Source organism: Rhodoferax sp. GW821-FHT09E07, assembly GCF_059416145.1.
This window is the reverse complement of the sequence record NZ_JBWKOP010000001.1, coordinates 617,448-658,885: the sequence shown is the minus strand read 5'-3', so window position 1 is coordinate 658,885 and position 41,438 is coordinate 617,448. Positions and strand designations below refer to the sequence as shown.

Sequence of the window (41,438 nt, the reverse complement as noted above, 5' to 3'; positions counted from 1 at the left end):
TCCAGGCTGCGGTGCCCAACGAGAAGTGGCTCACGGACATTACAGAATTCCAGATCCCTGCGGGCAAGGTGTACCTGGGGGGTGCGGACGAAATCTTGGACTGGAGTTATGCCGTAAGTCCACGGCTCTCTCGGTATTCGGTGGGGCTGAGAGAGCCAAGTTAGATCTTGATCCGCTTCTCGTTGTACCAGTGGATGTACGCTCGAACTTCCGTTCGAAATGACAGAGGAGGCGCCATGAGCGAGCAAGGCAATCGACGCATTCGTCTTGGCAGACGATATGCCTGCCATCCACGATGGATTACCGAAGAATTCTGCTGCCGGCCACCACGACTGCAACGGCGGAGTTGGACGACTTCGAGTCCGCATTGTTCGGCACCTCCGCCAAGACATCTTCGGCCGGATTTTCGTTGGACAGCGCTTACCAAGGCCAAGAGGCGTTGGCAATGGTCCAAGAGGCCTTGCAGAAAAATGAACCTTATGCGCTGGCCTTCATCGACATGCGCATGCCGCCTGGATGGGATGGAGTGGAAACCATCAAGCAGCTGTGGCAGGTAGATCCACGTCTGCAGATCGTGATTTGCACCGCTCACTCTGACCATCATGAAACGAAGACGCTACACTGATCGCCGATACCAGAACAGCACTCAAAAAAACAATTCAGTTGCGTTCGCAAAGTGCACCACAGGCCTAAATGGAGTAACTTCGGTTAAGTACCATTTGCAGTGATTTGAGGAATATGCTGACTTCTCCGCGTTGTTTTGACAAACTTTGAGTCCTCAACTATGCAAACGCAAGCTACCTCTTTCACGAGTTCAACACCGTCGAACGAAACGACACCAATCGTCGAGCAGTTGCCTATTGGCATTTTTCGCAAGGATACTGCCGGACGGTTTGTCTTCATCAATTCGTGGTTTTGCCAACTCAAGGCCACTGCGGCGGATCAGATTTTAGGAAAAACCGCCACCGAAATTGCCGCCACCATATCGCACAGTTCACAAACTATGTGGCGACGAGAACTCGCTGAGCAAGAAGCCCTTCAGCATGCGCAGATCATACAAACCGGGAACCAGGCTTCGCGAGAGGAAGTGAGGGTGGATGCTGACGGCCAGCGGCAGCATTTTCAAGTGGTCGAATCCGCGGTCCTGGGGCCTGACAAGGCGATCGTTGGCAGCCAGGGGGTCATGTTTGATATCACCCGACATAAGCAAAAAGACGAAATGCGGGTCAATGAGCGTGACCTGCTCAGGGCGCTGCTGGACAACTCCCCAGACCACATCTATTTCAAAGACACCGAGTCCCGCTTTATCAGATCCAGCACTGCCCAGGCCCTGCAGTTTGGCATGTCTACCCCTGAGGGGTTGGTGGGAAAGTCGGATTTCGATGTTTTTTCCGAGGAACACGCCCGTCCGGCGTATGAGGACGAGCAGGAAATCATCCGCACCGGGATTCCGATCATCAACAAGGTTGAGAGGGAAACCTGGCAAGACGGGCGACCCGACTCCTGGGGTTTAACAACAAAGATGCCACTGCGCAACCGTGAAGGCCAAATAGTTGGCACATTTGGCATCACCAAGGACATCTCCGATTTGAAGGAAGCCGAGCGCCAGATCGCCGAGGTGCACAAACAGTTGCTCGAAGCCTCGCGCCTGGCCGGAATGGCCGAGATCGCCATCAATGTGCTGCACAACGTAGGCAACGTGCTCAACAGCGTGAATGTTTCTGCGGCGCTGATTCTGTCCCACCTTAGAGCGTCCAAGATGCCTGGGCTTACAAGGGCCGTGCAACTGATGGACGAGCATTCCAAGGACTTGGCAGAGTTTTTGGTGTCGGACGCAAAAGGCAAGATGCTTCCCGCATACCTGCGCCAATTAGCGCCTGTACTGGTGGCGGAGCAGCATGGCGCCATCGAAGAGTTGGTGGTGTTGACCAAGAACGTTGACCACATCAAGGAGATCATTGCCGCACAGCAAGCCCATGCGGGAGCGTCTATGCTGCTGGAGACGATTCAAGTCCAAGAACTGGTGAAAGATGCATTGAAGATCAATGCCGATGCGTTGGCACGCAAGCATGTGGTGGTGGAGCAAGACATTGCACCTGTTCCCGAGTTGCCATTGAACAAAGGCAGAATACTGCAGATACTGGTGAATCTAATTCGTAATGCCCAGCAGGCTATGGAGGGTGTGGCGGAGCCCAAGCTCACGGTTCAGGTGGATGTGGCATCAGGCCAACGGCTGCGTATCCGTGTCGCGGACAACGGAATGGGTATCGCACCGGAAACCTTGACCAAGGTATTCGCGCATGGATTTACTACCAAAAAGACCGGACATGGATTCGGACTGCATAGCGCAGTGAATGCCGCGCGTGAAATGGGCGGAACACTAACAGCCTACAGCGACGGACCGGGTACTGGGGCGGTGTTTACGCTCGAACTTCCGTTCGAAATGACAGAGGAGGCGCCATGAGCGAGCAAGGCAATCGACGCATTCTCTTGGCAGACGATATGCCTGCCATCCACGAGGATTACCGAAGAATTCTGCTGCCGGCCACCACGACTGCAACGGCGGAGTTGGACGACTTCGAGTCCGCATTGTTCGGCACCTCCGCCAAGACATCTTCGGCCGGATTTTCGTTGGACAGCGCTTACCAAGGCCAAGAGGCGTTGGCAATGGTCCAAGAGGCCTTGCAGAAAAATGAACCTTATGCGCTGGCCTTCATCGACATGCGCATGCCGCCTGGATGGGATGGAGTGGAAACCATCGAGCAGCTGTGGCAGGTAGATCCACGTCTGCAGATCGTGATTTGCACCGCTCACTCTGACCAATCATGGAACGAAGTCTTTGAACGCCTGGACGCACGTGACCGCTTGTTGGTATTGAAAAAGCCATTTGAACCGGTCGAGGTTCGCCAGTTGGCCAACGCCCTCACAGTGAAGTGGCAAATGACCGAAGATGCCTTATTGCGGATGAGTCTGCTGGAGCAGGCAGTAGAAGAGAGAACCAGGGAGCTGTCCGATGCCAACATCATCGTGCAAAACAGCCCCATCATCCTCTATCGGCTACGTGGGGAGCCTTCATTCCCACTGATCTATATCTCGCAAAACATCACCAAATTTGGCCACGATCCAGCCAGTCTGCTGGCCAACCCAGACTGGGCTGACCTGCTGATTGACCCGGATGACCAAGCTGCAGTAGCAGAGGCGATGTCACGGGTACTCGAAAAGGATGCGCAAGGTGCCTCGATCGAATACCACTTTCTCACGGGAGATCGCTCCCGACGTTGGGTCGAAAACCGCTATGTTCCGGTACGCGACAAGGACGGACGACTCATTGAAATCGAAGGAATCGTCCTCGACATTACGGAGCGCAAGGCGGCCGAAGAGCAACTCGCACTCGTAGCACGTACCGATGGACTGACGGGTTTGGCCAATCGCTCCACTTTCACCGACCGGTTACACCAGGCTTTCGCTGCGGCGCAGCGAGGCGCTGTTCCGTTTGCGCTCCACTACCTGGATCTGGATCGCTTCAAATCAGTAAACGACACGCTGGGCCATCCAGTCGGTGATCTACTATTGCGTAAGGTGGCGCAGCGCCTGCGGGATTGCACCCGGGAGACAGACTTGGTGGCTCGCCTGGGTGGTGATGAGTTCGCCGTGCTGCAAGGGGAAATGGGTGAACTAGCGAATGCAGGAGTACTGGCCTCAAAAATGCAGAAGGCTTTGGCTCTTCCCTATTTGCTCAATGGCAACGAAGTGCATGTTTCTGCCAGCATTGGCATCTGCCCTTACGTCGGGGGTATTGCGAGCCCAGACATTATGGTGACGCAAGCCGATCTGGCGCTGTATCGCTCTAAAGATGAGGGCAGGAACCAATACCACTTTCATTCCGAGGATCTGGACCAGGAGGTGTTGGACAGAGTCACGCTTGGCGAGGACTTGCGCCGGGCAATCGAGCACAACGAACTGGAGCTGTACTACCAGCCACAAGTCGAGTTGTCCTCTGGGAAAATCGTCGGGATGGAGGCCTTGGTGCGTTGGAGTCACCCCCTACGGGGCCTTCTCAGTGCGGGTGTATTTATCCCCATCGCAGAAAAAACCGGCAGCATCATCGCACTAGGCCATTGGGTATTGAACCAAGCTTGCAGACAAATGAGGCTATGGCATGACCAGGACATGGCACCGCCGGTTATTGCGATCAATTTGTCTCCCGGTCAACTCAAAGGCGGTACTGAATTGATTCGCGATGTCGTGGAGACCCTTGCGCTGTGGGGGCTTGAGCCATCCTGCCTGGAGTTCGATGTGACGGAAGCGACTTTAGCCCAGATGACCTGGACCCATAACGATGTACTCCCGCGGTTAAGAGCCTTGGGCGTCAGGATCGCTATCGACGACTTTGGTACAGAGTATTCATCGTTCGAATACCTTCGTGCTTACCGTGTGAACCATCTGAAGATCGCGCAGTCGATGCTTCAAAATGCTGTCGACGATCCGGCCAGTGCAACCACCGTTCGTGCCATTATTAATCTCGCACGCGAAGCCCATATTGAGATCATCGTCGAAGGGGTGGAAACAGAAGCCCAGCGTACGTTCCTAAATTCAACCGGTTCCACAACTCTTGCGCAAGGCTACTACTTTAGTGAGGCTGTAGTAATCGCCGATGCCAACGATTTATTGCGTTCAGGCACCCTAGGGCAAAACCTGCAAAGCAGGAATGCGGAACGCATTGCCGGTATAGATGGAGCAACAGTCATCTAAGCAGGTTCGAAGCAAAAGCATTTTGTGAAATTTCCACGAATTCCCCAATTTTTGGTAGTTGTAACGATATGCAATCAAGCGCCCCGCTGTGCCAAACCTTCATATTTTCATGGACGGGACCGGGAATACCAGAGCTGATCTGCTCAACGCCGACCAGCCCTTATTTGCGCTGGCGGCTGAGCACTGGGGTGGTGCGCGGCATGACTGTGGCACTCTGACTGAGCGAACAAAAACCACGTATTAAGCATACCGGTGTCGGCGAAACGTCAAGTCGAACAAGCACTATGTTTTTTGATAAGTCCCCCTCTCTCTCAGGCTGCAGATCCGTTTAAGTATCACAAGAGACATTAGCAATATAAAAATAGGTATCAGTCCTACGCAACATGTGATTAGTTTCCTGAAATGATGATCGTTAGCATGGGCTCGGAACAATCGTTTTGAGCGGCGGCGATGGTCGGGTGTGCGGGGCGGTTGATCTCGGTGTCCGAATTGAATGCCCTCTTGAGCGTTAATTGTTCGGTGTAGTTGGCCGCTGGAAGCTCGGCAAAGCATGAAAGGACAAAATGTCTGGTGCTCAAAAAGTATTCTTGGGGTGCTGCGCGATTGCTACAGCGTGTCTGTGCTTTTACCCATTGATAAGCGATGATCAATCAGACAGCCCCGAGCTCCCGCTGATAAGCGCTAGGCAGTCGAACGGCAACATGCCATTGTCCCCGCCCGATGCCAAGTTCCAGGCAGTGGCGGATTCGTCCGGGGTTGAGGCACAAGGCAACCTGCATTGCCCCAACATGATGCTCAGTAACCCATTCGGGCGGAGCCCTCCCTCGAACTGTTGGAATGATCCGGAACCGTTGGCACTCACCGAGGAAGGAGACGCGAAGATCTTGCGCGCCAAGCTAGATCAGGTATGGCCATGCCAGGGAATCCAACAATCTAATGCGGCATCGCCTGAATGCACCAAGATCAACGCCGACGCGGCAAGTCTGGTCAGGCAGCTCGAAACGCTGGCAGAACGAGGTGACAGCCAAGCAAGCACCGATCTGTCGAATCTGGTGCAGAGCCGGAGAAAAACCGCCACCGGAGAATATCTAGAAGCGCTTGACCATGCAGAAGCTCGGATCTCTCGCCTGTCGATCAGTAGCGGAATTGAGATGCAAAAACAGATTTTTCGGCCGGCCCAGGCTTCCGCCGATGGTGTATGACCTGCTAGCGACACAAGGGTATCTCGACCGCTTGAGACCAAGCTGAGGCGGCCCGCTCAAGCTAGGGTACTGGTTTGTCAGCATCCGCTCACTTCATTGAAGTTCACATTTTTAGGCACTTAACGCAATACGTTTTTGCCGCAACGGATTTTACGGGTTCATAAGTAATGGCCTGTGAAATGGCGATGTCGAGAGGCATCGTATCAAAGTAAATAACTATGGAGACAGAAATGACAGATCATTGCGTGCAGTTGGGATTGAGTGGGCACCGCCCGTTAAGTAAGCATGCTGAAAGCAGAATAAATCGCTTTTTAATGCTTTTGGCACTTATCGTATTTTTCAGCGTGGGTTTGTTGCAAAAAGCTTCGGCCGCAACGAGCACTTGTGATATTTACGCAGCGGGAGGTACCCCCTGTTCGGCGGCCCACAGCACAGTGCGAGCCCTGTTTGGAGCATATAACGGAAAACTCTATCAGGTCAAGCGCGCATCTGATGGCGCCACAGCGGATATTGGCACTTTGTCCGCAGGTGGCATTGCCAATGCTGCTGCACAAGATGCTTTCTGTGCAGGTTCTGTATGCACCATTGAAACCATCTATGACCAGACCGCCAATGGAAATCACTTGACTGTTGCCCCGGCCGGGGGGAACGGCAGCGCAGATATCACAGGGAGTGCCACCGCGTTGAAGGTGACGATCGGCGGGAAGTCTGCCTATGCGGTCTATATCTCGGCGGGGGTTGGGTACCGGCGTAACAGCACTACAGGCATTGCAACCGGCAGCGCCTCAGAAGGCATTTACATGGTTACCAGTGCTACCCATGTGAATAATGGTTGCTGCTTCGACTATGGCAATGCTGAGATCAATAACCTTGATACTGGCAATGGACACATGAATGCAGTCTACTTTGGCACTTTGTGCTGGTTTGCATGTACCGGATCTGGCCCTTGGGTCATGGCAGACCTTGAGAATGGTTTATTCCTGGGCGGCAACGGAAGCAATACGAACAACACTGGCCGCAATACCACTTTTGTCACGGCCATGATTAAACAAGACGCCACAACCTATTCCATCAGAGATGGCGATGCTCAGACGGGGGCGTTAAAAACGGATTATGCGGGGGCGTTACCTACTACGTCAGGATATGTGCCATTTCATAAAGAAGGGGCCATTATTTTGGGTATTGGTGGCGACAACAGCAAGGTTGCTGTTGGCAACTTTTATGAAGGCGCAATGACAACCGGCAAACCCTCTGATGCTACGGAAAACGCTGTACAGGCCAATATCGTTGCAGCGGGTTACAGCGGAAATGCCCTGAGTTCTTATAAAAAACTCGTCAACCAAAACAGCAGCAAGTGCATGGACGTTCAACAACCCAATACCAGTGCAGGGAGCAATGTCGACCTCTACACGTGCAATGGGTTTGCTTGGCAGAATTGGCAAATGGTGGACTTGGGCAACGGATACTCCAGTGTCTACAGTGAGCACAGTGGCATGTGCTTGGATGTCAGCGGATCTTCCACAGCCAATGGTGGCAACGTGATCCAAAATACCTGCAGCAGTAGCACCAGTCAGCAATGGCAGGTAACAACCACCACGGCTCCCTGGTTCCGCTTGACCTCGCGCAATAGTGGAAAAGTACTGGATGTCTCCAACTGCGGTACCGCCGATACGACCAATATCCAGCAATGGGCTTGGCTCAATAACGCCTGCCAACAATGGAAGCTGCAATAACTGTTCTTTTACGAAGAATCGATTTGGATAATATCCAGTTGAACTAAACCCAAACGCGGTGGCAGCCCCCATATGGGCTGCCACCGTTTTTTATTGATGGTATTCCTTGCGCCATGTGTCCGGATATGTCGGCAACGGCACTGTTTTCGATCGGATATCGGAGAGGAGGTCCAAGCTGGGTTACGAACGGATTGGTCACGCATTCAGCGATTCACGACATTGGCGAATGTTCTTTTCTCACAATGAGTATTCTGGTCTACCAGACCGCCTATACCGGGAATCGGTGAGCAGCAGAATGCAAGATTGTGTAGATATGTCGTAAATTGCGCCGCTGTTTCCGCGATTTTGTTGCCTCCAATTCCAGCCAGTCGGCCAGCTTTTCGGTATACGAATCCAGCTTCTTCGCGCTAATCCGTACTCACGGTACACAACCCTCAGTCCGTACTTTGACCATCACTCCTGCTTTCCTGAAAGCGCTTCCTGCAACTTCTTCTGCACTTCACGTTTGCCCATCTTCATCACTGCACTGATCTTCTCCAGCTGTGCCGCGCGGGGCTTGGCAGCGCCAGCTTCCCATTTGTGCACCGACAGGTAAGACACCTCCAGCACAGCAGCCATCTGAGCTTGGGTAATTCCCAGCTTGACACGCAAAGCCGCCAGGCGCTCCGCGTTGAAGCGGAAGCCGGGTGTGGCAGCGGGCTCGTCCATTGTTGCGGCTTTTTTGTTGTTCGCCTTGAGTACTGAGACCAACGATTTAACCTGGCGTTTCAATGCCGCGATTTCCGAGCGATGGGTCGTGGCCGCCTTGCGTAAAGCCAACAACTCACCTTTCAGTTCTTTGCGGGCCACGCGGGCGATTTCAGATTTGAGGGAATTGATCAATGAGCTCATATTTGAATACTAGACCTGAAATGCAAAAAGCGGCAGTGTTCTCAACAGCTACCGCCTTTTGGTGCAAATGTACTGGTTTACTTCTTTTTATTCACCGCGGCCTTGAAGGCTGCACCAGCGGCGAATTTTGGCACAGTGACGGCGGCAATCTTCAGGGCTTCGCCGGTACGAGGGTTCTTTCCCTTGCGCGCTGCGCGCTTCATCGCCTTGAAGGTCCCAAAGCCAATCAGCTGCACGTCTTCTTTCTTGGCCACGGTCTTGGTGATGATCTGCACCAGGGCATCGATGGTGCGGCCAGCAGCAGCTTTGGACACGTCGGTCTCTTTGACTAGGGCTTCAATCAATCCAGCTTTGTTCAATCTAGTACTCCAGAGAATTTACAGGTGTCGCAAATTTTGACAGAAATGCCGGAGATCCAGCTCACATGCCGCCTACGGCAACGGGCGTATTGACCACTAGTGAAAAAAAAATATGCCCGGACCGACCCGGGCGCATTTCCCCCAGGCATGCATCCATCGAACGCATGCCCCCTTAGGCCAAGCCTTGACTAGGCCGATTGGCAGGGCAGCTTAATTGGAGCAGATTTCGACGAAATTCAAAGTGTGGGCATCTACTTCGCTTGACAACTCACATCCGTATCAGATCAGTCCCATCGCCAGGTGCTACGACATTTTGTACAAAATCCCGATTGCGCAATCGCTACAGCGACAGAGCCAAAATGGCGCTGGCCGAAGTATCTGTCAGCACCAGGCATTCGAAGTCCGCGTCTGGCATCGGTCGGCCGAACAGATAGCCTTGATAGGCACTACAGCCGTGACGGGCCAAAAAGTCGCACTGTGCTTCGTGCTCCACGCCTTCTGCAATCACTGTCAGGCCCAGGCTTTCGGCCAGGGCGATCACCATTTTGGTAATTACGGCGTCAGCGGGGTCAATCAATGCATCATGAACAAAGCTCTTGTCAATTTTGAGTTGATCCAGCGGAAATCGTCGCAGGTACGATAGCGAAGAATAACCTGTACCAAAGTCATCCAGCGAAAAACCGACACCAACCTCCTTGAGGCGCAGCATTTTCTCAATGATGTCCTCGGTATTGTCGATCAGTTGGCTTTCAGTCAGCTCAAGTTTCAGCCGGCTCGCTTTGGCCCCACTGCGCTCCAACGAAGAGAGTACCTGGGTGACAAAATCGGGATGATGAAGTTGTCGGGCACTGATATTCACGGAAATGGTCAGCTGCGCAAGTACTTCGTGTCTGGACCATTCCGCAAGCTTGGTACAGGCCTGCTCCAAGATCAATTGGCCCAACTGCAAGATCAGTCCAGTTTTCTCGGCAATGGGGATGAATTCATCCGGCAACACCAAGCCGCGTTCAGGGTGCATCCAGCGTACCAAGCACTCTGCACCCAGGACTTGTCCGGAGCGCGCCACCTGTGGCTGGTAAAGAAGCAGGAATTCTTCCCTGGCAATGGCCGCGTGCAGTGAGGCCTGCAGGTTGGCGCTTTGCAGTAGTTCCGCATGCATGTGTTCGTCGTAAAAACACACACAATTGCGCCCCGCGGCCTTTGCCTGGTACATGGCGAGGTCCGCTTGCTTGAGGTATTCGTCAATATCCATTCGTGCGCCGCAGTGCGTAGTCACGCCAATACTTGTGCTGATGACCTGAGTTTTGCCGGCAAGCATGCATGGTTTGGATATGCGACTACAGATTTTTTCAGCTATCTGCCTTGTCAGAAAGGCGGCTTCCCCAGGATCGCTTCCGACTCTTTGTAGGATGACCACAAACTCATCTCCCCCTAGACGAGCAACTGTGTCGTCAGCGCGCACACTCTCGATCAGGCCCGTCCCTACCTGCACAAGCAACTCGTCGCCTACGGAGTGGCCCAACGTGTCATTGAGGGTCTTAAAATTGTCAAGATCCAGAAATAGCACCGCAAAGTACTGACCGGAACGTTCGCTCGCGATGGCCGCCATCTTGAGTCGTTCGCCCAAGAGGCGGCGGTTCGGCAACTGGGTTAGTGGATCATAAAAGGCTAGGCTGCGGATGGTTTCTTCCGCCTCCTTACGTTTGGTGATGTCGTCGGCCATGCCCATGCGCATGTTGTTCATCTGCCGAGCCAAAGCACCCAGCTCGTCTGAGCGTGACCAGATCAACGGCTTCTGAAAGTTGCCCTGAGCCAATTGGTCTGAGAATTGTGTCAGCGCGACAATGGGTTTGAGTACCCGCGTGCGAAGAGCGTAGAGCATCAATGCAATGGAGCTTACTACCTGGAGCGCCAAAACCAGTACATAGATTTGCATTTCATGGCGAAATTCGGATTGCTTGTATCCAGAATCAACCTCCACCTCAACTTTGCCAGCACTGTCAGTGCCACCAGTAGTTGCATTGGTATGGTCAAGGTTGAGGACTCGTATGTAAGGCAGTCCCAGGCGCCGGAATTCATTCTTTTCTTCTGCGATTGTCTTCCCGTGTATATCCAGCACGGTTACCCGCACCACCTGAGGATCAACCAAGGATGCCCGCAAAAGCCCCGTTATGGTATCCATGTTGAAATTCCACGCCGGTTCGGACAAACTGACTGCCAACATCAAGGACTTCTCCTGCAAAACATCGACCATTTCCTGCTCGACTTTGATTTGGCGAAACCAGGTCAGCGTGGCAATGGCAATCACGGTGGGTATCAGAATTCCGACGATGACAGTCAACGCCAGTGCGACGCTCAAGTGGCCTCTGATCCAATGTGACAAAAATTTCATACAAGATATCGGATACAGGTTGGAGCTATTGCAGTTTTTCTCCGGAAAGCAAGTCCTGGACAACTGGTTGGTCAATATTCTCCGTAGTGACAATGACGACAGGTATGCGGGTTACCGTCAAACCTCCCCGTGTCGTTGGATTGAGGGATTCGACTGCGGCTTTGACGCCTAGGTAGCCGATCTGACGCGGGTCTTGCAGTACAAGACCGTCCACTTCGTGCTGGCGAACGGCCTCAAGCAATAGTGAGGTGGCGTCAAAACCAACGAAACGGACTTTCCCCGCCAGGCTCAGGTCACGGAGTGCGCGCAGCGTGGCTTGCGCTGTGGTTTCGTTAGGCGCAAAAACCGCTTCAATATTTTGGACATGTTGCAGCATCGTTTTGGTTGCGGTGTAGATGTTGCCGACTGCATCACCTGTGTAAATGTCCGCGACGACTTGGATCTTCGGCGCATGGGCTTTGATGTGTTGTAGGAACCCCGATGCTCGATTTTCAATCGAGACACTACCTTTGTACGTGCGCACTACCGCCAGTCGCCCCTTGCCGCTGAGCAGTTTTTCCATCTGGGCTGCTGCCAATGCTCCTGCGGCAAAGTTGTCGGTGCCAATGAAACTCGAGTGGCGCTCTCCGTCCAGCTCCGAGTCCACAATCACTACCCGGATTCCCATTTCAGTAGCAGTTTTGACGGGGATTTCCAGCTTGCCTCGATCAATGGGTGCTAGAACAATGGCGTCAATGCCTTTATGGGTATAGGTTTCCAGAATCCTGATTTGCGCATCTACGTCTCCACTGTGAGCCGGACCGCGCCAAGTCAGTGCAACGTTACCAAGCTCATTGGTCGCGCGGATGGCACCTTCACGCATTCGCTCCCAATACTGATGGTCGCTGGATTTAGGAATGAAAACTATATTTCTAGCAGCAGTCGTCTCGCCCCAACTGCCAGACGTACAGGCAAGCCCTATGCAAACTATTGCCAATATGTTCCAACGCACGGCTGTCCTTATTTATATCGATCCGAACATTGCACATTCTCGCACCAATGTATCTTTTCCTTCGTTTTCGAACGCCGCAGCAGATGTACGCTATCCACATCTTCACCCCATGGACTGGGCAAGGGCCAACCCTGACGCGAGCGGTGCAAGTTGTAATGGCGACTCCGGTAGTCCAGAGCGGCGGTTCACTCAGTGGAATTCTGGTACGCAAAGCCGTAGACCCATTCCCGCAAGCCGATTGATGAAGCGCTCCGCCCTGCCGTCGGTCTGAAGCCGGTACGGCCGGGTGAACCTATGCCCGATGCCAACTACCGGCGAGCCTGGGCGAAGTCTCGTGAGCGAAAGGCCGCACCATTGTCCATGAGCAGACGCTGCACCCACATGCTTTGGTAGTAGGCCACCGCCCTGTACAGGAACTGCACCGCCGCAGGCGTCTTCTCAACTGGGTACATATCGGTAAACGCGATACGGGCGTGGTCGTCAATCGCCACGAACAACGTCTCCCAGCTGTCGGTTGGAGGCATCTGTCAGCCCGCCAGCGCTCAAGGCTGGGTAGCGTCCCAGCACTTGCGTGCCGTGGTTGCGCCTACGCCGAGTTGACTCTTTATTTAATTGTAACTATTCTTAATTCCAATTAGATTGATATAACGTACGCCGCTTCCTGTGAAGCAGTGGGTCGGTTGGGTACCGTATGTTGGCGCATCCTTAGGAGAACTAACATGAATGCCGAAGAACAGCAGACCTACACCGATTCGGTAAGTGATATAGATAAAAGCACCAATCCAACCAGAAAATGGTACGAAGGGGTAATTGCTACTGCGCTGAATCGCGTCAGACGCGATCGTCGACACATCATTTTCCGATGGGCTTTGCCTATCGTTATTGCGCTACTTGCGGGTATGGGTTTTCAAAACTGGCGCATAGCTCTACTGGAAGCGCGACTAAGTGCGGCGGATCAACATGTGGCGGCGGTTAACGAAGAATTGCAACGCTTGCGCAATGAAACCCCGCTTCGACAAGAGGTGGACGTGCTGCGTGAAATGGTTCTACGCAATTTGGATGGCGCATCTGCGCGCGTCGACGCGATTGAGAGCGGTTCATTGGCACCAGTAGTGGCTCAAGTGGGCGCCTCGGTCGGGCTAATCCAAGGGCGATACATATTAGTTAACCCAACCAGTGGAAAGCCGATCCGTGTTCGATTGGCTCTGGGAAAACCATTGCGTGACAGCGAAGGAAACCCTCAGTTGACTACCGTGGGGATGGGGCCGGTATATGCCCCGATTTTCATGGGTACGTTCTTTGTGATTGACCGTCACGGAACTCTCCTGACGAATCGCCACGTAGCCTTGCCTTGGGAAGAGGGAGTTGCCCAAAAGGCAATTAGAGAATTGGGAGTAAAACCGACAATGCTTGAGATGCGCGGCTTTTTGCCTGGCCACGACGCTCCATTTGACGTAGTCACGCTTGCGGTCGACTCTCAAGATTTAGCATTGTTACGTGGGAACGGCGCGGCCTTACAAGCTCCCCCCTTGCTATTTGCCAAGAAAAACCCCTTGCCCGGCGATGCCGCGCTACTATTTGGTTATCCAACCGGGATACGTGCGTTGCTAGCGCGTGCAGGAGATGAATTTATGGCTAGATTGGAGAGTATCCCCAATCTGAATGAAAATCAGGCGCTTGATATCTTGGCTCGCGTTGGTATGGTGAAGCCTCTGGTAAGTCGCGGCATCATCGCGCAAACAACGGACGCCGCTATCGCATACGATGCGCAGACAGCTGGAGGTGGTAGTGGTGGGCCAGTCGTTAACTTGCGTGGAGAGGTTGTTGCCGTGAATCGTGCAATCCTGCGAAATTTCACGGGGTCGAATATAGGAGTGCCTGTGGAGATGGTCGATAACTTGCTGAAGCAGACGTTAAATATGGCGACTGACTCAAGTAATAGCTCGAAAAATTCAAAAGAGGACGCCAAGTAGTGCTCCCTGCTTGAGGAGGAAGACATTCAAGATCCCGGAAAAGTGCCGAGAGAGGGCAGAATTCTGTGTAAACGGACAATCCACCGCGGACCGAGCCCAATAGTCCGTAAGTACAAGGGCATCAAAGAAACACGAAGTACTCGGAGAACTCCTGGCCAACCAGTCGGCCGATCAAGAAACCTGAAAACCTGATTGGCGAGAACGGCCTTCTTCAGCAGTTGACCAAACTGCTCGTAGAGAAGGCATTGGTCGCTAAGCTGACCAGTCACCTTGGTGGTCAGGCCCTTGGCTGAGAACGTTCCACCAAAGCTGCTGTCGTTGTAGCCAGCGCCGTTTGACTGCCCTGTGATCTGTGTGTCCTAGAAACTGTTGCTGACCGTGCCCAAATTTTCACCAACCAGTCCGCCGACAAAGTCTGGTCAGCTGACCGCTCCCGTGGCATAGTCGTTGCGGATCGTGTCGTCGTTGTAGCCCACCAGCCCTCCGACATCATTGCTGGGGAACCCCGTGCCACTGGCATTGGGCGCAAACCGCTCCTTGAGGATTGCAGCTCCAGCGGGGTTTGGTGCATTGGCGATCTGCGTCAGCTCCCCAACCCGTGGCGGCACTTGCAACCAAAGCCGTTTTGAAGTCGGGGCTCTATCCGTCCACCAGCGATCCATAGTAAGTGAGCGCTGCGTTATCGCTGTCACCCGCTCAATGGGCTTTATTTCCGCTTTACGAGCCCTCCCCTATTTAGCCTACACTGGGCCCCTTACTGGTGGCACCAGCAGAGTCTGATGCCCACGCCCCAGCTTGAACACACCGACCGCGGCAACCAAATCACGCGCCTGCGCTCCCAAGCTACTGGCCGCTGCCGCCATTTCCTCCACCAGGGCCGCATTTTGCTGGGTGACCTGGTCCATTTGCGTAACGGCCTCGCCAATTTGCGAAACGCCCTCGCTTTGCTCGCTGCTGGCGGTGCTGATTTCGCCCATTAGGTCGGTCACGCGCTTGATGGAGTCCACAACCTCTGTCATGGTTTCGCCAGCCCGGTCAACCAGCGTCGTACCGAGCTCGACCCGCTCCACGCTGGCATTGATCAGGTATTTGATCTCTTTGGCTGCCTCGGCGCAGCGACCAGCCAGGCTACGCACTTCGCTGGCCACTACGGCAAAGCCACGCCCTTGCTCACCAGCGCGCGCGGCCTCCACCGCCGCGTTCAGCGCCAGGATATTGGTCTGGAAGGCAATGCCATCGATCACGCTGACGATGTCGGCGATCTTGCGAGAGCTGTCGTTGATGCCCTTCATGGTGTCCACCACCTGGCCGACCACTTCACCACCCCGCATCGCCACGCTGCTGGCGTTCAGGGCCAGTTGGTTGGCCTGGCGGGCTGTATCGGCGTTCTGTTTGACGGTGGCGTTGAGCTCTTCCATCGAAGCGGCTGTTTCCTCCAGCGCACTGGCCTGCTTCTCGGTTCGAGCGCTCAAGTCGTTATTGCCCTGGGCAATTTGCGCACTGGCCGATGCCAGGCTTTCTGAGCCCGCACGTACATGGGACACAACGCCCGATAGACTACCCAACATGTGCTTCAGCGCAATGAGCAGATGCGCGGTTTCGCTCTTGCCTTTGGCTTCAAACTGCAAACTTAAATCGCCCGCCGCTACCGCCTGCGACACCGCAACCGCGTGATTCAGCGGTGTCGTTATCGAGCGTGTGATCCATAGTCCCATGGCCAAGGCAAACACCAACGCAAAGGCACCAGCAGACCATACCGCGACCTTCACCCCACTGACCGCGCTATCAGCCGTCGTTACGGCTCCCTTCAGCAGTTCCGCTTGAAACGCCAATAGCGCATCTACAGCTGCGAAGTACCTCAACTGGCTAGGGCGCACTACTGTCAGCAAAAAAGGTTGGGCTTCATCCACCTTGCCAGCGTTGACCAATTCAATGAACTTAACTTGATCCGCCACATAGGCGCCACGGGCATCGGCAATGGCGGAGATCAGGGCCTGCCCCTTTTCGGTCCTGATTTCACCCTTGAGCTTAGCCAAGATCTCGCCTATGCCCTTCCGATTGGACTCGATCTGCCCTTGCTCCGCCTTGATGTCGGCCGGCGCGGTCATGATGATCATGTTGCGCATCGCCAAACCAATCTGGTAGACCTTGATTTTGACTTCGTTGAGTGCGGCCACACGGGGCATGCGTTCGGAGGTGACCTCCAGAAACGCCGTGTCGACCGACGAGATCTTGATCAGGGATACCGTCCCCATCAACGCAATCAATAAGCCTAAAATTCCAAAGCCCAGTGCCAACCGGGACGACACGCGCATGTCCACGAAGCTCATAGATACCGCTCCCTACATTTAATTTTGATAAATTGTAGCAATCCCCCTACCCTTCGCACGCCCCAAAAGAATGCGTTGAGCGCCGTTTGCTGAATTTACCGCAGCAGTTGAGGCAGGAGCCGATCGGATTGGGCGGCGGTGTAGTCCTCCATGAACTTTGTGCATAGTTCCTTGACCGTGGGATCCTGGCGCGCCTGTGCCTTGTCACCGCTAGGATCGCCGCCGCGGCGAACCTCGGTCAGCCAGTTCTGGGCCGGCGAGCGTGTCTGTTCGACGGTCAGCTCCCCGTATAAGTCCAAAGTGGGCTTGCGCCGCTCGCCGGCATTCGTGCGGTACTGGAGCATGAACACTTTGCGACCCGCTGGTGTAATCTTGCACAAGAAACCGAGCACCTGCGTATCGCCCATATTGACGGGCTGCGCCTGGGGCTGTGCCGCGTCCACTGCGGACTTGGTGATCTTGATCTTGGCCATGACCACCCCTCGAGAAACCCGGATCCCCAAGTGTCAGCTGGGAGCCAAGCTAAGGAAAAGCGGTTCGGTGCTAACCTCATGGTGAAATAAAAAAAGACCATCGCGTGGATGGCCTTTTTTGAACCGTCGCTCCAGGAGCGCGCTGGCGACTCGATTACTGCTTGGCAGGTGCAGTTGCTGCGGCTTTGGCAGCCTTGGCTTCAGCACGTTTGGCCTTCTTGGCCGCACGCTCAGCTTTCTTTGCTTCATGCTTGGCTTTGGCTTCTTCCAGTTTGGTGGTCTTGGCTTCTGCATGCACCTTGGCGGCGGCTACCGGTGCTTCTTTCGTCGCTTCTGGTGTCTTGGCGGTGGCTGCAACCGTGGCTGTTGCAGCAGGTGCTGCTGGTTTTGCAGCGGGCGATTGGGCGAATGCACCAAACGCAGAAATGACCAAGGCAGTAGCGATGAGAGATTGTTTCAACATAGAGGCTTTTCGATGCATGGCGATGTTGCCATGTTTCCTTAACCTCGACCGTGCCACGGCGGTTTACCCAGCCCCGGTAAACCTTTGTAAAGCGCCAAGCCGTCATGTGGAACACAACACAGCCGTCTATGTCGACGCTAGACTTCACGATCGGGGGGGGGGCAACTCAAACAAACGGAAGTGAGAGAGACGATGGTTGAGGAAGAGTCACCTCCTGCAAAGCCTGAAACCAAGGTTTTCCCCCTGGGAGCAAATTGGCAATACCGGTTTTGTAGTGGTGCTTGCCAGAAAATCAAACCGATTGAAGGTGGGGTTGAAATAACATCCGCCAAATGGCTGTGCGCTACTTGTTGGGGGAAACTCCGCAATCGGAAAGGGAGGGGTTGACTGTTGCGTTATGGGCATGCCCGAGGCGTTGTTCGTGAAGCTCTCCTGTAAGAGAGAAAACAACAGCGCCAGCCAAGTCGACAGGTCTCTTGTGCAGGCTCAATGCTCCCGGGTAGATCTCAATCGCCTTGAAACCAATTGCATACCGGTCGCAATGGTTACGAGAACTAACACATAGGCAAGAACCTGCATCCCCGCTGGCTGTGCTTCGTAGCCGACCAGACCATGAAGGACGGTTCCCACCGCCGTGTTCTGAGAGAGAACTCCAGAGGTATCCCACAATGGCATGGCCAAGCTGGGGAGTAGATCTGCCTGGATCAGCAAGCGCGCAGCCTGAGATGCCATACTCGCCGCAAGTAATAAGACCAATGCACTGGTGACAGCAAAGAACCAACGCACGGGGATTCGAAGCAGCCCGGCATACAAGAGCGTTGCGACAACAGCCCCAGAGGCCAAACCCATAAGGCCACCCATAAAAGTGTCGCGGATACCGTTTTCTCCGCCAGTGGCCACACCATAAAGAAATAGGACCGTTTCCGACCCTTCGCGCAGTACCGCAAGAGCAACCACCAACAAGATCACGGAACGCTCACGGCTGCCGTCTGTGACTGCACGCGCCGTGTTGGAAATCTGCAGGGCCAACTCTTTGCCATGCACGGACATCCAGATGTTGTGCCAGGCCAGCATGCCAATGGCTGTAATCAAGATAGCGACGTTGAACAGTTCCTCTCCAACACCGTCGGCGAAGTTGGCAATCATTTCCATACTGGAAGCAACAACTGCAGAACCCACTAACCCCAACAGAACACCACCCCATACCCAACTTCCCCGCAACGGGATTCCCCGCGTGGCAGCCATCATGATGCTGATGATGAGTGAGGCCTCCAGAGACTCACGAAACACAATGATGGCGGCGGCGAACACGGTGTTGTTCCTGGGAATTATTCGACGACGATAGTGCCCTGGGCGGCCGCTTCGGTTTCGTGGTACTCCTCAACAAACCCGTAGCGTCCGGGTTTGAGCGGTCCGAGATTGATGGAGACTTTTGCCTTACTTGGAATGACTTTTTCACGTCCAAGCGGTTTGCTTTCAAATTCAGCCGGCGTCGCATCTTCGTTCACCACCACGATCTTGATTTTCTTACCGGCCGGAACTTTGAGTTCTTTGGGTTCGAATGCATGGTTCTTGATGGTCAAAGTGAACTCGTCCATTGCGGCGAACGCATTGAGAGTAGCCAAAGACAGGATGGCCAGAGCGATTTGTTTTTTCACGAAGTCTTCCTTTTAATAAGAATGATTCGTATTGTAGCCGTGATTGAACGACCTTCTGGTAGCCGACACTTTCAGTGATGGGGTGTCAACTTGCGGGCGTGGCGAATGGATTCAGAACTCTGGCCACTAAGGCGGCCGCGTACATCCACTTACAGATGACACATATTCGATACGCCCCATTCCCCGTTTGAGCCGTTACTCAGACGTGCGCTGAGCATGGGTCAACCAAATGGAGCTCTCAATGACTTTCTCAAATCGTATTCATCCCTTGGTAGCCGTTGCCGCCGTGTCCGTTACCTTGGTGAGTGGACTGGGCATTGCGGCCCTGACCGGCGTTCTCCCCAACTCCCACGGTTACACCGCGGAATCCATGCAGACACCCACTGCCGAGGAATCCCTTCAACACAAACCTGTGCCGCACAACGCGGTGCTCCATACGGCCGCCCGCATGCAACCAACGACAACTGGCCAGGTTGCCAAGAATGAACCTTCAGCGCCCGCAGCAAAGCCTGCTCCGCACAATAGCCCCATAGGCATTGGCGTGGGTGCAGTCATTGGTGGGGTCTTGGGAAATCAGGTGGGTAGCGGTGATGGAAAAACTCTGGCCACAATTGCGGGCGCAATAGGCGGTGGATACATTGGCAACGAAGTCGCCAAAAAGAATCAATAAGTCATAAAGAGGCACTGATCAGCGGGCCCCAACCACACAGGCCAATTTGAAGATATTGATTTCCGTTGAAAACTGATCCACGGGGGGCATCCAATAACTTGGACTACTTGGAGGTAGTTCATGTATTCGTACGAAGAGCGAATTCGAGCCGTCAAGCTCTATATCGAACTCGGCAAACGCACTAGCCCGACCATTCGGTAGTTAGTTTATCCAATAGAGAATTCACTCAAGGGCTGGTATCGAGAGTACGAACAGGATCGGGACTTACAGGTGGGATATTCCGCTCTTCGGGTAAGTACACCGCCCTACAGATGCAGGTGAGCGCGTGTTTCAAACCCTGATTGCCAGGGGCCGTTACCAGCGTATCCCAAGTAGATTGAACGTCGTCGGTCAACATGATGGCCTCGCCATGGTCTGCCACCAGAAACACCCCGTTGGGTTGCATGTAAAAGTTGCCATACCCCCTTTGCGAGGGTTCAACCTGCGCACAACATGCCGATCCTCCACGTAGAGTCCCAGCGGGCGCAAATCTTTGCCGTAGATCCGGCATTGCTCGCACAGTAGAGGCGCTCTTTTGACTCCAGCAAGACATCTTGGACATGGTCGAAGGTACCGAGAACCCAGCCATCAGGGCCTTTCCAGAACATTCTCAACGAGTCTTTGGCAAGGTTGAGCGAGCAACTGCGCCGAAGAGTCCATCGCAGCATCTCGAATCAATACCCTGCAAAGCCTCAATCAAGGGGCAGCGAATGTTGCCGCGCGCAGCACAACAGCGCCCCACCAAATCTGCCAATGCGGCTTCCATGCTTTGCAAGTCCGCCAACTTGGCGCGAACATCCACCAACTTCAATTGCGCCTGCTCCCGCGCTTCATCACAGTGCGTGCCATCTTCAAGGGTAAGTAGCTGGGCAATCTCATCCAGGCTAAAACCCAGTCGCTGTGCCGACTTGATAAATCGCAACCGACTCAAGTCTTGTGCACCGTACCGTCGAACGCTGGCATGCGGTCTGCAGGGCTCTCGCATCAAGCCTTTGCGTTGATAAAAACGAATGGTCTCTACATTGACCTGCGCCTGCGTCGCAAGCGAGCCGATGGTTAAGTTTTCGGAGGAAATACCCATACCGCTTGACTCCGTACTTTGGTACGGAAGTAAGCTTACTCCATGAACCTAATTAAAACGAGAAGAATCAGCGATAACACTGCTCGTCGCAGTTTTGTGGCTGGGGTACTGGCAACGTTGCTGGCATCCACATGTTGCCTGGGGCCACTGATTTTGATTTCTCTGGGGTTCTCCGGTGCATGGATTAGCAAGCTCACCGTTTTGGAACCATATCAGCCCATTTTCATAGGCGCGGCAATGGTTGCCTTGTTCTTCGCTGGCAAGCGCATATGGCGGCCAATGGCGCAATGCACACCCGGTGAATTCTGCGCACTGCCGCGCGTGCGGCTTAGCTACCAAATTCTCTTTGTGGGAGTCTGCGCCCTGTTGCTGGCAGCGCTGGTGTTTCCCCAGATGGCTCCCTGGTTTTACTGAAAGGACTTCCCCATGAAACATTCTTTTGCACCGCAACCCAAAAACTTGCTGATTTCTGCCTGCGTGTGCGTCCTGCTATCCGGCGTATCTCTGGCAGCCAACGCGGCACCTAAGACCGTGACCTTGGCGATTCCCACGATGGATTGCCCTGTCTGCCCCATCACGGTTAAGAAAGCCTTGTCGCTGGTCCCTGGGGTCAGCCAGACTGCTGTGGACTTTAAGAAACGACAGGCAATCGTTACGTATGACGATGCCCAAACCAATGTTGCAGCTTTGACGGAATCCACGAAGAACGCGGGATACCCGTCAACCTTGGTGGTAACCGCAAAGTGAAAACTATCACGCTGGAATCCACGTTGACTTGTCCTGAGTGTGGCTTTCAGAAGAGTGAGACCATGCCCACGGATGCCTGTGAATGGTTCTACAAATGCACGAACTGCCAAACCGTGCTCAAGCCGTTACCAGGGGACTGCTGTGTGCATTGCTCCTACGGCACAAACCCTTGCCCTCCGATTCAAGAGAGCGGGAAGCACGGTGAGTGCTGCCGCTAGCGCCCCTGAGCGAAGGCGCAGCTGCCACCTGCAAGCCGCCCCGGTGACTGACAGGCAGTCGGCCACAAACCCGAAAGAAGCTCCCGCAAGATCGCCTGGAGCAGAGGCCTTTTCATACGGTAAAACTTTTATAGACACGACCCAGTCGTCTGCGCATCAACAAGTACACCGCAGGCACCACAAACATCGATAGCAACGGCGCGGTGATCATCCCTCCGACCATGGGCGCGGCAATGCGTTGCATCACCTCGGAGCCAGTGCCTGTCCCCCACATGATCGGAAACAAGCCTGCCAGGATGACGGCCACCGTCATGGCCTTGGGCCGCACCCGCAGTACTGCGCCTTCACGGATGGCCTCCAACAGATCATCAGCACTGACTTTGCCTTGTTCGATGCGCTCGTCCCAGGCCGTCTTGAGGTACAGCAGCATGATGACTCCGAACTCTGCCGATACCCCAGCCAACGCAATGAAGCCCACTGCCCCCGCCACCGACAGGTTGTAGCCCAGCAGGTACAGCAGCCAGATGCCACCCACCAGTGCAAAAGGCAGTGTTGCCATGATGAGCAGAGCTTCATCGAACCGCTTGAAGGTCAGGTACAGCAGCACAAAGATGATGAGCAGCGTGAATGGCACCACGACCTTGAGTTTGGCCGTGGCCCGTTCCAGGAACTCAAACTGCCCCGACCAGGACACCGAGTAACCCGCAGGCAAAGTCACCTTGTCGGCAACCGCTTTTTGCATGTCCTGCACCGCCGAGCGCAAGTCCCGTCCGCGAATGTCCACATAGACCCAGCCGGATAAACGCGCGTTCTCGCTGCGCAGCATGGGTGGGCCGTCCGTGATGCGGATGTCGGCCACATCCGACAGCACCAACCTGGCACCGTTTTCCGCAACGATGGGCAATGCCCGCAACTTCTCCAGCGAGTCGCGGATTTCACGGGGGTAGCGCATGTTGATGGGGAAGCGCTGCAGGCCCTCCACCGTCTCGCCGATGTTGTCACCCCCCACGGCCGAGGTGATGACGGACTGCACTTCCGCGATATTCATGCCAAAGCGGGCGGCGGCATCGCGGTTGATGTTCACATCCACATAGCGTCCACCCGTCAGGCGTTCGGCCAGGGCGCTGCTGACACCGGGCACGTCCTTGAGTGCCTTTTCGATTTCGCCGGTCAGGCGGTCGATGGTGGCCAAGTCGGTTCCGGCGACCTTGACCCCCACCGGGCTTTTGATGCCGGTGGCCAGCATGTCGATGCGGTTGCGAATCGGCGGTACCCAGATATTGGCCAAGCCCGGCACCTTCACGATGCGGTCCAGTTCGTCCACCAGCTTGTCCTGCGTCATACCGGGCCGCCATTGGTCCTTGGGTTTGAACTGGATGGTGGTCTCGAACATCTCCATGGGAGCGGGGTCGGTAGCGGTTTCGGCGCGGCCAGCCTTGCCGTAGACGCTCAACACCTCGGGCACGGTTTTGATGAGCCGGTCTGTCTGTTGCAGCAGCTCGCTGGCTTTGCCTGTAGACAAGCCCGGCAGCGCGGAAGGCATGTAAAGCAAATCGCCCTCGTCCAGGCGCGGCATGAACTCCCCCCCGATATGCTGCAAGGGCCACAGACTCAAACCCAGCAGCAGCGCAGCAATCGCCAGCGTGGCCTTGGGCCAGTCCAACACCGCGTTCAGCAGCGGACGGTAGACCGCAATCAGGAAGCGATTCAGCGGGTTGGCCTTCTCATCCGGGATGCGGCCTCGTATCAGGTAGCCCATCAACACCGGAATCAGCGTGACCGACAGCGCCGCTGCCGCGGCCATGGCGTAGGTCTTGGTGAATGCCAGTGGCGAGAACAAACGTCCCTCCTGTGCTTCCAACGTAAACACCGGAATGAAGGACAGCGTGATGATGAGCAGCGAGAAGAACAGCGCCGGGCCTACCTCGGCTGCCGACTCTCCAATGACCCGCCAGCGGGCTTCACCGTCCAGCTTTTGGTCCGGGTGGTCATGGCTCCAGTGCTCCAGATGCTTGTGGGCGTTTTCGATCATGACCACGGCGGCATCCACCATGGCACCAATGGCAATGGCAATCCCGCCCAGCGACATGATGTTGGCATTCACGCCCTGGTAGTGCATGACGATGAACGCCGCCAAGATGCCCAGCGGCAGCGACACGATAGCGACCAGGGCCGAACGCAGGTGAAACAGGAAGATGAAGCACACCACCGCCACCACGGCGAACTCTTCCAATAGCTTGTGGCCCAGGTTCTCCACCGCCCGCTCGATCAGGCCGGAACGGTCGTAGACGGGCACGATCTCCACCCCCTTGGGCAGGCTGGATTGCAGGCTCTTGAGCTTGGCCTTGACAGCGGCAATGGTCTCCAGCGCGTTCTTGCCGGAGCGCATCACAATCACGCCGCCCGCAGCTTCGCCTTCACCGTCAAGTTCGCCAATGCCACGGCGCATCTCTGGCCCGATCTGGATGCGGGCCACGTCACCCAGCCGTACGGAGATACCGGTCTTGGTCGTCATCAATGGCAGCTTGCGGAAGTCATCCAGGCTTTGCAGGTAGCCGCTGGCACGCACCATGTATTCGGCCTCTCCCAGCTCCAGCACCGAGCCCCCGGCCTCCTGGTTGCCCTTCTGAATGGCTTCAACCACCTTGCTGTGCGGGATACCGTAGGCGGCCAGCTTGTCGGGTTGCAACACGATCTGGTACTGACGCACCATGCCACCCACCGAGGCCACCTCCGCCACATTGGGCACGGTTTTGAGTTCGTACTTGAGGAACCAGTCCTGCAGGGACCGTAATTGGGATGCATCCTGCGTGCCGCTGCGGTCCACCAGTGAATACTGGTAGATCCAGCCCACGCCTGTGGCATCCGGCCCCAATGTGGCTTTGGCACCAGGCGGCAAGCGCGATTGCACCTGGTTCAGGTACTCCAGCACGCGGGAGCGTGCCCAGTACAGGTCCGTGCCATCCTCAAACAGCACGTAGACAAAGGAGTCGCCAAAGAACGAGTAGCCGCGCACCGTCTTGGCTCCCGGCACCGACAGCATGGTGGTGGTCAACGGGTAGGTGATCTGGTTCTCGACAATGCGCGGCGCTTGCCCAGGGTACGTGGTGCGGATGATGACCTGCACATCCGATAGGTCGGGTAAGGCATCCAACGGGGTCTTGAGCACGCTGTACACACCCCAGGCACTGACCATAAGCGTGGCCAGCAGCACCAGAAAGCGGTTGCCAATAGACCAGCGGATCAGGCGGGCAATCATGGCTTGCTCCCGGCCGGCTTGGCTGTGGCCGCTTTGGGTTCCGGGGCCATGGCGCTGATGCGGGTGAGCTGTGGCAGGCCCTCGGCATCCATGTAGAACTCGAAATTCACCTTGTCGCCAGGTTCCAGATTGCGCGGCTGGCCGCTGGCAGGCAGCTTGAAGTCCATGGTCATCGCACCCCATTTGAGGGACGGGATCGGGCCATGCGACAAGGTGATGCTGTCCTTGCCAATGGCTTCAATCTTGGCTTCTCCCTCGTGGCGGGGTGCCGTGTTGGCCGCGCTTGGCTTCGGCGCATCGTTCAAACGTGCTTCCACGCCCTTCAAACTGGCTTCCGAGTCGATCAGGAACTGGGACGACACGACCACGCGCTGGCCCGTTTGCAGGCCGCGCTTGATCTCGGTCTGGCCGTTGCTCTCGATGCCGGTTTCCACCTCGACCGGGCGGAACTTGCCCTTGTCCTCGGCCAGCATGACCACCACGCGCTTACCGGTTTGGATCACGGCTTCCGTGGGGATCAGCAGGGACTTCTCTGCCCGCATGTCCATGAATTGCATGTTGACGAACATGCCGGGCACCAGCAGGTTGCCAGGGTTGGCCAGCTCCACACGGGCCTTGAGCGTGCGGGTGGCCGCATTCACCTCAGGCAATATCGCCTGCACCGTGCCACGCAGGTTGGTGCCGGGTGCGGCAGCGCTATTGGCTTGTACTTTGGTACCGGGGCGAATCAAGGCGGCCTGACTTTCGGGCACTTCGGCATTGGCCCACACGCTGCTCAGGCCATTGATACGGAACAGGGTGGCTCCCGGCATCACCGTCATGCCTTCGCGGGCTATCAGCTCCACCACCACGCCGCCTATAGGCGCAGTGAGGGTGATACGGGCTTGGGTCTTGCCACTGCTCTCCACCAGGCGAATCTGTTCATCGCTCATGCCCACCTGGCGCATGCGCTGGCGGGCACCATCGACCAACGGCGCGAGGTCTGTGCCCTGCATGCGCCGCACTGACAGAAATTCCTCCTGTGCCGCAATCCAATCGGGCACATAGAGTTCGGCTAAGGGCTGTCCTTTGCTCACGCGATCCAGGGTTGCGCGCACATGCAAGCGCTCGATGTAGCCGGTGGCACGGGCTTGCACAAAAGCCTGGTCGCGCTCATTGAAGGCGATGTTGCCCATCGCAGAGACCTGCGGCGACAGCAGGCCTTCGGCGACTTCGGCGGTCCGCACCCCCAGGTTTTGCTGGATGCGGGGGCTGACCGTGACCTTGCTGCCATCGCTGCCATCGCTGCCAGCGTCCCCGTCAGCGTAGACCGGCACCAGCATCATGTCCATGAAGGGAGACTTGGCGGGCTTGTCGAACTTGTTGCCCGGCACCATGGGGTCGTGGTAGTACAGCACCTTGCGCCCGGTGACCGGGTCCACATCGCCGGCCTTGATGCCTTTTTCGATATGGCGGCGTGTGGCGTCTTCGCCTTCGGCAATGCTTTGGGGAAGGGCGCCTGGCGTGATATTCGTTGCGGAGGTAGTTCCGGCCGAAGGGGCAGAGGTGGTGGCCATGCCCATGCCGCGCTGCATGCCTATGGCGTAGAGACCGTAACCGCTCGCGGCAAGTACGCCCGCACCGACCAAGCCCATCAGCAATGGTTTGCGTTTTGTCATGTTATTGCTCCGTGGCTGTCGTTGGGGTGGGGATTGAGGGCGTGCGCGCCTCAACGGCCGTGGGGTGCTCGGCAGGAATCAGGTACTCCAGCTGCGCCCACAGGACGGCGGTCTCCATCGCCAGGCGCAGGCGATCCATGTGGGTGTCGATGGTCATGCGCCGCGCTTCGAGCACCGCTGTGAGCGGGCCGCTGCCGCCCCGGTAAGCGGCTATCGCAGCTTGGGTGCGTTCTGCGGCAAGCGGTATCAGGGCACTGTCGTACTGCACCAAGCGCTCACGGTTGCTTTGCCACTCTTGCCACCACATACGGATGTCGGCGGCGTGCTCCCGTGTGGCTTCCTCGCGCTGGGCACGCATCTGCTCAGCAGCAGCCAGCTTGGAAGATAGTTCGCGATCCTGCCGGTTCTTTTGGTCCCATTGGAGGGGAACGGAGACATTGACCGACACCATGTTCGAGTAGGCCGGGCCCCGTTGGCTGTACATCAGCTCTACGGTCCAGTCGGGGCGTTTGTTGCTTTGCGCAATATCCACTTCGGTGCGCGCTACCTCTTCCTGTTTGGCCATCAAGGCGATTTGAGGGTGGTGGGCCAATTGGCCTTCCAGACTGGCCAGATCAAGGTGCACGGTCTCCAGGCTGGGTGGTGTGTCCAGTGCCTGGACGGCATCGTCGCCTACCCAGCGCGCCAGTTTGATCTTGGCCGTCCCAATCTGTTTCTCTGCCTGGCGGATGCGGTCGTCGATCTGCGCCACCACGGAACGGGCGGCGAACACATCCGCTTGGCTTCCACGTCCGCCACGGTAAGCAGCGTCGGCGGCCTCGATCTGCAAGCCGGCCTCCGTCCGTTGGGTCCGTAATAGGTCCAGCATGCGTTCCTGGTAGTAGCGGTCCAGCCATGCCATGGCAGTGTCCCGCCGCAGGTTCGCAAGCGCCACGGTGCGGCTGGCTTCTGCGGCTTCCGCCTCACGGTTGAAACGATCGGAGCGGGCATGGAGCTTGTCGCTCCGGGTGATTTCCTGCATCACGCCAACCGAGCGCATGGTCATGAAGTCCTGCGTCAGGCTGAAACGGTCTTCGCCGTTGATCGGCAGGTTGTTGACGCCGAGTTTGAGCGTGGGGTCGGGCAGTTGCCCGGCGGCCAGCGCCATGTCGCGGGAGGCCGTGGCGGCGGCATCCTGGGCAATGAGTTGGCGCGACCGGCTTTGGGCCAGTTGCAAAGCCCTGTCCAGGGATAAAGCCTGTTGGGCATAGCTGCCTACATGGACGAAGGCCAGGCCAAGTGCCAACAGGCAAGCCCAACGGCCATGGCGACCACGGGATGGCGCCCCCCCAAATGGATGAGAAAACATGGAATCTCCAGACAACGAAACGTGGTTTCATGTCGACCCGATGCGGCAGACCAGCTTCAGGCTGGCAAGCGCAGAGAGCACGACCGATGCGCCGACACAACCCGGAGGCAGTCAGCGCAATGTCGTCAGGAAGATCAAATCCGGAAACAGCAGTGCAGTATGGTGTGCGGCGGAGAGGTCGCAACCAAAGCACTGGGGGTAGCCGCTGCGGAACGCAGACTGGCCCTGGGAGCCGGCTCCAGAGGAGCAAAGTACAGCGCCAGCAGAATCGCGGCAGGCACTGTCAGTGTGGAGGCCTGATCGCTTTGCTGTCCAAACTTGCAATGTTCGGCGCAGAGATTGGCGTTTTGCAGGTCGAGGGCACCCATCGCCATGCCTTCACAGTTGGGCATGGATTGGCTGGCAACGTCCATGAGTACCTTGCCTGCGTCAGCTTCAGCTGAACCCGCCACGGACATTTGCGCCGGTGTACCGGGGCAGGCATAGGCAGCGACAGCCAACTGGGAAAACAGCAAACAGCCTATAAGCAGTTGCGCCACGGATCGCAGGAAACCCCTACGCATGGACAGTCACCTGCAATGTCAGCGCCCCATGGTAACCACCAACCTGTGTCGTGACACTGGAAGATTTGACGGTGGGCGTGGGGATAGGTGACACAGGCAGAACGGTTGGCTACGACCTAGGATAGCACTCGACATGCAAAGTTCCCCAGAAAAGCGATGCGACAACCAATCCGGGGGGTGAGGCGCTGCGCTTGGCGAAAGGCCGGCTCGGGCAAAAAAAGAGCCCCGAAGGGCTCTGAACACGTTTGCCAAAAGACTGCTGTCAACAGTTCGGCAAGCAATATTCTAGATGGCTTGTGGGTAGCGCTTGCGCATCGAGTACTTATTAAGCACTGGCTGCCAGTCCCATTGATGGTTTATCGGGCAATGCATTGGCGAGGTTGTTATCGAACAACTCTCAGGTAACCACGGGTCTTACCGGTCACGTTGTCCAGGCTCTCCATTGCGGACCACAGCAACGGCAGCGGGACCCAGTGGGGTGGGTATTTGAACCTGGCCACGTCCATGAGCAAGACCAGATCCTTCGCAGCGTGATAGCCACCGATTGGTGAAAAATGCCCCTCTCCCGTCTGGTCCAGTGCCCGCCGAGAGTAGGACGCGATCAAGGCCTGCTTGTTTTCATCGCTGCACACCTCTTGCACCAGTGCCCTGAATTGCACCAGTGAGCTGTGCTCTGCATGCGTCACCTCAACGGTAACTCCAAAATTGCGCCCCACATTTCTAGTTGCCTATGCCCGCAATGGGCATGCTGTGTTGCCCAACCTACTCCGGCAATGAAAGGTCGATCACTCGAATAGCCACCTTTGCTCTATCAACAATAGGAACATGCTCAATCAGCATCGCCTCCATGGTTCCGGCGTTGGTTGGCCGATCTCCCTCCGGAGATGAGCGTGGCTTGGAGTCGAACCACAGCACTAGATAGATGCCATGGCCATCTGCTGCTGGATCATTCGAATAAAGCTTCTGAAGCTGGTCGCGCCAAGCCAACCATACGCTAGGGTTGTCTTCCTTTTTGATTTCGATGGGTATTGCGAGCTGCTGACCAGCGATCGAATACTCCACACGGAGGTCCGATCGCTTCTCTGCCGCCGCTCGCCGTTCGGGGACGACATGAACATTCAAGGGCTTGAATCGCTCACGAAGCTGATCTAGCAATAGATCACGGCAGTCGTTCTCGACTTTTGGCGTGAATCCAAGCTCTTTTGTGCTGTTCCAGTAGAGTCGGAGTCCGAAAGTGTCCGCACCACGGAGCTTCTTCTCGATGTCAGTAAGGTGATCGAGGGTCAGCGCAAGAAGGTCGGCCTGATTGGCAGGCGCGCCACCAGAAATGGTCAACGCAGCGGCCTCCGGAGTTGGATGGGCGTAGTGGGCTTCGCGTGCTACGTCCTGTTGCGACAGTGCGCTGAAGTTGAGTCGAATCGCCCATGGTTCGAGCTGCGGGAGCGTCGCAAGTCGTTGGAGCTCGGCCGCGGCTGAGTGCTGCGGATCGGATGCCAGCATGGTTACCAGAGCCCGCACTGTATCGCCACGCTCATCGGCAGACGAAACCCAATGGGCGCCCGTCGGCCGTTCGGGCATTGTGATTGGTGCGAGCGCCTCAATGAGTCGAGACAGCGTCTCAGGAGATACACGGCGCAATGATCGGCCAAGACTTTTTTGCTCATGGAGAGCGACACCTAAAGCTGCCAGTCGCTTCTGGTTCTTGCCCACAAAATCAGTCAATAGCTGCAGCGAGTTATCGTCGTAAGGCAGATCAGCCGCGAGCCAACATAGGCGCTGGGCTGCATCGATGGACGGGTTGTCAAGCCTCCGCCGAACGATGGAGGAAGCCAGCGCGTCATCGAGAAGGTGAAGGCCACTCAGCAAGGAACTGTTCAGTACTCGGCGAGATTCCTCTGAGCTGCGCTGGGGAAAGTCTCGGAGAAGCGTCGGCAACACCATGCGCGCCAGTTCTACCTGCTTCGACTCCGATGTCAGTGGCCATAGACCTGGTGTGTGCAGTGAGCCTTTGCGCCGCATGGCAAAAAGCGAATGGCGTAAGAGCAATGGTGCAACCACTGACGGACGCGTTTCGGCAGCTCGAGAGTACCAAGCCGGCATCTCAGCGACGTCGGTGAGCCAGCTCGCAATCAGAATAGACAGGAGTTCATCGCTCCAGTTGTCTACCGCCGTAGAGTCTCGCTCATCAGCCAGCCGTGCTGCGAACAGTAATGCCGGTCGAATCAGGTGATACCTGCCTTTGGTGTTCAGAGCGAGTACGTCATCAACGCTGGGAAGATCAGTGCGATAGAAGACTCGTTCCAAGCCTGCAAGTGCTGCCCTGCTTGTCTCGACATCGGTAACCAAGAAGTCTTGAGCCAGTTCCTCAGGTGTTTCACCCTGGATGTCGTAGAAACGCTTACCACACGCAAGTGCAAATTGATGCATCAATTGAGGCGGGGCGGTACCATCCAAAATCGCTGGCACGTAGGGCGCCAGAGCTGCCCGCCGCGCCTCTCGCTTAGCGAGCGTGTCCGCTTCGTGCTTCCGAAGGCGTCGATGTTCTTCGCCTTGCCAATTGCCTTCAAGGGGGCAACTGAAGGCTTGCTCCAGCCACTCGACAGCACTTGGGTGACGACCGACGTTGGCAGCAACCCAATCTTCGAACTCTTCAATGGAGGGGGTGTCAAAGCCCGACGGAGGATCCACCACCGCGCGAGCGGCTTGGGTAAAACAGTACTCCGCCAGTTGAGAGTCTGTTGTCGTAGCTGCGTGCTGTAGCAGCCAATAGTGCCAATCGCTGGGAAGGCTTGCACGCAAGAGCCTCTGCTCACCCTCCCAGAAATAGCGCCGACCACTCTGCAAATCGGTTCGAACGGCATCCCACGCCAGCGCGACGATAGCCTTCATTCGCTCAGGTCGGTCCGTCAACCATTTCGAAATTCGGGTTCCTCCCGCATCGGCGTCCAGTTTGGCAAATCCGTGCTTGTCCATGCCGAGTCCTAGCCACGTACACAACGTAGCGTCATCCGTCTGATCACCGGCGTTCTCTAACGCCCCCGCCAAGATGGCAGTGCGAAGACGATTCCATTCGCCCTCAAATTCGGTACGCGACTGCGGTTTGAGTTCCAGCCAAGCGGCGATCAACTGTGGGAAGTCCTGCGAGCGTGATAGTTTGACAAGCCCGCTGTACCAAAACCGTGGCATCGTTGTGTTCCGTGCGATGTTCCCGGGTTTAGGCCAGAATTTGAATACCTCGTCTGGCCCAAGCTGTTCAGGGTACATGCTTAAGAGAAGCTCGCTTGAAAGTCTGGCATCTAAGTCTTTCAGACTGCCGTCGCGGAACTGCTCCAACCAAAGTCGAGCCTTGTTGACATCAAAGACACCACTCAGCCCCCAGACCTTGAGAGCATCAATTCGATTGCTGAACCAAACAGTGTCATCTTCAATCCATGTCTCCAGCAGCGGCCTGAGTTCCAGCATGGGCGCTCCGTTGATAAGCGCGTCAAAGACGCACCCCATAAACGCTTGATTCGACCTGTCGGACGATCGGTCTGCCAGCACTTCTTTGAGCATATCGGCCATATCGGCGGTGGCCAGGGGAGCAAACGGATGACTAGCCCATTGCTGGTTGCGAAACCAAGGGTTCTGCGCAGCCTGGGCACGCAGCGCGGCGAGAAGGGCTCGCTTGTCGTCGACGGAGAAGGCGGCAACGTCCCCGTTCAACACAATGCCGAGAGGATCAAGTTCAATGAGAGCGAGACGATCGCGTGCATCGTGAACGGCTAGCCAACCGAGCAGGCCTCGAAGCGGCTCAACAACGCCCCCGTCTGTACCTTGCATTAGTGCCAGGATGCGGCTCAAGGGTAGCCCTGTACCAAGCCTCTTTGCGACGGATCGTGCGGCCAAGTATTCGGCAATGCTTCTATGCCTAGCAGATGACTCTCCATTGTTGGTTGTGAACACTTTGCTGGCAAGTGCGCGTTGCGGTGCGGCCAACTCGAACGCCTTTGGAAGCGAATGCCAGGCGATGGAGGAGACTCCGGCATCCACGGATCTGGTAAGAGATGACTTGCCGCTGAGTAGCAGCAACGCACAAAGCAATCCGGCATCGTCAAGGATTTGGTCCACGTCGCCAGGTTGCAGGGGCACGGCTTCTAAATGAGCAGAGGACTGCTCGGTGGCCAGGGTGCGACACGCCAGTTCGTAGATGGCGGAGCGGGTAGTGGCTGGCCATCCGTGGCTTTCTGCTACGGCACGCACTGTCAGATCAAGCAGCAGTGGGTTGCCGAAAAGGGGGGCAAGGCCCAATGCGGCGCCTTGTTCCAGGAAGGCGCTAGCCTCAGAAACTTCGTAGGGTCGGCCCGCCAAAATATGTTGCTGCTCGTATTGGGAAAGCGGGTCAAGATGCAATACCTCGATCCTCCCGTTGGGTGCAACTTGGCATAGAGAATCTAGATCAGTTTGAGATCGCCAGTCATGTTCTCTGCAGGAAAGTCGGAAGCGCGGACGTCCAAGTTCCTTGAGCTTGGCACGAATTGCGTCCAGCGGAATGCGTCCGTCAGTAGCGCCGGCTCGCATCTCATCCAGGCCGTCGATGAAAAGTGTCTTGCCATGATCGCTGGGCTCGATCCCGAGAGTGATGAAGTCCCTAGCGCTGACGTACACGCAGCCTTCAAGCTGCCCCTCCTCTCGAAAGGACACACTCTTTCCGGCTCCCGGATCGCCCAGAAGAACATAGGCTTCCAAGCCACGCCAGGCATCCAAGCGGCGAGTTTCAGGCCTGCCCTCGGCCGACAAGGTAGTGGCGCTGCGCGGTATGTACAACTGAACCTTGGCTGCGACGGGCTGAGTCATCGTGTCCACTCCATGGCAGGCCGACGAAGGAACTCGCCGAGAGGCATGGCCTCGCCTCCGACCAGAAACTTCCGTGTCTCGGGGTGTCGTCGAATGAACTCGGTCAGTCCACGGTGGTGCGGTTCACGACTGTTCGACTTTACTTCGATGGCCGCCAGAACCCCGCGTCGTTCGACGATGAAATCGACCTCGTCATCGCCATCCCTCCAGTAGTGAACGCGGGTGTCTCCATCGGCCGTGTTGATCAGGTGAGCGCCAACGGCACTTTCGACCAGGCGCCCCCAGTGGCTGCGGTCTGCCCGCGCTTCCTCAAATCCATAGGCTCCCATTGCACCCATCAACGCCGTGTTGTGCACCATGAACTTTGGAGGAGATCTGCGTTGCCGTATCGCCTGACCAGAATACTTTTGCAGTCCGGACAACAAGCCGGCATAGGAGAGTAGGCTGAGCTGGTGCGTCAATGTCTGAGTGTGTGCACCAAGCCGACCGCCGGCTTTGTCGAGCGCCAAAATCTGGCCCGAATACGAACAGCCAAGACTGAAAAGCTCTCGGAGCAGCGCGGGTTTGTCGACCCGGAACATCTCGAAAATATCCTTTTCGATATTCGGCAGGATCAGCGATTCGCGCACGTAGCTGCGCCAACGGGCTTCGTCGCGGATAAGGTTTGCGCTGCCTGGGAAGCCGCCGAAGTACAAGTACTGTTCAAGCGTCAGACCAAACGCCTCATTCATCTCTTCGAACGACCAGTGGCCTAGCCGCAGGATTTCATAGCGTCCGAGCAGGCTCTCGGTCAAACCACTCTGTATCAGCAGCGGAGCCGAGCCGAGAAGCACCACGTGCATCGGGATGCCAAGCGCTCGACTTCGGTCCCAGAGTCCTTTGACGATGCTGGACCACTGGGGAACCCGTTGCACCTCATCAATCACTAGTACATAGGGCATCGCCTTGGCCGCAGGGTGATCCGAGTGATACCAGGCTTTGGCCGCCGTCTCGGCGTACCCCCATTGCAACACCAACCACTCTTCATCAATGCGGGTAGGCTGAATCCAATCGAGCCCGGAAGACGCAGCGAACGGTGATGGTTCTGCGTTGAGCAACGCGCGTGCTAAAGGTGGCCGTTCGGATCGGTTGACGATGTGATCAACAAGTGTTGTCTTGCCGATCTGTCGTGGGCCGGCAACGATTTGAATGCGGGTGGGCGCCTCCATAAGGCGTTGTGCCAATGTAGGTCCGAGCTCGCGTAGAAATGGTTCGTTGCGCATTTTTTAATTGTAGTGAGTAAATTTACTCACTACAATACTGATGAATTCGCCGGAGGCCTGCAAGAGTAGTGGAGGTTTTGAAATGCAAACCGGCGGCACTAACAGCAATGTCACTTGCTGGCGGAGGTGGTGCTGCTACTCAGCGGCCCGTGGTATTTGTCAGGCACTTGGTCATTACCACCCGACAGCACACCCCAATCTTTTCCCGGCCAGTCTTCTACAGCAGGGAAACCTTGCTAAATATCTGTGCGCGTTAAAATAAACGCGCACAGATAAAATGCAAATACAAACGAACTATCGAAGCTTGTTTCGCAAGCCGGCTGGCCATAGCGAACTGACAGACGCCGTGGGCCGCCACCTGCAGCTGCAGTCCCACGACCTCAAAAACACCCGTGACCTGCGCACCCTGCTGCTGGAAGCTGCGTACGAGCTCCAGGCCCAGCCCGATCTGGCCGATGCCCAGGTCTACCTGTTCGGCTGCACGCTGGCCAAAAAGCGGGTCGACATGGAAGTTGAACAGTTCAAAAGCATTGCCCACCCGCACATCGCCGGCCGCATTCTGGTCCATGACGTCCGATCTGAGCGGCAATCACAGCAGTTGGCCATGGAGAGGCCACAGCTGGTCAGCGAGCCCACCAGAAAGCCCTCAACGACCAGCCAGGAAGCCGTGGTGGCCTACCTGCTGCAGCGCCACCTCAAAGCCCTGCCCGGGGTCAGCATCAGCACCATAGCGGCCGAGACCAAGGCCAGCCTGCCCACCATCTACAAGGTGCTCAATACCTACGAGCACTGCATCGACAAGGATCCAGAAGACAAAAGCCTGCGTCTGCGCTACTTTGCCCAGAATGACTGGCTCTACTGGATCCAGCGCACCAACCAGCTCTCCAGCGTGTATTTCATCGACCGCTCGGGCTCTCCGCGCAGTGGAAAGCGACTGGCCAAAGAACTGGCCCGCCTGCAGCGCGAGGATTTGTCCATGGGCGGGCTCATGGGGGCGCTGCATCATCTGCCCGCGCTGGACGCCACCAGTTCGCCACAGCTGGACATCCTGGTGCACGGCACCCGCAGAGCAGACCTGTCCTTCATCACCGAGGTGGACCCCGGCCTGGAGCGCTTTGGGGGGCGGACCGAGATGGCCCACGTCGTGGTCCACTTCATTGACCGGCCGGCGCCACTCTTCGAATACCGGGGCGGCCAGAACTGGGGTTCACTGCCAGACTGCATCGCCAACATGCAAAAGGCCGGTCTGACCCACCAGGTAAATGATGCGCTGCAGCTGATTAAGGCTGCATCTTCCGAAGCGGGTGCGACCTAGGGTTTGGTCTTTTCTCCGCCCGCCGCCTTTTGTTTCAGCATTTCAATGGCGGCGCGCTGTTCGGCCTGCCGCTTTTCTTGGGCGGCTTGGAACTGCTCCTGAACAGAGGGTTCCGGTTTGCACCCAGTCAATGCCACTAGTGCCCCCGCGGCCAGCGCTACAAAAATCGCTTTATTCATAGATTCCCCTGTCTTCATAAGCATGCCGGCGCAACATGCACCGACCTAAAAATTGATCTTTGGACCACCGTGAGCACGTGCTCCCAGGAGGAGCGCGCTAGTGCAAAAACTGAAACTTCAGCGTTTCACCAGCTAACTCCTCTATGGACAGACCGCTAAACGAAGCGGAATACTTTTTGCCGGAGACAGTCTCGAAGATGTCCATGGGGATTTCGTAGTCGTCTACCGGCTCGCGGCCCTGCCAGACCGCCTTTATCTGATCCATCTGCCAGCTGTCACTGCCATTGACATGTCCCGGGGTGACGATATGCACGGACTTGAGGCGTGCCTTGTCTCCCTGGTCAGATTGAATAAATTGCTCGACGTTCTGAAAATCAAAGAGCAGTACGGTTCGGTTGCTTGAGAACCCCGAACCACCAGGCACTTCGAACTCTTCGAGTTGAACCAAGAACCAGATCTGTTGCAAAGCAAGCTCGGTTGCGGACCATGCGACCTCTCCGCGACCAGTGAAAAAAGCGGAAACGGGCGATTTGTAGGCGACTCTGGTGATGAACATGGCATCCAAAAATGAACACTATAGATTGTAGCCCTATAGAGTTCATTGCTAATTAATCGGGGGCCATGTCCAATGCCTCCAAGCAGAACAACAACTTCGCCAAAGCGCTCAGACTGGTGCGCAAATCAAAGGGCCTGAGCCAGGAAGATTTCGGCTTGATCTCTAGCCGAACCTACGTCAGTTCTTTGGAACGAAGCATGAAGTCCCCAACTCTGAGCAAGATCGATGACTTGGCCGCCGTGGCGGGCGTTCATCCCTTGACCATATTGACGCTCTCCTATTTGCGGACCGCCGATACCGAAGCGGTCAGTAGGATTCTTGAATTGGTGGCTGATGAGATATCCGCACTTGAATAGGTCGTGAGCTTCGGATCGCATAGCTGCAACAAACTATGCACCTCGCTTCGGGCATCTTCTGAAGTGGCGCTCTGACCAGAGGCGAAGAAACAGCTTCACCTTGTTATCGTAATTACCGTAATTACCGTAACAGGGCGCAACGTCGCTTGTCCGCTATGAGTGAGAGACTGAGTGCACGGCGTGGCTTCGGCAAAATGATAAGGCCTACCAGTCTTGGCCAGCCCTTGACGCCAACGACTCTCAGAGTCGTCAGCGTAGAGATCATTCTTATCGGCACTGTCATCCCAATTGCTACTTTTTTTTGTACAGTCCATTTTTGAAGAATTTTGATGGACAAACAAAACATCAAAAATGATTGTCTTACTAGGGGAATTTATTTGTCCATTAACGGTTCACTTGTAAGTACGGGCTTGGCCGGATGACGTTCCACCGTTTGGCCAACAGCCTCGCCACCCGCATCATTTTTTTTGGCATCTGCCTGCTGCTGGTCGGCAATGTGTCGCGCTATTTCGCACTCAGCAGCTACCTGCGCGAAGACATCACTGCGGTGATGTCCGCCCAACAGCTGACGCTGGCCAATTACGTGGCACGCGAGGTGGACCAGAACATGCGGGAACGGCAGAACATGCTGACCCAAATGGCCGCAACCCTGCCGCTGGACCTGCTGGAACGCCCCGCGGCCCTGCAAAGCTGGCTGGCCCTGCGTCAGCAATACCAACCCCTGTTCTCGCACGGACTGATTGCCTACACGCCCGACGGCAAGGCGGTGGCGGGCTCCGCGCCCCCCAGCGGCAAACCATTGCCAAGCTATGGTGACTCGGGCCTCTTTCAAGCCGTTCGAGCCGGTACGTTGACCGTGGGTCGCCCCGCGCGCAACACCGCTACCCAGGAGGCCGTGCTGCCCATCGCAGCCCCAGTCAAAGACGCATCGGGCACGGTGCGCGCAATGCTGATGGGCGTCACGGCGCTGGCTGCCCCGGGGTTTCTCTCGTTCACCGACCAGGACCGCATTGGCAAACAGGGTGGCTTTCTGCTGATCTCGCCGCGCGACAAGCTGTTCATTGCGTCCACCGTACCGAGCATGGTGCTCAAACCCACACCCGCGCCTGGCGTCAACCTGCTGCACGACCAGGCCATGCAGGGGTACCGGGGCACCGGGCTCACCGTCAACGCCTTTGGGGTGGAAGAGATCTCGGCCATCGCATCGGTCCCCAGCACCGGCTGGTTTGTCGTGGCACGCCTGCCCACGACGGAAGCCCTGTCCGTGGTGGCGCGCACCAAGCGATACATGCTATTTCACAGCAGCTGGGCGATATTTGCGTTTGTGGCCGTCGCTGCCGCCATTCTCTATTTTGTGCTGCGTCCACTGCTCCAGGCGGCCGAGCAGGCCGACCGCATGACCCGCGGTGACGTGCCTCTGGAGCCCCTGGCAGTGGTGCGCCACGACGAGGTGGGGCATTTGACAGAAGCCTTTAACAGGCTGCTGGCCAAGCTGCAGGCCAGCCAGTCGGAAATGGTGCACATGGCCCACCATGACGTACTGACCGGCCTGCCCAACCGCGCGCTGCTGGCCGACCGATTGAAACAAGCATTGGCCCGCGCACACCGCCGCGGCAGCCGCGTGGCCTTTTTGTGCATTGACCTAGACCAATTCAAACCCATCAATGACGAGCTCGGTCATGCCGCGGGCGACCGGGCGTTGGTCGAAGTCGCCCGGCGCTTGAGCGCCGCGGTGCGTGAGTCCGACACCCTGGCCCGCATTGGTGGGGATGAGTTTGCGGTGCTGTTGGCCGATCTGGATGCGGACGCGGCCACGGCAGAGCAGGCGGCCATCTCCGTGGCCACCAAATGTCTCACAGCCATTGCACCACCGATCGCCCTGGACACGCAAACACGCATCCTCGGTGCGTCGATCGGCATTGCCATGGGAGACGGCACCGCGTCACCACATCCATTGCAGTTGGCGGCCGACCATGCCATGTACCAGGCCAAACATGCAGGTGGTCAGCGCTACCTGGTAGCTCGCTCCTAATTTGGGAGCGTCTTGTGCTTATTCCACGGGGGCTAGAGCACAGAATGGCACTGAATTCCTTTTTCCCAGACTTGGCGACCGGACCTTGAATCCGGCTTGTCAATGCCTTGACGGCGCCACCCATTCCAGCACGCAGCCGATCATGGACTTGGCCAGTTCACGCTCGCCTACAAATACGGTTCCAGCGCCATCGCTCTCCAACCGCGCAGCTTCCTCGGCGTTATGGCTGCGCACAACCACCTGGATGTTGGGGTTTAACGTGCGTGCCACCTCCACCATGCTGCGTACCTGAATAGTCTCCGGCGTGGCGACGACCAGCGCTCGTGCCTCGCGGATATGCGCCTGGATCAGCACCATGGGCTCCGTAGCGTCGCCCCACACGGCCGGAATGCCCTGGGCCCGCAGCGCTTCCACCGCGTCGCGGTTGGACTCAGCCACCACAAAAGGGATGCCTTGCTCCTGCAGTGCCTGGGCGATGAGCTTGCCCACGCGGCCCCAACCGACGATGACCACCTGGTTGGCCAGGTACTTGGCGTCAGTGCTCATGGGCAGCTCGGCCAGCGGGTTGGCCGCCAGCTCCAGCCGCGCAGCCAGCGCGGGGTGGCGCTGCAGCCAGCGCAGCACGGGCTGCACGGCGCTGAACACCAACGGGTTCAGCGCGATGGAAATCAGCGCGCCCGCCAGGATCAGGCTGTTGCCCTCCTTGGGCAGCAGGCCCAGCGCCATACCAAGACCCGCCAGGATGAAGGAGAACTCACCCACCTGCGCCAGGCTGGCCGCCACCACCAGCGCGGTGCGGGCCGGGTAGCCCAACGTCAGCACCAGCACCACAGCGGCCACTGTCTTGCCCAAGATGATGACCGCCACCGTGGCCAGCACATGCAACGGCTGCTGCACGATCACCATGGGATCAAACAGCATGCCCACCGACACAAAGAACAGCACGGCGAACGCGTCCTGCAGCGGCAGGGTTTGTTCGGCCGCCCGGGCGCTGAACTCCGACTCGCGCAGCACCATGCCCGCAAAGAAGGCCCCCAGCGCAAACGACACGCCAAACAGCGCCGCCGAGCCATAGGCAATGCTCACCGCCGCGGCCACCACGCTGAGCGTGAACAGCTCGCGTGAGCCGGTCTTGGTGACCTGCCACAGGATCCAGGGAAACAGGCGCCGCCCCACCACCAGCATGAAGGCCACAAAGCCGCCCACCTGCGCCAGCGTGATGGCGATGGTCATGGCCGTGCTGCGCCCCGTGTGCGTGGCGGCCCCGCCCAGCGACGGCGCCAGTGCTGGCAGCAACACCAAGACCAGCACCATGGCCAAGTCCTCCACCACCAGCCAGCCGATGGCAATGCGGCCATCCGCGGCATCCGTCAGGCCCTGGCTCTCCAGCGCCTTGAGCAGCACCACGGTGCTGGCCACCGACAGCGAAATGCCGAATACCAGCGCAGCCCCCAGCGACCAGCCCCAGAACAGGGCAACGCCTGCACCGAGCGCCGTAGCCACCACGATTTGCACAATGGCGCCCGGCAAGGCAATCTTGCGCACGGCCAGCAGGTCATCGATGGAGAAATGCAGACCCACACCGAACATCAGCAGCATTACGCCCACTTCGGCCAGCTGCGAAGCAATCTGCGCATCGGCCACAAAACCCGGCGTAGCCGGGCCAATCACAATGCCAGCCAGCAGGTAGCCCACCAGCGCGGGAAGCTTCAGCTTCGCGGCCAGAAAGCCCAGAACCAGCGCCAGCCCAAAGCCCGCGGCCAGAGTGGTGATAAGGCTGACGGAATGTTCCATAGGGTGCTTTCTTGCGCTCAGGGCCCGGCGTTCGGGTGCGCAGGCTTTCCATGCGTGCGCAGGTAGGCATCAACCGCCTGTCTGGAAATGCGCCGGTGCCCGCCCTCGGAGCGGGTGACCTCGCCCAACTTGCCTTGGTCGCACAACATGGACACGTAGGGCCGGCTCATCCCGAGCTGCGCGGCCACTTCGGCCGTGGTGAGCAGGTCGCCGGTTGAATCAGCGCGGCGGCCGTGGCCCGGTGCAGCGGGAGCTGCGGCAGTGACTTCCAGCAGGGCCAGCGCACTGACCAACTCCATGCGGTGGCG

General features: G+C 56.9%; 35 protein-coding genes and 5 pseudogenes (1 of these 40 only partly in view). 15 read left to right on the top strand and 25 right to left on the bottom strand.

From position 1 onward, the window contains the following. Positions 1-106: 106 nt before the first annotated feature. A pseudogene (locus AC07OE_RS03215) lies at positions 107-208 on the bottom strand (IS3 family transposase); the annotation flags it as partial. Between the two features lie 87 nt (positions 209-295). Between AC07OE_RS03215 and AC07OE_RS03210 the strand changes: the two are divergent. The 3 genes from AC07OE_RS03210 to AC07OE_RS03200 all read left to right on the top strand — a co-directional run bounded on the left by AC07OE_RS03210 (position 296) and on the right by AC07OE_RS03200 (position 4,752). Next, positions 296-625, top strand: coding sequence for a response regulator transcription factor (locus AC07OE_RS03210; protein WP_495069115.1), 330 nt, complete (start codon positions 296-298; stop codon positions 623-625). A gap of 159 nt (positions 626-784) precedes the next feature. Then, entirely contained in the window at positions 785-2,464 is a 1,680-nt protein-coding gene (locus AC07OE_RS03205) for a PAS domain-containing protein (protein ID WP_495069114.1), read from the top strand. Beyond that, positions 2,461-4,752: a two-component system response regulator gene (locus tag AC07OE_RS03200; RefSeq protein WP_495069113.1), complete on the top strand. Its 2,292-nt coding sequence runs from the start codon at positions 2,461-2,463 to the stop codon at positions 4,750-4,752. The genes AC07OE_RS03205 and AC07OE_RS03200 overlap by 4 nt, the downstream gene beginning before the upstream one ends. A gap of 389 nt (positions 4,753-5,141) precedes the next feature. On the opposite strand, the gene AC07OE_RS03195 is transcribed toward AC07OE_RS03200, so the two are convergent. Continuing rightward, positions 5,142-5,330, bottom strand: coding sequence for a hypothetical protein (locus AC07OE_RS03195; protein ID WP_495069112.1), 189 nt, complete (start codon positions 5,328-5,330; stop codon positions 5,142-5,144). Positions 5,331-5,453: 123 nt separating this feature from the next. Here AC07OE_RS03195 and AC07OE_RS03190 point away from each other — a divergent pair, with 123 nt between their 5' ends. Next, the gene (locus AC07OE_RS03190; protein WP_495069111.1) at positions 5,454-5,954 is read left to right on the top strand and encodes a hypothetical protein; all 501 of its coding nucleotides are present in this window, start codon (positions 5,454-5,456) and stop codon (positions 5,952-5,954) included. 230 nt (positions 5,955-6,184) lie between these two features. Further along, the gene (locus AC07OE_RS03185) at positions 6,185-7,687 is read left to right on the top strand and encodes an arabinofuranosidase catalytic domain-containing protein (RefSeq protein ID WP_495069110.1); all 1,503 of its coding nucleotides are present in this window, start codon (positions 6,185-6,187) and stop codon (positions 7,685-7,687) included. Positions 7,688-8,140: 453 nt separating this feature from the next. Here AC07OE_RS03185 and AC07OE_RS03180 read toward each other — a convergent pair whose 3' ends face one another. The 5 genes and pseudogenes from AC07OE_RS03180 to AC07OE_RS03160 form a co-directional block, all read right to left on the bottom strand. Next, positions 8,141-8,578: a helix-turn-helix domain-containing protein gene (locus tag AC07OE_RS03180; RefSeq protein ID WP_495069109.1), complete on the bottom strand. Its 438-nt coding sequence runs from the start codon at positions 8,576-8,578 to the stop codon at positions 8,141-8,143. A gap of 77 nt (positions 8,579-8,655) precedes the next feature. Continuing rightward, positions 8,656-8,937: an HU family DNA-binding protein gene (locus AC07OE_RS03175; RefSeq protein ID WP_495069108.1), complete on the bottom strand. Its 282-nt coding sequence runs from the start codon at positions 8,935-8,937 to the stop codon at positions 8,656-8,658. Positions 8,938-9,277: 340 nt separating this feature from the next. Then, a complete protein-coding gene (locus tag AC07OE_RS03170; RefSeq protein WP_495069107.1) occupies positions 9,278-11,296 on the bottom strand; it encodes a putative bifunctional diguanylate cyclase/phosphodiesterase in 2,019 nt (672 codons plus the stop codon). A 58-nt stretch (positions 11,297-11,354) separates the two neighbouring features. Further along, positions 11,355-12,320 (bottom strand): substrate-binding domain-containing protein, encoded by a 966-nt coding sequence (locus AC07OE_RS03165; protein WP_495069106.1) that lies wholly within the window; start codon positions 12,318-12,320, stop codon positions 11,355-11,357. Positions 12,321-12,508: 188 nt separating this feature from the next. Continuing rightward, a pseudogene (locus tag AC07OE_RS03160) lies at positions 12,509-12,826 on the bottom strand (DDE-type integrase/transposase/recombinase); the annotation flags it as partial. Positions 12,827-13,039: 213 nt separating this feature from the next. On the opposite strand from AC07OE_RS03160, the gene AC07OE_RS03155 reads away from it, so the two are divergent. Both AC07OE_RS03155 and AC07OE_RS03150 read left to right on the top strand, forming a co-directional pair. Next, positions 13,040-14,293 carry a S1 family peptidase gene (locus AC07OE_RS03155; RefSeq protein WP_495069105.1) on the top strand — a complete coding sequence of 418 codons (1,254 nt, stop codon included), beginning with the start codon at positions 13,040-13,042 and terminating at the stop codon, positions 14,291-14,293. Positions 14,294-14,444: 151 nt separating this feature from the next. Beyond that, positions 14,445-14,568, top strand: a pseudogene (locus tag AC07OE_RS03150) (IS256 family transposase); the annotation flags it as partial. Between the two features lie 144 nt (positions 14,569-14,712). Here AC07OE_RS03150 and AC07OE_RS03145 read toward each other — a convergent pair. The 6 genes and pseudogenes from AC07OE_RS03145 to AC07OE_RS03120 form a co-directional block, all read right to left on the bottom strand. Further along, entirely contained in the window at positions 14,713-14,901 is a 189-nt protein-coding gene (locus tag AC07OE_RS03145) for a GLUG motif-containing protein (RefSeq protein WP_495069104.1), read from the bottom strand. A gap of 132 nt (positions 14,902-15,033) precedes the next feature. Then, on the bottom strand, positions 15,034-16,623 hold the full coding sequence (locus AC07OE_RS03140) for a methyl-accepting chemotaxis protein (RefSeq protein ID WP_495069103.1): 1,590 nt from the start codon (positions 16,621-16,623) through the stop codon (positions 15,034-15,036). Positions 16,624-16,760: 137 nt separating this feature from the next. Continuing rightward, positions 16,761-17,096 (bottom strand): annotated as a pseudogene (locus AC07OE_RS03135) (Arm DNA-binding domain-containing protein); the annotation flags it as partial. 154 nt (positions 17,097-17,250) lie between these two features. Beyond that, positions 17,251-17,559 (bottom strand): hypothetical protein, encoded by a 309-nt coding sequence (locus AC07OE_RS03130; RefSeq protein ID WP_495069102.1) that lies wholly within the window; start codon positions 17,557-17,559, stop codon positions 17,251-17,253. Positions 17,560-18,045: 486 nt separating this feature from the next. Continuing rightward, positions 18,046-18,870, bottom strand: coding sequence for an FTR1 family iron permease (locus tag AC07OE_RS03125; protein ID WP_495069101.1), 825 nt, complete (start codon positions 18,868-18,870; stop codon positions 18,046-18,048). A gap of 17 nt (positions 18,871-18,887) precedes the next feature. Then, a complete protein-coding gene (locus tag AC07OE_RS03120) occupies positions 18,888-19,217 on the bottom strand; it encodes a cupredoxin domain-containing protein (protein ID WP_495069100.1) in 330 nt (109 codons plus the stop codon). A 229-nt stretch (positions 19,218-19,446) separates the two neighbouring features. Here AC07OE_RS03120 and AC07OE_RS03115 point away from each other — a divergent pair, with 229 nt between their 5' ends. Then, entirely contained in the window at positions 19,447-19,887 is a 441-nt protein-coding gene (locus AC07OE_RS03115; RefSeq protein ID WP_495069099.1) for a glycine zipper 2TM domain-containing protein, read from the top strand. 120 nt (positions 19,888-20,007) lie between these two features. After that, a pseudogene (locus AC07OE_RS03110) lies at positions 20,008-20,166 on the top strand (IS3 family transposase); the annotation flags it as partial. Positions 20,167-20,536: 370 nt separating this feature from the next. On the opposite strand, the gene merR reads toward AC07OE_RS03110, so the two are convergent. Then, on the bottom strand, positions 20,537-21,007 hold the full coding sequence (gene merR, locus AC07OE_RS03105; RefSeq protein ID WP_495069098.1) for a mercury resistance transcriptional regulator MerR: 471 nt from the start codon (positions 21,005-21,007) through the stop codon (positions 20,537-20,539). 42 nt (positions 21,008-21,049) lie between these two features. On the opposite strand from merR, the gene merT reads away from it, so the two are divergent. Genes merT through AC07OE_RS03090 form a run of 3 tightly spaced genes read left to right on the top strand, consistent with a single transcriptional unit; the run spans position 21,050 to position 21,972 of the window. Beyond that, a complete protein-coding gene (gene merT / locus AC07OE_RS03100) occupies positions 21,050-21,421 on the top strand; it encodes a mercuric ion transporter MerT (protein ID WP_495069097.1) in 372 nt (123 codons plus the stop codon). A gap of 12 nt (positions 21,422-21,433) precedes the next feature. After that, positions 21,434-21,754: a mercury resistance system periplasmic binding protein MerP gene (gene merP / locus AC07OE_RS03095; protein ID WP_495069096.1), complete on the top strand. Its 321-nt coding sequence runs from the start codon at positions 21,434-21,436 to the stop codon at positions 21,752-21,754. Then, complete coding sequence (locus AC07OE_RS03090; RefSeq protein ID WP_495069095.1) at positions 21,751-21,972, top strand: GDCCVxC domain-containing (seleno)protein; 222 nt, start codon at positions 21,751-21,753, stop codon at positions 21,970-21,972. Before merP ends, AC07OE_RS03090 begins: the two co-directional genes overlap by 4 nt. 112 nt (positions 21,973-22,084) lie before the next feature. Here AC07OE_RS03090 and AC07OE_RS03085 read toward each other — a convergent pair whose 3' ends face one another. The 7 genes from AC07OE_RS03085 to AC07OE_RS03055 form a co-directional block, all read right to left on the bottom strand. Continuing rightward, positions 22,085-25,231, bottom strand: a complete 3,147-nt coding sequence (locus AC07OE_RS03085; protein WP_495069094.1) for an efflux RND transporter permease subunit — start codon at positions 25,229-25,231, stop codon at positions 22,085-22,087. Further along, entirely contained in the window at positions 25,228-26,889 is a 1,662-nt protein-coding gene (locus tag AC07OE_RS03080; RefSeq protein ID WP_495069093.1) for an efflux RND transporter periplasmic adaptor subunit, read from the bottom strand. The genes AC07OE_RS03085 and AC07OE_RS03080 overlap by 4 nt, the downstream gene beginning before the upstream one ends. Position 26,890: 1 nt before the next feature. Next, positions 26,891-28,237 (bottom strand): TolC family protein, encoded by a 1,347-nt coding sequence (locus tag AC07OE_RS03075; protein ID WP_495069092.1) that lies wholly within the window; start codon positions 28,235-28,237, stop codon positions 26,891-26,893. Between the two features lie 134 nt (positions 28,238-28,371). After that, the gene (locus AC07OE_RS03070; protein WP_495069091.1) at positions 28,372-28,776 is read right to left on the bottom strand and encodes a hypothetical protein; all 405 of its coding nucleotides are present in this window, start codon (positions 28,774-28,776) and stop codon (positions 28,372-28,374) included. A 407-nt stretch (positions 28,777-29,183) separates the two neighbouring features. Continuing rightward, positions 29,184-29,516, bottom strand: a complete 333-nt coding sequence (locus AC07OE_RS03065) for a phytochelatin synthase family protein (protein WP_495069090.1) — start codon at positions 29,514-29,516, stop codon at positions 29,184-29,186. A gap of 46 nt (positions 29,517-29,562) precedes the next feature. Continuing rightward, positions 29,563-33,636 (bottom strand): NACHT domain-containing protein, encoded by a 4,074-nt coding sequence (locus tag AC07OE_RS03060; protein WP_495069089.1) that lies wholly within the window; start codon positions 33,634-33,636, stop codon positions 29,563-29,565. Further along, the gene (locus AC07OE_RS03055; protein WP_495069088.1) at positions 33,633-34,898 is read right to left on the bottom strand and encodes an ATP-binding protein; all 1,266 of its coding nucleotides are present in this window, start codon (positions 34,896-34,898) and stop codon (positions 33,633-33,635) included. Before AC07OE_RS03055 ends, AC07OE_RS03060 begins: the two co-directional genes overlap by 4 nt. Before the next feature lie 304 nt (positions 34,899-35,202). Here AC07OE_RS03055 and AC07OE_RS03050 point away from each other — a divergent pair, with 304 nt between their 5' ends. Beyond that, the gene (locus tag AC07OE_RS03050) at positions 35,203-36,213 is read left to right on the top strand and encodes a hypothetical protein (RefSeq protein WP_495069087.1); all 1,011 of its coding nucleotides are present in this window, start codon (positions 35,203-35,205) and stop codon (positions 36,211-36,213) included. On the opposite strand, the gene AC07OE_RS03045 is transcribed toward AC07OE_RS03050, so the two are convergent. After that, the gene (locus tag AC07OE_RS03045) at positions 36,210-36,410 is read right to left on the bottom strand and encodes a hypothetical protein (protein WP_495069086.1); all 201 of its coding nucleotides are present in this window, start codon (positions 36,408-36,410) and stop codon (positions 36,210-36,212) included. The two genes, AC07OE_RS03050 and AC07OE_RS03045, sit on opposite strands and share 4 nt — an antisense overlap. 79 nt (positions 36,411-36,489) lie before the next feature. Further along, complete coding sequence (locus AC07OE_RS03040) at positions 36,490-36,948, bottom strand: hypothetical protein (RefSeq protein ID WP_495069085.1); 459 nt, start codon at positions 36,946-36,948, stop codon at positions 36,490-36,492. 65 nt (positions 36,949-37,013) lie between these two features. Between AC07OE_RS03040 and AC07OE_RS03035 the strand changes: the two genes are divergently transcribed. Both AC07OE_RS03035 and AC07OE_RS03030 read left to right on the top strand, forming a co-directional pair. Then, positions 37,014-37,304, top strand: coding sequence for a helix-turn-helix domain-containing protein (locus AC07OE_RS03035; RefSeq protein WP_495069084.1), 291 nt, complete (start codon positions 37,014-37,016; stop codon positions 37,302-37,304). A 418-nt stretch (positions 37,305-37,722) separates the two neighbouring features. Continuing rightward, complete coding sequence (locus AC07OE_RS03030; RefSeq protein WP_495069083.1) at positions 37,723-39,336, top strand: sensor domain-containing diguanylate cyclase; 1,614 nt, start codon at positions 37,723-37,725, stop codon at positions 39,334-39,336. A 99-nt stretch (positions 39,337-39,435) separates the two neighbouring features. Here AC07OE_RS03030 and AC07OE_RS03025 read toward each other — a convergent pair whose 3' ends face one another. Then, positions 39,436-41,130 (bottom strand): cation:proton antiporter domain-containing protein, encoded by a 1,695-nt coding sequence (locus tag AC07OE_RS03025; protein WP_495069082.1) that lies wholly within the window; start codon positions 41,128-41,130, stop codon positions 39,436-39,438. A 17-nt stretch (positions 41,131-41,147) separates the two neighbouring features. Continuing rightward, positions 41,148-41,438, bottom strand: the 3' portion of a protein-coding gene (locus tag AC07OE_RS03020; RefSeq protein ID WP_495069081.1) for a helix-turn-helix domain-containing protein. It continues 264 nt past the right edge of the window; only the last 291 of its 555 coding nucleotides appear in the window; the start codon falls outside the window, past its right edge; the stop codon is at positions 41,148-41,150.

Coding starts and splice junctions, on each gene's coding strand:
- AC07OE_RS03210 (WP_495069115.1), top strand. CDS start 296: ATGGATTACCGAAGAATTCTGCTGCCGGCCACCACGACTGCAACGGCG.
- AC07OE_RS03205 (WP_495069114.1), top strand. CDS start 785: ATGCAAACGCAAGCTACCTCTTTCACGAGTTCAACACCGTCGAACGAA.
- AC07OE_RS03200 (WP_495069113.1), top strand. CDS start 2,461: ATGAGCGAGCAAGGCAATCGACGCATTCTCTTGGCAGACGATATGCCT.
- AC07OE_RS03190 (WP_495069111.1), top strand. CDS start 5,454: ATGCCATTGTCCCCGCCCGATGCCAAGTTCCAGGCAGTGGCGGATTCG.
- AC07OE_RS03185 (WP_495069110.1), top strand. CDS start 6,185: ATGACAGATCATTGCGTGCAGTTGGGATTGAGTGGGCACCGCCCGTTA.
- AC07OE_RS03180 (WP_495069109.1), bottom strand. CDS start 8,578: ATGAGCTCATTGATCAATTCCCTCAAATCTGAAATCGCCCGCGTGGCC.
- AC07OE_RS03155 (WP_495069105.1), top strand. CDS start 13,040: ATGAATGCCGAAGAACAGCAGACCTACACCGATTCGGTAAGTGATATA.
- AC07OE_RS03140 (WP_495069103.1), bottom strand. CDS start 16,623: ATGAGCTTCGTGGACATGCGCGTGTCGTCCCGGTTGGCACTGGGCTTT.
- AC07OE_RS03130 (WP_495069102.1), bottom strand. CDS start 17,559: ATGTTGAAACAATCTCTCATCGCTACTGCCTTGGTCATTTCTGCGTTT.
- AC07OE_RS03115 (WP_495069099.1), top strand. CDS start 19,447: ATGGAGCTCTCAATGACTTTCTCAAATCGTATTCATCCCTTGGTAGCC.
- merR (WP_495069098.1), bottom strand. CDS start 21,007: ATGGGTATTTCCTCCGAAAACTTAACCATCGGCTCGCTTGCGACGCAG.
- merT (WP_495069097.1), top strand. CDS start 21,050: ATGAACCTAATTAAAACGAGAAGAATCAGCGATAACACTGCTCGTCGC.
- merP (WP_495069096.1), top strand. CDS start 21,434: ATGAAACATTCTTTTGCACCGCAACCCAAAAACTTGCTGATTTCTGCC.
- AC07OE_RS03085 (WP_495069094.1), bottom strand. CDS start 25,231: ATGATTGCCCGCCTGATCCGCTGGTCTATTGGCAACCGCTTTCTGGTG.
- AC07OE_RS03080 (WP_495069093.1), bottom strand. CDS start 26,889: ATGACAAAACGCAAACCATTGCTGATGGGCTTGGTCGGTGCGGGCGTA.
- AC07OE_RS03075 (WP_495069092.1), bottom strand. CDS start 28,237: ATGTTTTCTCATCCATTTGGGGGGGCGCCATCCCGTGGTCGCCATGGC.
- AC07OE_RS03060 (WP_495069089.1), bottom strand. CDS start 33,636: ATGACTCAGCCCGTCGCAGCCAAGGTTCAGTTGTACATACCGCGCAGC.
- AC07OE_RS03055 (WP_495069088.1), bottom strand. CDS start 34,898: ATGCGCAACGAACCATTTCTACGCGAGCTCGGACCTACATTGGCACAA.
- AC07OE_RS03045 (WP_495069086.1), bottom strand. CDS start 36,410: ATGAAGACAGGGGAATCTATGAATAAAGCGATTTTTGTAGCGCTGGCC.
- AC07OE_RS03040 (WP_495069085.1), bottom strand. CDS start 36,948: ATGTTCATCACCAGAGTCGCCTACAAATCGCCCGTTTCCGCTTTTTTC.
- AC07OE_RS03035 (WP_495069084.1), top strand. CDS start 37,014: ATGTCCAATGCCTCCAAGCAGAACAACAACTTCGCCAAAGCGCTCAGA.
- AC07OE_RS03030 (WP_495069083.1), top strand. CDS start 37,723: ATGACGTTCCACCGTTTGGCCAACAGCCTCGCCACCCGCATCATTTTT.
- AC07OE_RS03025 (WP_495069082.1), bottom strand. CDS start 41,130: ATGGAACATTCCGTCAGCCTTATCACCACTCTGGCCGCGGGCTTTGGG.